The organism is Sphingomonas sp. AOB5 (genome assembly GCF_029433115.1).
Lineage (GTDB): Bacteria > Pseudomonadota > Alphaproteobacteria > Sphingomonadales > Sphingomonadaceae > Sphingomonas.
In genome coordinates this window covers 1-55,607 of the sequence record NZ_JARNTV010000016.1, presented here as the reverse complement: position 1 = coordinate 55,607, position 55,607 = coordinate 1, and the positions used below count along the sequence as shown (strand labels likewise).

General features: G+C 65.8%; 56 protein-coding genes and 1 pseudogene (1 of these 57 running past the window's edge). 40 read left to right on the top strand and 17 right to left on the bottom strand.

Annotated features, from left to right (window positions below):
• Both P1X14_RS09460 and P1X14_RS09455 read left to right on the top strand, forming a co-directional pair.
• A protein-coding gene (locus P1X14_RS09460) for an NAD(P)-dependent alcohol dehydrogenase (RefSeq protein ID WP_277315096.1) crosses the window boundary here: on the top strand, nucleotides 1–654 show its 3' portion. The gene continues 399 nt to the left of window position 1, outside the view; only the last 654 of its 1,053 coding nucleotides appear in the window; its start codon lies beyond the left edge, outside the window; the stop codon is at nucleotides 652–654.
• A complete protein-coding gene (locus tag P1X14_RS09455) occupies nucleotides 651–1,133 on the top strand; it encodes a cupin domain-containing protein (protein WP_346770449.1) in 483 nt (160 codons plus the stop codon). Before P1X14_RS09460 ends, P1X14_RS09455 begins: the two co-directional genes overlap by 4 nt.
• 1 nt (nucleotide 1,134) lies before the next feature.
• On the opposite strand, the gene P1X14_RS09450 is transcribed toward P1X14_RS09455, so the two are convergent.
• Nucleotides 1,135–2,079 carry a hypothetical protein gene (locus P1X14_RS09450; RefSeq protein WP_277315095.1) on the bottom strand — a complete coding sequence of 315 codons (945 nt, stop codon included), beginning with the start codon at nucleotides 2,077–2,079 and terminating at the stop codon, nucleotides 1,135–1,137.
• A gap of 111 nt (nucleotides 2,080–2,190) precedes the next feature.
• On the opposite strand from P1X14_RS09450, the gene P1X14_RS09445 reads away from it, so the two are divergent.
• From P1X14_RS09445 to dmeF, 9 genes are read left to right on the top strand one after another with little or no spacing between them, the layout of a single operon-like run.
• Nucleotides 2,191–3,303: a hypothetical protein gene (locus P1X14_RS09445; RefSeq protein WP_277315094.1), complete on the top strand. Its 1,113-nt coding sequence runs from the start codon at nucleotides 2,191–2,193 to the stop codon at nucleotides 3,301–3,303.
• Nucleotides 3,300–4,472, top strand: coding sequence for a bifunctional phosphopantothenoylcysteine decarboxylase/phosphopantothenate--cysteine ligase CoaBC (gene coaBC / locus P1X14_RS09440; RefSeq protein WP_277315093.1), 1,173 nt, complete (start codon nucleotides 3,300–3,302; stop codon nucleotides 4,470–4,472). Before P1X14_RS09445 ends, coaBC begins: the two co-directional genes overlap by 4 nt.
• Entirely contained in the window at nucleotides 4,462–5,265 is an 804-nt protein-coding gene (locus P1X14_RS09435) for a hypothetical protein (RefSeq protein WP_277315092.1), read from the top strand. Before coaBC ends, P1X14_RS09435 begins: the two co-directional genes overlap by 11 nt.
• A complete protein-coding gene (gene dut, locus P1X14_RS09430) occupies nucleotides 5,266–5,712 on the top strand; it encodes a dUTP diphosphatase (protein ID WP_277315091.1) in 447 nt (148 codons plus the stop codon).
• Complete coding sequence (locus P1X14_RS09425; protein ID WP_277315090.1) at nucleotides 5,709–6,089, top strand: hypothetical protein; 381 nt, start codon at nucleotides 5,709–5,711, stop codon at nucleotides 6,087–6,089. Before dut ends, P1X14_RS09425 begins: the two co-directional genes overlap by 4 nt.
• Entirely contained in the window at nucleotides 6,086–6,844 is a 759-nt protein-coding gene (gene moeB, locus P1X14_RS09420; protein WP_277315089.1) for a molybdopterin-synthase adenylyltransferase MoeB, read from the top strand. The genes P1X14_RS09425 and moeB overlap by 4 nt, the downstream gene beginning before the upstream one ends.
• On the top strand, nucleotides 6,832–7,143 hold the full coding sequence (locus tag P1X14_RS09415; RefSeq protein WP_277315088.1) for a peroxiredoxin: 312 nt from the start codon (nucleotides 6,832–6,834) through the stop codon (nucleotides 7,141–7,143). The genes moeB and P1X14_RS09415 overlap by 13 nt, the downstream gene beginning before the upstream one ends.
• 60 nt (nucleotides 7,144–7,203) lie before the next feature.
• On the top strand, nucleotides 7,204–7,476 hold the full coding sequence (locus P1X14_RS09410) for a metal/formaldehyde-sensitive transcriptional repressor (protein WP_277315087.1): 273 nt from the start codon (nucleotides 7,204–7,206) through the stop codon (nucleotides 7,474–7,476).
• Entirely contained in the window at nucleotides 7,473–8,387 is a 915-nt protein-coding gene (gene dmeF / locus P1X14_RS09405) for a CDF family Co(II)/Ni(II) efflux transporter DmeF (protein WP_277315086.1), read from the top strand. Before P1X14_RS09410 ends, dmeF begins: the two co-directional genes overlap by 4 nt.
• A 3-nt stretch (nucleotides 8,388–8,390) precedes the next feature.
• On the opposite strand, the gene galU is transcribed toward dmeF, so the two are convergent.
• Together galU and P1X14_RS09395 are read right to left on the bottom strand one after the other, a co-directional pair.
• Entirely contained in the window at nucleotides 8,391–9,260 is an 870-nt protein-coding gene (gene galU / locus P1X14_RS09400; protein ID WP_277315085.1) for a UTP--glucose-1-phosphate uridylyltransferase GalU, read from the bottom strand.
• A 75-nt stretch (nucleotides 9,261–9,335) separates the two neighbouring features.
• On the bottom strand, nucleotides 9,336–9,545 hold the full coding sequence (locus P1X14_RS09395; RefSeq protein WP_277315084.1) for a hypothetical protein: 210 nt from the start codon (nucleotides 9,543–9,545) through the stop codon (nucleotides 9,336–9,338).
• A gap of 256 nt (nucleotides 9,546–9,801) precedes the next feature.
• Between P1X14_RS09395 and P1X14_RS09390 the strand changes: the two genes are divergently transcribed.
• The 11 genes from P1X14_RS09390 to P1X14_RS09340 all read left to right on the top strand — a co-directional run bounded on the left by P1X14_RS09390 (nucleotide 9,802) and on the right by P1X14_RS09340 (nucleotide 21,516).
• On the top strand, nucleotides 9,802–10,806 hold the full coding sequence (locus P1X14_RS09390) for a hypothetical protein (protein ID WP_277315083.1): 1,005 nt from the start codon (nucleotides 9,802–9,804) through the stop codon (nucleotides 10,804–10,806).
• A 15-nt stretch (nucleotides 10,807–10,821) separates the two neighbouring features.
• Nucleotides 10,822–11,001, top strand: a complete 180-nt coding sequence (locus P1X14_RS09385) for a hypothetical protein (RefSeq protein ID WP_277315082.1) — start codon at nucleotides 10,822–10,824, stop codon at nucleotides 10,999–11,001.
• Nucleotides 11,002–11,092: 91 nt separating this feature from the next.
• Complete coding sequence (asnB, locus tag P1X14_RS09380; RefSeq protein ID WP_277315081.1) at nucleotides 11,093–12,940, top strand: asparagine synthase (glutamine-hydrolyzing); 1,848 nt, start codon at nucleotides 11,093–11,095, stop codon at nucleotides 12,938–12,940.
• A 9-nt stretch (nucleotides 12,941–12,949) separates the two neighbouring features.
• Nucleotides 12,950–14,851 carry an acyltransferase family protein gene (locus tag P1X14_RS09375; protein ID WP_277315080.1) on the top strand — a complete coding sequence of 634 codons (1,902 nt, stop codon included), beginning with the start codon at nucleotides 12,950–12,952 and terminating at the stop codon, nucleotides 14,849–14,851.
• Nucleotides 14,848–16,161, top strand: coding sequence for an oligosaccharide flippase family protein (locus tag P1X14_RS09370; RefSeq protein WP_277315079.1), 1,314 nt, complete (start codon nucleotides 14,848–14,850; stop codon nucleotides 16,159–16,161). The genes P1X14_RS09375 and P1X14_RS09370 overlap by 4 nt, the downstream gene beginning before the upstream one ends.
• A complete protein-coding gene (gene hisH / locus P1X14_RS09365; protein ID WP_277315078.1) occupies nucleotides 16,158–16,778 on the top strand; it encodes an imidazole glycerol phosphate synthase subunit HisH in 621 nt (206 codons plus the stop codon). Before P1X14_RS09370 ends, hisH begins: the two co-directional genes overlap by 4 nt.
• Nucleotides 16,775–17,554 carry an AglZ/HisF2 family acetamidino modification protein gene (locus tag P1X14_RS09360; protein WP_277315077.1) on the top strand — a complete coding sequence of 260 codons (780 nt, stop codon included), beginning with the start codon at nucleotides 16,775–16,777 and terminating at the stop codon, nucleotides 17,552–17,554. The genes hisH and P1X14_RS09360 overlap by 4 nt, the downstream gene beginning before the upstream one ends.
• A gap of 21 nt (nucleotides 17,555–17,575) precedes the next feature.
• The gene (locus P1X14_RS09355; RefSeq protein ID WP_277315076.1) at nucleotides 17,576–18,721 is read left to right on the top strand and encodes an N-acetyl sugar amidotransferase; all 1,146 of its coding nucleotides are present in this window, start codon (nucleotides 17,576–17,578) and stop codon (nucleotides 18,719–18,721) included.
• Nucleotides 18,718–19,854, top strand: a complete 1,137-nt coding sequence (locus P1X14_RS09350) for a glycosyltransferase (RefSeq protein ID WP_277315075.1) — start codon at nucleotides 18,718–18,720, stop codon at nucleotides 19,852–19,854. The genes P1X14_RS09355 and P1X14_RS09350 overlap by 4 nt, the downstream gene beginning before the upstream one ends.
• 34 nt (nucleotides 19,855–19,888) lie before the next feature.
• A complete protein-coding gene (locus P1X14_RS09345) occupies nucleotides 19,889–20,788 on the top strand; it encodes a hypothetical protein (protein WP_277315074.1) in 900 nt (299 codons plus the stop codon).
• A complete protein-coding gene (locus tag P1X14_RS09340; protein WP_277315073.1) occupies nucleotides 20,785–21,516 on the top strand; it encodes a hypothetical protein in 732 nt (243 codons plus the stop codon). Before P1X14_RS09345 ends, P1X14_RS09340 begins: the two co-directional genes overlap by 4 nt.
• Here the strand turns inward: P1X14_RS09340 and P1X14_RS09335 are convergent.
• A complete protein-coding gene (locus P1X14_RS09335) occupies nucleotides 21,513–22,631 on the bottom strand; it encodes a glycosyltransferase family 4 protein (protein WP_277315072.1) in 1,119 nt (372 codons plus the stop codon). The genes P1X14_RS09340 and P1X14_RS09335 overlap by 4 nt on opposite strands.
• A gap of 115 nt (nucleotides 22,632–22,746) precedes the next feature.
• On the opposite strand from P1X14_RS09335, the gene P1X14_RS09330 reads away from it, so the two are divergent.
• From P1X14_RS09330 to P1X14_RS09290, 9 genes are read left to right on the top strand one after another with little or no spacing between them, the layout of a single operon-like run.
• Nucleotides 22,747–23,673 carry an NAD-dependent epimerase/dehydratase family protein gene (locus P1X14_RS09330; protein ID WP_277315071.1) on the top strand — a complete coding sequence of 309 codons (927 nt, stop codon included), beginning with the start codon at nucleotides 22,747–22,749 and terminating at the stop codon, nucleotides 23,671–23,673.
• A gap of 7 nt (nucleotides 23,674–23,680) precedes the next feature.
• Entirely contained in the window at nucleotides 23,681–24,814 is a 1,134-nt protein-coding gene (locus P1X14_RS09325) for a glycosyltransferase family 4 protein (protein ID WP_277315070.1), read from the top strand.
• On the top strand, nucleotides 24,811–25,980 hold the full coding sequence (locus P1X14_RS09320; protein WP_277315069.1) for a glycosyltransferase family 4 protein: 1,170 nt from the start codon (nucleotides 24,811–24,813) through the stop codon (nucleotides 25,978–25,980). Before P1X14_RS09325 ends, P1X14_RS09320 begins: the two co-directional genes overlap by 4 nt.
• Nucleotides 25,977–27,311: an O-antigen ligase family protein gene (locus tag P1X14_RS09315; RefSeq protein WP_277315068.1), complete on the top strand. Its 1,335-nt coding sequence runs from the start codon at nucleotides 25,977–25,979 to the stop codon at nucleotides 27,309–27,311. Before P1X14_RS09320 ends, P1X14_RS09315 begins: the two co-directional genes overlap by 4 nt.
• Complete coding sequence (locus P1X14_RS09310) at nucleotides 27,308–28,393, top strand: glycosyltransferase (RefSeq protein ID WP_277315067.1); 1,086 nt, start codon at nucleotides 27,308–27,310, stop codon at nucleotides 28,391–28,393. The genes P1X14_RS09315 and P1X14_RS09310 overlap by 4 nt, the downstream gene beginning before the upstream one ends.
• Before the next feature lie 4 nt (nucleotides 28,394–28,397).
• On the top strand, nucleotides 28,398–28,979 hold the full coding sequence (locus P1X14_RS09305) for a WcaF family extracellular polysaccharide biosynthesis acetyltransferase (RefSeq protein WP_277315066.1): 582 nt from the start codon (nucleotides 28,398–28,400) through the stop codon (nucleotides 28,977–28,979).
• Between the two features lie 13 nt (nucleotides 28,980–28,992).
• On the top strand, nucleotides 28,993–30,306 hold the full coding sequence (locus tag P1X14_RS09300; protein ID WP_277315065.1) for a nucleotide sugar dehydrogenase: 1,314 nt from the start codon (nucleotides 28,993–28,995) through the stop codon (nucleotides 30,304–30,306).
• On the top strand, nucleotides 30,303–30,896 hold the full coding sequence (locus P1X14_RS09295) for an acyltransferase (RefSeq protein ID WP_277315064.1): 594 nt from the start codon (nucleotides 30,303–30,305) through the stop codon (nucleotides 30,894–30,896). The genes P1X14_RS09300 and P1X14_RS09295 overlap by 4 nt, the downstream gene beginning before the upstream one ends.
• A complete protein-coding gene (locus P1X14_RS09290) occupies nucleotides 30,877–32,031 on the top strand; it encodes a DegT/DnrJ/EryC1/StrS aminotransferase family protein (protein ID WP_277315063.1) in 1,155 nt (384 codons plus the stop codon). The genes P1X14_RS09295 and P1X14_RS09290 overlap by 20 nt, the downstream gene beginning before the upstream one ends.
• Before the next feature lie 9 nt (nucleotides 32,032–32,040).
• Here the strand turns inward: P1X14_RS09290 and P1X14_RS09285 are convergent, their stop codons facing one another.
• Genes P1X14_RS09285 through P1X14_RS09270 form a run of 4 tightly spaced genes read right to left on the bottom strand, consistent with a single transcriptional unit; the run spans nucleotide 32,041 to nucleotide 37,770 of the window.
• Nucleotides 32,041–33,300: a hypothetical protein gene (locus P1X14_RS09285; protein ID WP_277315062.1), complete on the bottom strand. Its 1,260-nt coding sequence runs from the start codon at nucleotides 33,298–33,300 to the stop codon at nucleotides 32,041–32,043.
• Nucleotides 33,297–35,519: a polysaccharide biosynthesis tyrosine autokinase gene (locus P1X14_RS09280; protein WP_277315061.1), complete on the bottom strand. Its 2,223-nt coding sequence runs from the start codon at nucleotides 35,517–35,519 to the stop codon at nucleotides 33,297–33,299. The genes P1X14_RS09285 and P1X14_RS09280 overlap by 4 nt, the downstream gene beginning before the upstream one ends.
• Before the next feature lie 14 nt (nucleotides 35,520–35,533).
• Nucleotides 35,534–36,265, bottom strand: coding sequence for a polysaccharide biosynthesis/export family protein (locus P1X14_RS09275; protein ID WP_277315060.1), 732 nt, complete (start codon nucleotides 36,263–36,265; stop codon nucleotides 35,534–35,536).
• A gap of 17 nt (nucleotides 36,266–36,282) precedes the next feature.
• The gene (locus P1X14_RS09270) at nucleotides 36,283–37,770 is read right to left on the bottom strand and encodes an O-antigen ligase family protein (protein WP_277315059.1); all 1,488 of its coding nucleotides are present in this window, start codon (nucleotides 37,768–37,770) and stop codon (nucleotides 36,283–36,285) included.
• Between the two features lie 204 nt (nucleotides 37,771–37,974).
• Here P1X14_RS09270 and gmd point away from each other — a divergent pair, with 204 nt between their 5' ends.
• Together gmd and P1X14_RS09260 are read left to right on the top strand one after the other, a co-directional pair.
• On the top strand, nucleotides 37,975–39,048 hold the full coding sequence (gene gmd / locus P1X14_RS09265; protein WP_277315058.1) for a GDP-mannose 4,6-dehydratase: 1,074 nt from the start codon (nucleotides 37,975–37,977) through the stop codon (nucleotides 39,046–39,048).
• Nucleotides 39,045–39,980 (top strand): GDP-L-fucose synthase, encoded by a 936-nt coding sequence (locus P1X14_RS09260; RefSeq protein ID WP_277315057.1) that lies wholly within the window; start codon nucleotides 39,045–39,047, stop codon nucleotides 39,978–39,980. The genes gmd and P1X14_RS09260 overlap by 4 nt, the downstream gene beginning before the upstream one ends.
• 140 nt (nucleotides 39,981–40,120) lie before the next feature.
• On the opposite strand, the gene P1X14_RS09255 is transcribed toward P1X14_RS09260, so the two are convergent.
• Genes P1X14_RS09255 through P1X14_RS09245 form a run of 3 tightly spaced genes read right to left on the bottom strand, consistent with a single transcriptional unit; the run spans nucleotide 40,121 to nucleotide 43,567 of the window.
• Entirely contained in the window at nucleotides 40,121–41,518 is a 1,398-nt protein-coding gene (locus P1X14_RS09255; RefSeq protein WP_277315056.1) for a UdgX family uracil-DNA binding protein, read from the bottom strand.
• Entirely contained in the window at nucleotides 41,518–42,762 is a 1,245-nt protein-coding gene (locus tag P1X14_RS09250) for a putative DNA modification/repair radical SAM protein (RefSeq protein ID WP_277315055.1), read from the bottom strand. The genes P1X14_RS09255 and P1X14_RS09250 overlap by 1 nt, the downstream gene beginning before the upstream one ends.
• Nucleotides 42,763–42,808: 46 nt before the next feature.
• Nucleotides 42,809–43,567: a glycosyltransferase family 2 protein gene (locus tag P1X14_RS09245; protein WP_277315054.1), complete on the bottom strand. Its 759-nt coding sequence runs from the start codon at nucleotides 43,565–43,567 to the stop codon at nucleotides 42,809–42,811.
• A 71-nt stretch (nucleotides 43,568–43,638) separates the two neighbouring features.
• Here P1X14_RS09245 and wecB point away from each other — a divergent pair, with 71 nt between their 5' ends.
• From wecB to P1X14_RS09220, 5 genes are all read left to right on the top strand, one after another.
• Nucleotides 43,639–44,766: a UDP-N-acetylglucosamine 2-epimerase (non-hydrolyzing) gene (gene wecB, locus P1X14_RS09240; RefSeq protein WP_277315053.1), complete on the top strand. Its 1,128-nt coding sequence runs from the start codon at nucleotides 43,639–43,641 to the stop codon at nucleotides 44,764–44,766.
• A 109-nt stretch (nucleotides 44,767–44,875) separates the two neighbouring features.
• Nucleotides 44,876–46,174: a UDP-N-acetyl-D-mannosamine dehydrogenase gene (wecC, locus tag P1X14_RS09235; protein WP_277315052.1), complete on the top strand. Its 1,299-nt coding sequence runs from the start codon at nucleotides 44,876–44,878 to the stop codon at nucleotides 46,172–46,174.
• Nucleotides 46,175–46,248: 74 nt separating this feature from the next.
• Nucleotides 46,249–47,055 carry a metallophosphoesterase family protein gene (locus P1X14_RS09230; RefSeq protein WP_277315051.1) on the top strand — a complete coding sequence of 269 codons (807 nt, stop codon included), beginning with the start codon at nucleotides 46,249–46,251 and terminating at the stop codon, nucleotides 47,053–47,055.
• 296 nt (nucleotides 47,056–47,351) lie between these two features.
• Complete coding sequence (locus P1X14_RS09225) at nucleotides 47,352–47,576, top strand: hypothetical protein (RefSeq protein ID WP_277315050.1); 225 nt, start codon at nucleotides 47,352–47,354, stop codon at nucleotides 47,574–47,576.
• A gap of 91 nt (nucleotides 47,577–47,667) precedes the next feature.
• Nucleotides 47,668–48,618: a M48 family metalloprotease gene (locus P1X14_RS09220; RefSeq protein ID WP_277315049.1), complete on the top strand. Its 951-nt coding sequence runs from the start codon at nucleotides 47,668–47,670 to the stop codon at nucleotides 48,616–48,618.
• 345 nt (nucleotides 48,619–48,963) lie between these two features.
• Here the strand turns inward: P1X14_RS09220 and P1X14_RS09215 are convergent, their stop codons facing one another.
• The 6 genes from P1X14_RS09215 to rpsU all read right to left on the bottom strand — a co-directional run bounded on the left by P1X14_RS09215 (nucleotide 48,964) and on the right by rpsU (nucleotide 54,025).
• Entirely contained in the window at nucleotides 48,964–50,253 is a 1,290-nt protein-coding gene (locus tag P1X14_RS09215; RefSeq protein WP_277315048.1) for a sugar transferase, read from the bottom strand.
• 213 nt (nucleotides 50,254–50,466) lie between these two features.
• The gene (locus P1X14_RS09210; RefSeq protein ID WP_277315047.1) at nucleotides 50,467–50,589 is read right to left on the bottom strand and encodes a DUF2474 domain-containing protein; all 123 of its coding nucleotides are present in this window, start codon (nucleotides 50,587–50,589) and stop codon (nucleotides 50,467–50,469) included.
• The gene (gene cydB / locus P1X14_RS09205) at nucleotides 50,586–51,593 is read right to left on the bottom strand and encodes a cytochrome d ubiquinol oxidase subunit II (RefSeq protein WP_277315046.1); all 1,008 of its coding nucleotides are present in this window, start codon (nucleotides 51,591–51,593) and stop codon (nucleotides 50,586–50,588) included. The genes P1X14_RS09210 and cydB overlap by 4 nt, the downstream gene beginning before the upstream one ends.
• Nucleotides 51,593–52,999 (bottom strand): cytochrome ubiquinol oxidase subunit I, encoded by a 1,407-nt coding sequence (locus P1X14_RS09200; RefSeq protein WP_277315045.1) that lies wholly within the window; start codon nucleotides 52,997–52,999, stop codon nucleotides 51,593–51,595. Before P1X14_RS09200 ends, cydB begins: the two co-directional genes overlap by 1 nt.
• 109 nt (nucleotides 53,000–53,108) lie before the next feature.
• A complete protein-coding gene (locus tag P1X14_RS09195) occupies nucleotides 53,109–53,726 on the bottom strand; it encodes an FKBP-type peptidyl-prolyl cis-trans isomerase (RefSeq protein ID WP_277315044.1) in 618 nt (205 codons plus the stop codon).
• A 92-nt stretch (nucleotides 53,727–53,818) separates the two neighbouring features.
• Nucleotides 53,819–54,025, bottom strand: a complete 207-nt coding sequence (rpsU, locus tag P1X14_RS09190; RefSeq protein WP_010162663.1) for a 30S ribosomal protein S21 — start codon at nucleotides 54,023–54,025, stop codon at nucleotides 53,819–53,821.
• Nucleotides 54,026–54,255: 230 nt separating this feature from the next.
• Between rpsU and P1X14_RS09185 the strand changes: the two genes are divergently transcribed.
• Both P1X14_RS09185 and P1X14_RS09180 read left to right on the top strand, forming a co-directional pair.
• Complete coding sequence (locus P1X14_RS09185) at nucleotides 54,256–54,990, top strand: response regulator (protein WP_277315043.1); 735 nt, start codon at nucleotides 54,256–54,258, stop codon at nucleotides 54,988–54,990.
• Nucleotides 54,987–55,607 (top strand): annotated as a pseudogene (locus P1X14_RS09180) (hypothetical protein); the annotation flags it as partial. The gene P1X14_RS09185 and the pseudogene P1X14_RS09180, both read left to right, overlap by 4 nt.

The following is a 55,607-nucleotide window of genomic DNA, read 5'->3' as shown; positions in this document are numbered from 1 at the left end:
ATCACCGTCAGCGACAAGTTCGTGTTGAAGATCACCCATGCCGAGGAACAGCTCGCTGCGGTCGCGCCGTTGCTGTGCGCGGGCATCACCACATGGTCGCCGCTGCGCCACTGGAATGCGGGCCCGGGCAAGAAGGTCGGCATCGTCGGCATCGGCGGTCTCGGCCATATGGGCGTGAAGCTCGCCCATGCGCTCGGTGCCCATACCGTCGCTTTCACCACGTCGGAGGGCAAGCGTCAGGATGCGCTCGATCTGGGCGCCGACGAGGTGATCGTCTCGCGCAATGCGGACGAGATGGCGGCGCATGCCGGCACGTTCGATTTCATCCTGAACACCGTCGCCGCCAGCCACGATCTCGACGCCTATACCGCGTTGCTCAAGCGCGACGGCACGCTCTGCCTGGTCGGCGTGCCCGAGCATCCGCATCCCTCGCCCGACGTGTCGGCGCTGATCTTCAAGCGCAAGGCTATTGCCGGTTCGCTGATCGGCGGCATCGCCGAGACGCAGGAGATGCTCGATTTCTGCGCGGCGAACGGCATCGTCTCGGAGATCGAGATGATCCAGGTCCAGGCGATCGACGAAGCCTATGACCGCATGCAGCGCAGCGACGTGAAGTATCGCTTCGTCATCGACAACGCCTCGCTCGCCGCGTGAAGCGAGTGGCAATCGCGCTGATCGGCATTTCCCTGACGGGGCATGCCGACGCGCAGCAACGGAGCAGTTCGATGGAGATCATCCGCAACGGATCGCAGCCCTCCACCGCCGGCCCGGCCGAGTTTTTCACCGGTCGCGTGCGGCTGGACAACCGGTTCGAGCGGCCCGCCCCGTCGCGAGTGATGGGCGCCACCGTCACCTTCGAGCCGGGCGCCCGCACCAACTGGCATACCCATCCGCTCGGCCAGACCCTGATCGTCACCGCCGGCACCGGCTGGACCCAGTGCGAGGGCGGCCCGATCACCGAGATTCGCGCGGGGGACACGATCTGGTGCCCGCCCGGCCATCGCCACTGGCACGGCGCCACCCCCACCACGGCGATGACCCATATCGCGATCCAGGAAGCGCTGAACGGCAGCCCGGTCACCTGGATGGAGCCGGTCACCGACGCGCAATATCTCCCCGGCCCGCCGAAATGACCTACACCGGATCGGGCTGCGCCAGCGGGGGCCGTCCGACCCGGTAATATGCCGCGGCATGAGCCGGATCCAGGCCCATCATGGCCAGTTCGCGGATCTTGTTGAACACCAGCACGCTCGGCGCGGCGCTCACATGGCGCACGCTCTCCTGCAGCAGGTTGCGCGTCAGCACCGTCCAGCGCTCCGCATCGATCCGCGTCACCAGCCCGCCGGCTTCCAGCGCCTGCATCTGCCGCCACGCCGTCGCGTAGGGGATCGATAATGTCGCAGCCAGCCGCCGCAACGAGATCCCGACCCGCAGCTCGTCCGGCGGGATCGCGTCGGCATAAAGACGGCTGAGCACCGGATCATAGGTAACCCCGCGCACCGCGATCATCGTCAGCGCCCCCCACAGCAGATGCGCCAGCCCGGTATTCCCGGTCATCCGATAGGTATCGACCGACAGCAGCAGCGAATCGATCGCCCGTTCCAGCACATCGCCGATCCCGAAGGAGCGCCTAGCGGTAACATTCCACTCCAGATCGCAGGTCACCGAGACATCCTCGATCAGCCGCACGAACCGGTCGTGCACCTCCAGGAAATAACGCAACGCCAGCGCTTCATTCTCCGGCGTCACCGCCAGCGAGACGCCGCGCGGCGATACGGCGAACATCCCCAGCCCGCACATCCGGTTCACCCGCCGCCGCGTCGTTTCGGGCGCACGACCGGTCGACAGCGCGATCTTGCGGATCGAGATGCTGCGCTCCGCCACCTCCGGGCGCTCCAGCACGTCGCCCCGGATCCAGTCCGGCAGGCAGACCCGCGCGACCACGCCATATTCGATGCCGTGATAGAAATCGGGGAATATCTCGGTGGCCATCTGCACCGAGGCGACTTCCATTTCGGTCCGCAGGCGGATCAGCTGGCGCAGGCAGATATCGGGAGAACGCCGGGACACGGCCGTCATGTGACCCATCGAGGCGAAGGCGTCCACATATATCCATAATGGGTAGGACCGGCCGACTTGTATGCGCCTCCCCTCGACACTCCCCGTCCCCGGCGTGTAACCCCACCGGGCATGGCACGCACCACGCCCTTCTGGCTCGCCGCCCCGACCCGTTTCGCCTCGTTCAAGCGCGGGCATGCGCGGATCGGCATTGCGATCGTGCTGACGCTGCTCCTCGCGACGCTCACCGCGCTCACGGTGGCCAATCCGCCCGAGCTCGGCGCGATCAGCGGCGGCGAGCGGCCGCAGACCGACCTGATGCTCTACGAGAACATCGTCGCGGGTATCAAAGGCGGCGGGAGCTATTACGCCGTTGCCGCTGACGCGCTGCGCGCCGGGGACTATCCGTTGCGCCCCTTCCTCACCTTCCGCCTGCCTGGCCTCGCGACGATCCTCGCCGCGCTGCCGCCATGGGCACCACAACTGCTGCAACTGATGCTCGCACTCACCGTCGCGGTCACCTGGATGCTGCGCCTGCGCCCGGCTCTGCCGCGCCTCGCGCCGATGCTGGCGGCGGCGATCCTGCTTGCCGGATCTTTGCTCGCCTTCGCCCAGCCGGGGCTGGTCGCCTTCCACGAGATCTGGGCAGGGCTGCTCGTCGCGCTCTCGCTCGGCATGCGCAAACCCGGCCGCTGGATCGAGCCGGTCGCGATCGCGCTCGCCGCGATGCTGATCCGCGAGACCGCGGCGCTCTACGCCATCATCATGCTCGCCTTTGCCTGGCTGGAGGGCGAGCGGCGCGAAGCGATCGGCTGGGGCATCGCACTCGCCGCATTCGGCGCCGCGCTCGGCGTCCATGCCTATGCGGTCAGCGGCGTCACCGGCCCGCTCGACGCCATGTCGCCGGGCTGGGCAGGACTGCAAGGCTTCGGCCTGTTCGTGAAATCGCTCACCCTCGCCACCGCGCTCCAGCTGCTCCCGCTCTGGGCCGGCGCGCTGTTGGTCGGACTGGCGCTGACCGGCTGGGCGGCGTGGAACGACCCACTGGGCCTGCGCATGATCGCGATCCTTTCCGCCTACGCGCTGGTGATCGGCATCTTCGCCCGGCTCGACACCTTCTACTGGGGCCTGATGGTCGCCCCCGTCTTCCTGCTCGGCCTCGTCTTCGTGCCCGACGCGATCCGCGATCTGGTGACCCAGTCGCTCGACAGGAAGCGCATCACCGTGACAAGGGTGACGCGATGACCCGCAAGATCCTCCTCATCGTCGGCGGCGGCATTGCGGCGTACAAGGCGTGCGAACTGATCCGTCTGTGCCGCAAGGCCGGGATCGAAGTGAAGGTCGTGCTCACCGCGGGTGGCGCGCATTTCGTCACGCCGATGACGCTCGCGGCACTGTCCGAGAACCAGGTCTACACGACCTTGTGGGACCTCAAGGACGAGGCCGAGATGGGCCATATCCAGCTCAGCCGCGAAGCCGATCTGGTCGTCGTCGCTCCTGCCACGGCCGATCTGATGGCGAAGATGGCGGCAGGCATCGCCGACGATCTGGCGACCACCCTGCTGCTCGCCACCGACAAGCCCGTCCTTGCCGCGCCAGCGATGAATGTCCGCATGTGGCAGCATGCCGCCACGCGCCGGAACGTCGCCCAGCTTCGCGCCGATGGCGTGACCGTGATCGAGCCGGATGAAGGCCCGATGGCCTGTGGCGAATTCGGCCCCGGCCGCCTGCCCGAACCCGAAGCGATCCTCGCCGCGATCCAGCGCACGTTCGGCGCCGCCGGGCCGCTGTCCGGCAAGCACGTCCTCGTCACCGCCGGCCCCACCCATGAGCCGATCGATCCGGTCCGCTACATCGCCAACCGCTCCTCGGGCCGTCAGGGCTATGCCATTGCCGGCGCCCTCGCCGCGCTCGGCGCGCGGGTCACCCTCGTCTCCGGGCCGGTCACCCTGCCCACCCCCGCAGGCGTCACGCGGGTCGATGTCGAGACCGCCCGGGAAATGGCCGCAGCAGTCGATGCCGCCCTGCCTGCCGATGCCGCGGTGATGGTCGCCGCGGTTGCCGACTGGCACGTCGAAGCCTCGGACCAGAAGATCAAGAAGGGCAGCGGCGCGCCCGCGCTCGCCCTGTCGGAGAACCCGGACATTCTCGCCACCCTCGCCGCCTCGCCCAACCGGCCGAAGCTGGTGGTGGGCTTCGCGGCCGAGACCGAGACGGTGATCGAACATGCCACCGCGAAACGTGCCCGCAAGAACGCCGACTGGATTGTCGCCAACGATGTTTCCGGCGATGTGATGGGCGGTGAAAGCAACACCGTGCATCTGGTCACCGCCACTGGCGTCGAGCATTGGGAAAAGCTGCCCAAGGGTGCCGTCGCCGCGCGTCTGGCGCAAAGGATCGCCGATGCGCTCTAGCCCGATCCTCGCCATGCTGCTGCTGGCAGGCTGCACCATGACGCCCGCCCCGCAACCGGCCGCGCCGGCGGCGGAAAAGCTGCATGTCGAGCGGTTCGGCGACACCCGCCCCGCTCAGGTCCGCACGCTGATCGTCGTCCTGCACGGCGACGGATCGCCCAATGTCCGCGCCGACGAATATGCCTTCGCCGCCGCCGCGGTGCGCGCGATTCCCTCTAGCGTCGCGGTCGCCGTCCTGCGCCCCGGGTATGAAGACGCACGCGGCAAGCGCTCGTCGGGCGAACGCGGCAGCGATACCGGCGACAATTACACAGGCGATCGGCTGGGGCTGGTCGGCGATGCGATCCTCGACCTCAGGAATAGTTACCCCGCCGCGCGCATCCTGGTCGTCGGCGATGAGGGCGGCGCGGCGATGGCCGCCAATCTCGCGGGCCTGCGCCCCGGCATCTTCGATGGCATGGTTCTGGTCGGCTGCCCCTGCACCCTGCCCGAATGGCGCAGCCATATGGCGCGCACCACGTCGAACCCCGGCTGGGCCGCGCCCGTCACCAGCCTCGATCCGCTCAAGACCGCAGGCGGCATCCGCCCGGGCCTGCGTGCCGCGATCCTGGTCGGCGCCGACGACAAGATCACCCCGGCCCGCTTCTCGCGCTCCTATGCCGAGGCACTCAGCCTGCGCGGCATCGCCACCGATTATCGCATCGTGCCCGGCAAGGGCCACGACCTGCTCGGTGATCCCGAAGTCCTTGCCGCCACCACGCGCCTTGCCGCGTCGATTCCCGGAAAGCCCTGAATGCTCGCTCCCATCACCATCGCCCTGCAACGCCTCCCCCATGGCGAGGGCCTGCCCGTGCCCGCCTATGCCACCGAAGGCGCGGCCGGCATGGACGTGGTCGCGGCCGAGGATCTGACGCTGGCCCCCGGCGGCCGCCATGCCGTCGCGACCGGCTTCGCGATGGCGATCCCCGTGGGATACGAAGTACAGGTTCGCCCGCGCTCCGGCCTTGCGCTCAAGTATGGCATCACCTGCCTCAACACGCCCGGCACGATCGACAGCGACTATCGCGGCGAAGTCAAGGTGATCCTCGCCAATCTGGGCGACACCCCCTTCCCCATCGCCCGCGGCGACCGCATCGCGCAGTTGGTTCCGGCCCCCGTCCAGCGCGCCGAACTGGCGCTGGTCGAGACGCTCGACGAGACCGCGCGCGGCGCAGGCGGCTTCGGATCGACCGGCCGGTGATCGCACTCGCCCTTCTTTTGGCAACCGGCGCGCAGGAAGCGGGGATCGACTGGACCGCGCTCCCCGCGCTGCCCTATCGCGCCCCGCCGGTGGTGACGCAGGGCATGCACGACTTCGCCCATCGCGAGGTCCGCGCGCGCAAATGCCCGTTGCCGAAGGTCGCGGGCCCTTCGCAGACGATGAGCGTCGAACTTGCCCTGCTGGTCGATGGTTCGGGCGAAGTGCGTACGGTCGTGCCTCGCGCCATCGATTGCCCCACAGTCGAGCAATATGCCGCCGGCCTCACCGCGGGCTTCGCACGCAACAACCTGCTCCCGCGCAGCGGCGCGGCCGAGCAATGGTTCAAGACGACCGTCACCTTCACCTGGCGGAAATGACCTTCACCGACGCGGAACTGGAGCGCTACGCCCGCCACATCGTGCTGCGCGAGATCGGCGGCGGCGGACAGGCACTGCTGAAGGCCGCCAGCGTGCTGGTGATCGGCGCGGGCGGGATCGGGTCGCCGGCGCTCCAATATCTGGCTGCGGCCGGAATCGGGTATCTCGCTGTCGCCGATGACGACAAGGTGGATCTCTCCAACCTTCAGCGCCAGACGCTCTTCGGCACGGACGATGTCGGCAAGGACAAGGCCGCGGCTGCGGTCGATGCGATGGAACGGCTGAATCCGGCGATTCGTCCCGGCGGACTAAGCACGCGGATCGAAGCGGCCAACGCAGATGAGATTTTCGACCTGCTGAAGCCCGATGTCGTCCTCGACGGCACCGACAATTTCGCCACCCGTCTGCTCGTCGCCGATGCGTGCCAGCGTCACCACGTACCGCTGGTCAGCGCTGCGGTCGGCGAGTTTGAAGGCCAACTCGGCGTCTTCCGCGGCTGGGAAGCGGACAAGCCCTGCTATCGCTGCTTCGTCGGCGCGAACCCCGAACGCGAGGGTGTCAGCTGCGCCGAACAGGGCGTGCTCGGCGCGCTCACCGGCGTGATGGGCAGCCTTGCTGCGCTCGAGGTGATCCGCGCCATCGTTCCCTTCGGCGAGGACAGCGCGGGCAAGCTGTTGCTGGTCGATGCGCTCAACCTGCGCTTCCGTACGCTCACCTTACCCAAAGACCCCGGATGCCCGTCATGCGCGGTCTGACCATCCTCGTCGCCACCGCCGATGCTGAGCGGTTCCGCATGGCGCTGACCCTCGCTGCCGCAAACGCAGCGCTGGGCGGCCGGACACGCGTCTATCTCCACGAAGCCGCGGTCGCACTGCTCGGCACGGACGAGCCGCTGATCGCCACCGCGATGGAAACCGGCGCGACGCTGATCGCCTGCCAGACCGGCCTCGCCATCGCAGAGATGGATGCGAGCGCGCTCCCAGAGGGCGTCGAGACCGGCGGCCTTGTCGGCATCCTTGCCGATCTCGGCGACGACCAACTGACGACAGTCTAGCGCGGCATCCCTCGCCCGGATTTGCGGGTACGCGCCACATATACTATACCCCCCTATATTATGTCGCACACCCACGCCAATCCCGAGCTGATCGCCCGCGTCCGCCGCATCGGCGGTCAGGTCGCCGCGGTCGAACGCAGCCTCACCACCGACGCGCCCTGCGCCGAGATCCTCCAACTGGTCGCTGCGGTCCGCGGCGCGGTGAACGGCCTGATGGACGAGATCATCGCCGATCATCTCGAATCGCATGTCGCCGCCCCCGGGCTGGACGATGCCGAGCGCGCGCAGGGCGCTGCCGAACTGCTGGCGGTGATCCGCCGCTACGCCAAATGAGCGCCGCCGCGATGAAGCATGATCACGATTTCCTCGGCGCGAACCACGAGGCCAATGCGCGCCGCACGCGCTGGGTCGTGCTGCTGACCGCCGCGATGATGGTGGCGGAGATCATCGCCGGCTACACGACCGGATCGATGGCACTGCTGGCCGATGGCTTTCACATGGCGACCCATGCCGGCGCGCTGGGCGTCGCCGCGATCGCCTATGGCTATGCCCGCCGTCACGTCGCCAACCCGCGCTACAGCTTCGGCACCGGCAAGGTCGGCGATCTGGCGGGCTTCGCCTCGGCGTTGATCCTGTTGATGGTCGCATTGGGCATCGCGGTGGAGTCGGCGATCCGCCTCGCCAATCCGGTCCGGGTCGATTTCGGCGACGCGACGCTGGTCGCGATCATCGGCCTGATCGTGAATCTGGTCAGCGCCGCGCTGCTGGGGCACGGCCATCATCACGATGATCACGACCACCACCACGATCATGGCCATGGCCACGAGCATCATCACCATCACGACAATAATCTGCGCGCCGCTTACCTGCATGTGCTGGCCGACGCGCTGACATCCGTGCTCGCGATCGCCGCGTTGCTTGCGGGCCGCTATCTCGGCTGGGGCTGGATGGATCCGGCGATGGGGATCGTCGGCGCGCTAGTGATCGCGCGCTGGTCATGGTCGCTGATCCGCGACACCTCGGCGGTACTACTCGACACCGCCGATCCGCACCTGATCGACGAGATCCGCGATTGCGTGGAGGGTCCCGGCGACGCCCGCATCGCCGATCTTCACGTCTGGCGGATCGGTCCGCAGGCGCATGCCGCGCTGGTCGAGGTCGCTTGCGGCGCGTCCGCCGCAACGATCCGCGAGCGCCTGCGCCCGGTCCACGAAATCGCGCATCTCACCGTCGAGATACGCTGAGCCTCAGCCCAGCGCCTTCACCGCAAACTCGCGCACCGCCGGCCCGATATCCTCGCGGCCCAGCGACACGGCGATGTTCGCCTGGATGAAGCCGGCCTTGTCGCCGCAATCGTGGCGCACGCCATCGAAGGTCACGCCATGGAACGCCTGGTCGCCGATCATCCGCGCCATCGCGTCGGTCAGCTGGATCTCGCCGCCAGCGCCCTTTTCCTGCCCTTCGAGCACCCGCATCACTTCGGGCTGAAGGATATAGCGGCCGATCACCGCCAGATTCGAAGGCGAGGTTCCACGCTTCGGCTTTTCGACCAGCCCCTTCACTTCGGTCAGCGCGCCATCGCGCTTGCCGGGGGTGATGATGCCGTATTTGTCGGTGGCGTCCTCGGCGACTTCCATCGCGCAGATCATGTTGCCGCCGGTCTTGTTATAGGCTTCGACCATCTGCTTGAGGCAGCCCGGCTTGCCCATCATGAAATCGTCGGCCAGCAGCACCGCGAACGGCTCGTCGCCCACGATGTCGCGCGCGCACCACACCGCATGGCCAAGACCCATCGGCTCCTGCTGGCGCACATAGGCGACCGCACCAGGCTTAAGCCGCGTCGCGTCGAGCACCTCGAGCGACTTGCCGCGCGCCGACATGGTGGTTTCCAGCTCGTACGCGATGTCGAAATGGTCCTCGATCGCGCTTTTGCCGCGGCCGGTGACGAAGATCATCTGCTCGATCCCGGCTTCCAGCGCTTCGTCCACGGCATACTGGATCAGCGGGCGGTCCACGACCGGCAGCATTTCCTTGGGCATCGCCTTGGTCGCAGGCAGGAATCGCGTTCCCAGTCCGCCCACCGGGAATACGGCCTTACGCAGTGGTTTGATCGACATTCGCGTCTCCTGATCGTCCGTTCGCAAATACGGACGGATCAAAAATGGTGCAATGCAATATAAAGTGTTTCGAGTTCAGAGCGCCGGAACAAGCGTCCCGTTAAGGACGATTGAAGCGGCGTTGAGCGTGAAGACCCCGTTCACCCCGCCATGCAGCGGCGACAGTTCGATATTGCTGACCGGCTGACCCGGAGCATTGGTTTCCGCCATCGCACGGGGGCTCCAGATCATCGTCCCGGCGAACGCCGCCGCACCCGATCCGATCAGCAACTGCCTGCGGTCCATTACACACCCCTTTTCGGACTCGATCGTCCGCGCCGGACCCTAGATCGCCGCCCGCGCTTGTCAAATTCTGCATGCAACTATCGCAACGAGTGAAATTTATTTGAAATATTGATCTCGGTTAAGCCCTCGAAATGACGCCATTTTTGCGTGAATTTCTGCTCTCCACCGCCCAACCCACTGCTCAGAAACATAAGTTTTGGTGACAATAGCGAAACGAGTGACTAGGTGAAAATACGTACACGGGAGGGTGGGCCAGATGGCCGGGTTTGATATTTTAAATGTGATTGGTGACGACTGGAACGACTCCGAAAGTCTGTTCGGCGGCATCAAGGTTTCGATTACGGATATCGCATCGTACCCTACGTCGCGGTTCCTCGAATTCGTGCTGAACGGCAATCCGATCTTTCGTGTGCTCAAGACCGGCGAGACGGTGATCAGCAATGCTTCCGGCAGTTCGATCGGCGGCATCGGCATGCGCGGCAATTCGGGCGAGATGGCGCTGACCTCGCAGATCAGCCCGCATACCGGCATTCCGGCCGACGTGTTCCGCTGGGCTTGGGAAAATGGCGTCGTCGGAAACGCTTCGGTGCTTCGCGGCATGGGCAGCAATCGCCTGTCGCTGGAAAGCAACGGCATCATCACCCAGATCTCGGCCAACAGCCGGTTCGAGTTCGAAGGCTATATCTCGCAACGCGTGATCTTCGTCGGGTTCGAAGCCGCAAGCGCGATCGGCAAGACGATCGACTTCAACAATTACGGCCAGACGCCGACCCGCGCCAATCCGGTGGTGTCGATCTCGGTTCAGGATCCCACCGACGACGCACTTCATATCGGCACGTTCGACGGCCGCGACTGGGTGACCAAGGCGCGGTTTACCGGCGAGGGCCTGCTGCACAATTCGCGCGGGTTCATCTGCACGGTGGAAGGCGAGGCCAATCCCAAGTTCCAGCTCGGCCTCGATACGGTCAACCGGCCATTCATCGGCATGGGCCCGGGCGGAGACACCTTCTACGACGCCACCTTCCGCCGCGCCGGGCCGAACATGTTCTCCATCGGCGGCATGACGACGAACTTCCCGGCGCTCAAGCGTGCCGATTCCTGGCTGCAGATCCGCGTCGCCAACGATTCGGATTTCACCCATATTCAGGGTAAGCTGACCACTGATACTTTCGCCGTTGCGGAAACGATCACGCCCGACAGCACTTTGACGCTGTATGATGCGGCAGGCGTTGCCTACAAGGTTCCCTGCATCGCCGCCTGACCTGGAATACCGACTATGACCAAGATCGTGATCGAACTCGATGATGCCGAGTTCAAGTCGCTCGCCAATCTGCTCGATGGCGCCGTGCGCGCGGGCGGACTGCGCGCCGCGAAGGAGGCGCTGCCCATTACCGCGATAATGGAAGCGGCCTATGTCGTTGCGCATCCCGAGCTGGCCGGTTCGGATCCCATCTGATCGCCAGCCTGATCTGTTGACAAGAAACGCGCCGCGACCGACAGCGCGACGGGGCGTATCCACACGCCCCTGACTGTGGGGCGCCGGGAAGATGTGCGGAATCAACGGCATATTCGCGTGGCACGATGGCGCGCCAGCCGTCGATCGCGCCGAACTCGCCCGCACCCGCGATCACATGGCCCCGCGCGGGCCTGACGGCACCGGCGAATGGATCTCCGCCGATGGCCGTGTCGGCATGGGCCATCGCCGCCTCGCGATCATCGACCTGTCCGACAATGGCCTCCAGCCCATGGCGAGCCAAGACGGGCGGCTGACCCTCGTCTTCAACGGCGAGATCTACAATTACCGCGCGCTTCGCCGCGATCTCGAGGCGCAGGGCGTCCGCTTCGTCAGCGAATCGGACAGCGAGGTGATCCTCCAGCTCTATGCCCGCGAAGGCGACGCGATGGTGCGCAAGCTGCGCGGCATGTTCGCCATCGCGCTGTGGGATGCGGACAAGCGCGAGATGCTGTTCGCCCGCGATCCGATGGGGATCAAGCCGCTCTACTGGCATGATGACGGCCGCACGATCCGCTTCGCCAGTCAGGTCAAGGCGCTGGTGGCCGGCGGTTCGATCCCCGGCGGGATCGAACCCGCGGCGCTGACCGGCTTCTATCTGTGGGGCAGCGTCCCCGAACCCTGGACGATCCGCGAGGGCGTGTTCGCCCTGCCCGCCGGTCACACGATGATCGCCAATGCCGCAGGCGTGCAGCAGCCGCAGCGCTTCCATTCGATCGCCGCTTCCTGGGCCGCGGCCGAGCAAAGCGGCCGCACCGTCAGCGACGAGGAGATCGCCGCCGCGCTGGCCGATAGCGTGGCGCACCACCTCGTCGCCGATGTGCCGGTCGGCTGCTTCCTCTCGGCGGGTATCGATTCCGGCGCGCTGCTCGGGTTGATGCGCGATGCGGGGGCGAACGAAGTCCAGACCGTCACTCTCGGCTTCGAGGAATTTGCCGGGCGCAACGATGACGAGGTGACTCTCGCCGCCCAGGTCGCGCGCCATTACGGCATGCCGCACAGCGTGCGGATGATCTCCGAGGCCGAGTTCCGCGAGGATTTGCCCAAGATCCTGCACGCGATGGACCAGCCCTCGATCGACGGGGTCAACAGCTGGTTCGTCAGCAAGGCCGCAGCCGAGATGGGACTGAAGGTCGCGGTGTCCGGGCTTGGCGGCGACGAGTTGTTCGGCGGCTACCCCTCGTTCCGCGACCTGCCGAGCTGGACCACCAAGTTCGGCATGACCCGCCCCATCGGCGCGCTCGCCCGCACCATCCTGTCGGGCTTCGGCGCGGAACGGCTGGGCCTCAACCCCAAGGCAGCGGGCATGCTCGAATATGGCGGCAGCTGGACCGGCGCCTATCTGCTGCGCCGCGGCCTGTTCATGCCATGGGAACTGGGCGACCTGCTCGACCGCGACATGCTCCGCATTGGGCTGGAGCGGCTCGGCACCGGCTTCGGCGCCGACCGCGCCTTCGATGTCGAACCCGCCTCGCCCTTCGGCAAGGTCGCGACGCTCGAATCCACGCTCTACATGCGCAACCAGCTGCTGCGCGACACCGACTGGGCCAGCATGGCGCACAGCCTCGAAGTCCGCGTGCCGCTGGTCGATGCCTGGCTGCTCGACGCGGTGGCGCCCGCAATGCTCGGCCCGGACGCGGAAGCCGGCAAGGGCGCACTCGCCCGCGCGCCGAAGCTGCCCTTGCCCGATGCGATCACCAATCGCCCCAAAACCGGCTTCGGCACGCCGGTCGGCAATTGGGTCGAGGCGATGATCGCAGGCATCCAGGCGCCCTCGACGGTCACCGGCGCAAAGGCGCCATGGGCACGACGCTGGGCCTATCATGTCGCCTCGCAACAGGCCGGCCATGGCGGCAGCACCGCACACCGCGCCGCAGCCTGACGCCCCCCGATGACCGAACCGCCATCGAGCCCAGGCCAGCGCTACCGCGCAGACATTCAGGGCCTGCGCGCGCTCGCGATCGTGCCGGTGGTGATCTATCACGCCGTGCCGGGCTGGGCGCCGGGCGGGTTCGTCGGTGTCGACGTGTTCTTCGTCATTTCCGGTTTCCTGATCACCCGCATCCTGATGCGCGAGCTGGAAACCGGCAATTTCTCGATCGCGCGCTTCTACGAGCGCCGCGTGCGGCGCCTGTTCCCGGCGCTGTACCTGCTCCTCACGGTCACCGTGCTGGCCGGATATTTCCTGCTCCCGCCCGATGCACTGGCGGATCTGGGCAAATCGACCGGAGCCACCGCGGCCTTCGTCTCGAACCTCTATTTCTGGAAGACCTCGGGCTATTTCGATCCCGCGTCCGAGCTGAAGCCGCTGCTCCACACCTGGTCGCTCGCGGTAGAGGAGCAATTCTACCTGCTCTTCCCGATCTTCCTGTTCGCGATCCATCGCTATCTCCGCCGCCATCTCGGCACCGTGCTGTGGGTGTGCGCCATCGCATCGCTGGGCATCGCAATCTGGCAGGCCGGCGCCCGCCCGCTCGACGGCTTCTACCTGCCCATCGGCCGCGCCTATGAACTGCTGATCGGCGCCATCGTGGCTGCAGCCCCCCTGCCCCGCATCCGCAACGAACGGCTCGCCGATGCGCTGTCGCTCGCCGCAATCGCGATGATCGTCGCCAGCATCGCGCTGTTCCGCGCCGATATGCACTTCCCCGGCGCCGCCGCACTGCTGCCCTGCATCGGCAGCGCACTATTGCTCCATCTCGGCGCGGACCGCGACGTGCCGCCGCTGGGCGGGCGGCTGCTCAGCAACCCGCTGTTCGTGTTCTTCGGGGCGATCTCCTACTCGCTCTATCTGTGGCACTGGCCGGTGCTGGTCTATGCCCGCTACGCCGCGCTGGGCGAGCCCGGCCCGCTGCTGATCGCCGGAGCCGTGGCCTTCGCCACGCTGGCGGCATGGCTGTCGTGGCGCTTCGTCGAGCAGCCCTTCCTGCACGGCCGGAACCAGCGCCGCGCCTTCATCGCCGGCGGGATCGCGATGGCGGTCACCTTCGCGGTGGCTGGGCTGCTCGCCATCACACACGGCCTGCCCGGTCGCTTCGACGCTCAGGCCCAGGCAAAGCTGGCCGCCGCGAACGACTACAATCCCCGCCGCGCCGAATGCCATGCCAGCGGCACGCCGATCGCCTATGCCGACAATTGCCTGTTCGGCGCACCGGACGCACAGCCCGACACCGCGCTGTGGGGCGACAGCCTCGGCGCGGAGATTGCGGTCGCGCTCGGCGAACAGGCGGCGAAGCGTGGCGGATCGGTGATGCAGATCACTACCTCCTCCTGCCCGCCCACACCCGGTTTCGCGCCCGGCGACGCAGCGCTGTGCCGCGCTCGCAACCGCGAAACCCTTGCCGCGCTCGCCGCCGATCCGCGTATCCGCACCGTCGTGCTGGTCTCCGCCTATGCCGATTATCCCGAGCATGAGCGCCCGCAACTGCTCGCCGGCTATGAAGAGGCAGCCACCGCACTGAAGGCCGCGGGCAAGCAGCTCGTGCTGGTCTATCCGGTACCGAAGCCGCCCTTCCCTGCTCCAGCCGCACTCGGCCTGATGTCCCGCTGGGGCATCCCCGCCGAACGCTTCGGTATTTCCGCGCACGACTTCAGGCAGACCAACCGGCCCTTCACCGACCTGCTCGACCGGCTGGCCCCGAAGCTCGCCGCGCAGCGCTTCGTCCCGGCCGAACGGCTGTGCGATGCCGAGCGCTGCCATGCCTGGCGCGAAGGCACCGGCGTTCTCTATTTCGACGATCTCCACCTGAGCCTTACCGGCGCGCGCTACGTCTTCGGAGCCCCGCCGCGATGAGCCGGTTCGCGCCCGCCGCGATCCTCAGGCGGCTGTCGGGCGGCGCGGAGGGCGGACGCCACAGCGCCTATTGGCGCGCGGTCACCCTGCTGACCAGCGGCAGCTTCGCATCGCAACTGATCGGCATCGTCTCGATGCTGCTCCTTGCGCGCATCTATGCCCCGGCCGAATTCGGCAGCTATGCGGTGTTCTTCGCGATCGCGGGCCTGCTCACTTTGTTCGCCACCGCCAAATACGATGCGGCGATCCACCTTGCCCGGTCCGAAACCGAAGCGGGCGAGATCGCGCTGGTCGCCTGCGGTATCTCGTGCCTGATCGGCCCGCTGATCGCCGCCACCGCGCCCTTCGCACACCTCTTCCTCGCAGACCTGACCCCGCGCCCCGCGCTGTTCATCGTCCTGCTAGCAATCGCCTCGTCCACCGGCGGGCTGGTCGCGGCGCTCAGCGCTTGGGCCACCCAGCTCCAGCGGTTCAGCGCGCTCACCACCGGCCGGGTGCTGCAATCTTCGGTCACCGCATTGCTGAGCATCGCGCTGGGCGTGACGCATTGGGATGCCACCGGGCTGATGCTGGGCTTCGCCGCCGGTCAGGTCGCTCTGGTGATCTGGCTGGCGCACCAGTTGCAGGTTCCGACCGTGCTTCGCCGCTTCACCCGCCGCGCGGCGCGGGCGCGGGCGATCCGCCACCGCAACTTCCCCAAATTCCTGCTGGCAAGCGAACTGCTCAACTATACCAGCGGCAACCTGTTCTCGTTCACCACCGCGCCGCTGTTCGGCCCGACGACGCTCGGCCATTATTCGCTGGGGTTCCGCCTTGCGACGATGCCGATCAACCTGATCGGCTTCTCGATGGGCAGCATCTTCCGCGCGGCGATCAGCCCGCAACATATGGCGCCTGCCGACATTCCCGCGCTGTACCGCACCACCGCCACCCGCCTCGCTGCGATCGGTGCCGCGGTCACGATCCCGTTGCTGGTCGCGGGTCCGCAACTGTTCCGCTTCGCCTTCGGTGCGGAATGGACGATGGCCGGTTTCTACGTCCAGATTCTCGCGCCTTTCATCTTCATCCGCTTCGTCGTCGGGCCCCTCACCGCGATCGCACTGCGCGCCGGGCGTCCCGGCCTCGACACGATGATTCAATTGCTCTTCCTCGCCAGTTCGGCGATTGCAGTCGCATTCGGAGCATGGATGGACAGCTTCACCATCACGCTGATCGCCTTCGCGGTGCTGCAGTCCTTGGTCTATCTGCTCTATCTGGTTCTGGGATACCGGCTGGCGCTGGCGCTCGCGGCAAATAGTGGGAAGCAATGAGCGGACTCGTCATCGTCGACTATGACGCCGGCAATATCGGCTCGGTCGCCAACATCTGTAAGAAGGCGGGTGGCAAGGCCGAGATTTCGGCCGATCCCGAACGCATCGCCGCCGCGGGCAAGCTGATCCTCCCCGGCGTCGGCCATTTCGGCCGGGCGATGGCCCGGCTGAACGACAGCGGCATCCGCGCCGCGCTGGATGCGGCAAAGGATCGCGGCGCACCGATCCTCGGCATTTGTCTGGGCATGCAACTCCTCCTGAAGCACAGCGAGGAAGGCGATGCCGACGGCCTCGGCTGGATCGACGCCCATGCGAAGCGTTTCGACCTGCCCGCCCCGCTCAAGGTGCCGCACATGGGTTGGAACGATGTCGCCTTCACCCGCCCGGACGTGCTGACCAAAGGCCTCGAAGACGAGGCCCGCTTCTATTTCGTGCACAGCTATGTCGTGCAGGCCGTGGACGAGAGCGCTGTGCTCGGCCGCACCGATTATGGCGGGCCGTTCGTCTCGGTCGTCCAGAAGGACAATGTCTGGGGCTTCCAGTGCCACCCGGAGAAGAGCCATAAATACGGCCTCACCGTGATCCGCAACTTCATCGACAAGGTGCCGAGCCTGTGATCGGCAACAGCGCGCGCATCATCCCCTGCCTGCTGCTGCGCGGCGAAGGTCTGGTGAAGACGGTGAAGTTCAAGGACGCCAAATATGTCGGCGATCCGATCAACGCCGTCCGCCTGTTCAACGATCTCGAAGTCGACGAGCTGATCTTCCTCGATATCGAAGCCACCGCCAAGGGCCGCGAGCCGCCGTTCGAACGCATCGCCGAGATCGCCGGAGAGGCATTCATGCCGATCTGCTATGGCGGCGGCGTCACCAGCTTCGAACAGGCCGCGCGCCTGTTCAAATCGGGCGTCGAGAAGGTCGCGCTCACCACCGCGCTGATCGAAAAGCCCGAACTGGTCCGCCAGATCGCCGATACGTTCGGCGAACAGGCGGTGGTCGCGGGCATCGATGTGAAGAAGGACTGGCTCGGCAAGTCGCGCGCGATGGTGAAGGCAGGTGCCACCAAGACCAGCTTCGATCCGGTCGCGCTGGCGAAGCGTGCCGCGGAACTGGGCGCGGGCGAGATCCTGCTGACCTCCATCGATCGCGAAGGCACCTATCAGGGCTATGACCTCGATCTGGTGAAGGCGGTTAGCGCCGCGGTGCAAATTCCGGTCATCGCCAATGGCGGCGCGGGCGAGCTTCCCCATATGCGTCAGGCGATCGATGCCGGTGCATCGGCCGCGGCGGCCGGCAGCCTGTTCGTCTACAAGGGGCCGCATCGCGCCGTTCTGGTCAATTATCCGAAACGCGCCCGATTGCGGGAACTGCTCCAGCCGCATACCAGCGCCTGAAATCCGTTACGAAAGCCAGGAATGTCCAGCCTCACCTATCGCGTCTGCACTCGCTGTGTGATGGACACCACCGATCCCGATATCAGCTTCGACGCCGACGGGGTCTGCAATCATTGCCACGATCACCTGATGGCGATCGCGACCAAGGTCCATAATGGCGACGAGGGCCGCAAGGCGCTTCAGGATATCGCCGACGAGTTGAAGCGGTCGCACAAGGGCAAGCCCTATGACTGCATCATCGGCGTCAGCGGGGGAGTCGACAGCAGCTATGTCGCATGGCTGGTCAAGGATCTGGGCCTGCGCCCGCTGGCGGTCCATCTCGACAATGGCTGGAACTCGGAAATCGCAGTCAGCAACATCGCGAACCAGATCGAGGCACTCGATATCGAGCTCTACACCCATGTCATCGACTGGGAGGAATATCGCGATATCCAGCGCGCCTTCCTGAAGGCGGGCGTAGCCGATGTCGAAGTGCCGACCGATCACGCCATCTATGCGATCATGTGCCAGATCGCGGAGAAGTTCGGCGTCCGCACCGTGATGCGCGGCTGCAACGTCAACACCGAAAGCCATCACCCCGCCCGCTGGTCCCAGGGGCATATGGACTACGGCTATATCTCCGAAATCCACCGCCGCTTCGGCAGCGGACGGATCAAGACCTTCCCGCACCTCAATTTCCTGCAGTTCCTGCGCCTCTACCGCGGCGGCTTCATCGATACGATCGACGTGCTCGATTACGCCGATTACTCGCGCGAAAAGGCGGTGGCGCGGATCGAAAGCGATCTCGGCTGGCGCGATTATGGCGGCAAGCACCACGAGAGCGTGTTCACGCGCTGGTTCCAGGGCGTGTACCTGATGCGCAAGTTCGGCTTCGACAAGCGCAAGATGCACCTCTCCAGCCTGATCTCGACCGGCGAGATCACCCGCGACGAGGCACGCGCCAGGCTGCAGCAGCCGACCTATGACGAACGGCTGCAGGACGAGGATTGCGATTTCGTCGCGAAGAAGCTCGGCTTCACCCGCGCCGAACTGGACGCGCTGATGGATGCGCCGCCCGCCTATTTCGATCAGTTCCCCAGCTGGGGCAAAAGGCTGGAAAGCCCGATGTTCGAGGCCGCCAAGTCGGTTTACCGCGCCGCAACGCGACGCAAGCGCGCGGGGGCATGATGCGGATCGCCTATCTCACCGAATGGCCGCCCTATGCCGAAAGCGGCGTGCTGCGGAAGATGATCGGCCAGATCGCGACCTGGCGCGAACAGGGGCACGAGGCGGAGATCTTCGCCCTCTCTCCCCTGCGCGACACGCCGACCGCGCCGGGCTTTGCCGAGCATGGCCGTGTCGTCGGCACCTTCACGCAGGACCAGATGGAGCGATATCGCTTCGCGCGCTTGGGCTTCGTCAACAAGGTCGCCAGCGTGCCCAAGCTGTGCAGGGCGTTCCGCGAGTACCGGCCCGACCTGATCTATTATCGCCAGAACGGCACCTGGTATCCGGGCCTGCCCGGCCTGCTCAAATCCTGGCCCTCGATTGCCGAGATCAACACGTTCGAAGGCGCCGAGACCGAGCTGTGGGGTGGGCTGATCGGCCGCTTCCACGACGTCACCCGCGCCCGCCTGCTCCGCGCGGTCGACGGGCTGGTGTGCATGACCAACGAGATCGCCGACCATGAGCGGGTGTGGAACCGGCCCATCGCGGTGATCGGCAACAGCCTGTGGGGCGATCCGCGCGAAGATATGGCGCCGACCGGCAACAAGGTCCCCGTGTTCGTCTTCACCGGCTCGCCGATGACGCTCGACCATTCGGCCAACTGGCACGGCGTGGACAAGATCTTCCCGCTGGCCGCGGCGATGCCCGAAAGCACATTCCATGTCGCGGGCATGAAGGCCGAGGAGTTTGCCGGGTTCGACATTCCGCCGAACGTGGTCTTCCACGGCTTCCTCAATGGCGAGGCGCTCACCGCGCTCTATCGCCAGTGCGACATCGGCATCGCCTCGCTCGCGGCACACCGCAAGAAGATCGAGGAAGGCTGCTCGCTGAAGGTCCGCGACTATCTGATGCACCGGCTGCCGCTGATCCTCGGCTATCGCGAGTCCCAGAGCGAGCTGAACAGCGCCGACTATGTCCTGCCGATCGGCAACACGCCGGACAATGTCACCTCGAACCTCGATCGCATCGCCGCCTTCGCGCGCGAATGGACCGGGCGCCGCGTGACCGCCGATCTCGGCTTCCTCACCCGCGAGACGATCGAGCGCCACCGCCTCGACTTCATGCAGCGGATCGTGGCAAGCGGGACGAAATAGTAAGGCCGCGGGATCGGCACCGGAGAGGACGGCGATGGACACGACTGCGCGCGCGATTTGCGACTTCATCAAGTCCCGCTTCGAAGCGGAACTGCTCGATTGCGACGGCGATTTCGCCGTCACCGGCCTGTCCACCCTGCGCAATCCCAAGCCCAACAGCCTGGCCTTCGCAAAGCAGGCACCTGCGGCAGGCGCCACCTTCCCCGGCGACATGCTGCTGATCGTCGATCCCGCGCATCGCGACGGTTTTGCGGGGCCCCGCATCGCGGTCGAGCGGCCGCGCCTCGTCTTTGCGCTGGCCGCGCAGCAATTCGGCGCACAGGGCCGCGCCGCACCCGGCATCCATCCCACCGCGATCGTCCATCCCAGCGCGCAGATCGACCCGAGCGTCTCGATCGGCGCCTATACCGTCATCGGCGAGGATTGCCGGATCGGCGCGAACACCCGCATCGGCCACCACAATGTCTTCGGCGCGCGCATCGAAGTCGGCAGCGACTGCGTGATCGGATCGACCAACGTCATCGGCGAGGAAGGCTTCGGCGTCGAGGAATTCGGCGATTCCGAAACCGTCCGCCTTCCCAGCATCGGCGGCGTGGTGATCGGCGACCGGGTCGAGATCGGCAATTTCAACGCGCTGGTCGCCGGTACGATGGACCCGACCGTGGTCGAGGATGGCTGTCAGATCGATAATCTGATCCACATCGCCCACAACGCGCATATCGGCGCGGGCAGCCTGATCATCGCCGGGGCCGAGATCAGCGGCAGCGTCATCCTGGGCAAGCGCGTCTGGGTCGGTCCGAATGCGTGCATCAAGAACGGACTGGAGATCGGCGACGATTGCCTGATCGGCATCGGCGCGACCGTCATCAAGTCGAGCGAGCCGAACGCCATCCTCGCGGGCAATCCGGCCAAGAAACTCGGCGACCGGCGGTGAGCGGCTACAGCTTCACCATCGAAGGTTACCGCGCGATCATCCGCGCCTTTCTCGACCGCGGATACCAGCCCGTCGGCTTTCGCGATTTCGTGCCGGACACCGGCCGGCTGATCCTGCGGCACGATATCGACATCTCGCTCGATCACGCCGTGCGTCAGGCGGAGGTCAATGCAGGCCTCGGCGTCGCCGCGACCTTCTTCTTCCTGACCTCGGCCGAGCAATATAACCTCGCCAGCGCCCCCGGTCGCCGCGCGCTCGCCGCGATGACCGCCAACGGCCAGCGGATCGGCCTGCATTTCGATGCGGCGCTCTACGAACCCGGCGAGGACCTTCAGGCGCGCGCCGCCGAGGAATGCGACCTGCTCGCCACCCTCGCCGGCGCCGAGCTGGAAGCCGTCAGCTTCCACCGTCCGGTCAAGGCGCTGCAGGGTCTGGAGGGCAGCTTCGCCGGCTTCCCCCACGCCTATGAACCGCGCTTCTTCGACGCGATCGAATATTGCTCGGACAGTCGCGGCGGGTTCCACCATGGCGGTCCGTTCGAGCGCGAGGCCTTTGCCAATGCCGCGCCGTTCCAGTTCCTGACCCATCCGATCTGGTGGATGCGCGACAGCGAACTGACCCCGATCGAGGCGCTGCTCGATTTCGTCGCCGCGCGCGAACCGCATCTGCAGCGCAATCTCGCCGACAATTGCGCGCCCTTCGCGGACCATCTCGCCGCGAAAGGCTAGCCCAGCGCTTCCAGATAGATATCGCGCAGCCGCGCCGCATGTGCCGCGGGATCGTGATGCTCGCGAATCCGCGCCAACGAAGCCGCACTTCGCATCGCAATCGACCCCGGATCGGCAAGGATCGCTTCCACCGCCCGCGCGATTCCCACCTCCAGCAGCCGCGAAAAATCCTCCCGCTCGGCAACGGTGCCGATCTCGGCATTGCCCCGCCCATCCTTTGGCACCGGGATCACCCAGCCTGCGCGATCATCGTTGATCTCCGGCAACGCCCGCACATCGGTCGACAGCACCGGGCATCCCGCCGCCTGTGCCTCCAGCACCGAATAGCCATAGGTATCCGCCCAGGTCGGCAGTAGTGCGACATGCGCGGTGCGGAACAGCTCGAGCACCCCGTCATTGGCCAGCCGCCCGAACTGCTCGATTCGCCCCGGCCATTTCGCGATCAGCTGCTGCGCCTCGGCCAGATCTTCGCCCGTCGTCCGGCTCGCATAATCGCCATGATGCATCGCCGAGACGATGGTCAGCCGGATCGGCGCGCCGCCCTCCAGCAACCGGTCGAACGCGCGCAGCACCTCGCGGCCGCCCTTGCGGAAGAAATCGACGCCGACGAACGCGAAATGGATCGCCTCATCCGCCGCCGGCGCGCTTCGCGGCGTGTCGGTCAGCAGCGCCTGGGGCGGATGGAGCACGGTGATCTTCGGCGCGATCCGCTCGCGATGCTTCGGATGCGCGTCCAAGAATGCCAGCTGGAAATCGCGGGTGCATTCGGAAAGCGCGATCAGCCGCTTGCACGAATCGCGCGCCAGCAACCCCAGCCCCAGCGGGATCAGCCGCGGCCGCAACTGGTCCCATCGCGGCAGCACCGTCTCGAACGTCGTCACCCAGGGCCGGTTGTCGAAACTGACCCGGTTGAAGAAATGGAGCACATCGCATCCGCGCCCGCCCCAATGGAGATTGCCGATCAGCGGCTCGGTATAGCCGAACGCCTTGAACAGCAGATGCTCGGGATAGCGGAAGGCATTGCCGACGCGCCGGTAATGCACTTCTTCGCTCTCCCCGCCCAGGAAGTTGCGGACGGCCGGATAGCTGCGCTGGGTGGTGCCGACGGTGATCATCGTGGCAGCGGATAGCGGTCTCGCACTATCCGCGCCTAGCCCTTTCTCGTTGCCGCGATCCTGACTATAGCCGTCCCGCCCGGCCGCTCGCGCCGCAGCATTATCAGGGGATTACATGCAGCGCGTATTGGTTACCGGCGGCGCCGGCTTCATCGGGTCGCATGTCGTGGACGAGCTCGTCGCGCGTGGCGACGAGGTTCATGTCATCGACAATTTCTTCAACGGCCGCCGCGAGCATCTGAGCCTCCCCGCCGATCGAATCCATGAAGGCGACCTGCGCGATCAGGCATGGATGACCGAAACGGTGGCGAGGATCGCGCCGCAGCGTGTGTTCCACCTCGCTGCGATCCACTTCATCCCCTATTGCAACGAACACCCGACCGAGTCGGTGATGATCAACATCCAGGGCACGCAGAACCTGCTCGACGCGCTGGAAAGCACACCGGTCGAGCGGCTGTTCTTCGCCTCCACCGCCGCGGTCTATCCGCCCAAGGAAGGCGAGCATCTGGAAACCGATCCGATCGATCCGATGGACATTTACGGCGCTACCAAGGCCGCCGGCGAAGCGATCGTGCGCGGCTGGGGCAAGGGCAGCGGCAAAGCCGTCGCGGTCGGCCGCCTGTTCAACGCCGTCGGCCATCGCGAGACCAACCCGCATCTGCTGCCCGACATCATGGTCCAGCTGATCGCAGGCAAGCGCACCATCGCGCTGGGCAATCTCGATCCGCGCCGCGACTATATCGACGCGCGCGACATGGCCCGCGCGATCCTCGCCGCCAGCGATCATGTCGCTTCGGGTTCGGACGTGTTCAACATCGGCGCGAACAAGCAGTACAGCGTCGTCGAGGTGGTCGAGATGTTCAGCGACGCGCTGGGCGAGAAGATCGAGATCGTCCAGGATCAGTCCCGCGTCCGCAAGGTCGAGCGCCCCAGCCTGCTCGCCGGCATCGGCAAGCTCTCCGGCGCGACCGGCTGGAAGCCCGAGATCGGGCTGGACCGGACCCTAGCCGAACTCGTCGCGGTCGAACCGGCGCACGGATAAGACTGGCGTGCGCATCGCGATCATCAATCACGGCATCTATCCGTTCTGGGTGGGCGGCATGGAACGCCACACCCATTTCCTCGCCCAGCACATGGCCGAGCAGGGCGCGGACGTGACCGCGATCATCCCCGAGATCACCGCCGACCAGACCGCCCAATGGGACGCGATGGGCAATGCCTATAAGCTTGCCCAGTTCGCTTGGCCGCCCGCGAAGCTGTGGCTGCGCCAGAACTATCTGTTCACGAAACAGGCCGCGCCGTTCCTGCGCGAAGGCAAGTTCGACGCAGTCTATTGCCAGGGCTTCAACGGCTGGTCCTATCTGGCCGACACCCATCCCACCCAGCGCGCGCTGACGCTCTACAATCCGCACGGGCTGGAGATGTTCAAGACGGTCGGCCTCGAACAGACGCTCAAGGGCTGGCCGATGCGCTGGGCCGGGCGCGAACAGGCGCGGCTGGCGGATCGCGTCATCTCGCTCGGCGGCGGTCTGACCGACGAAGTCCGCCGCTTCCTGCGCGTGGGCGACGACAAGATCGATATCCTGGGCAACGCCGTCGATATCGATTTCATCGACAGCTTCCCCGTGCCCCCGCCCCGCGAACCCGGCGGCCCGGCTTGCTTCGTGTTCGTCGGCCGGCTCGAGTTCAACAAGGGCGTCTCGTTCCTGTGCGAAGCCTTTCAGGGCCTCGACGGCGCGCATCTGACGGTGGTCGGCGGCGGTCCGCTCGAAGCCGAGCTGCGCGGGAAGTTCGCCGGTCCGAACATCGAATTCGCCGGCAGGCTCGACGACGCGACCCTGTTCGCCCGCTATCACCAGAGCGACTGTTTCGTCTTCGCCAGCCTCTACGAAGGCATGCCCACCGTGATCCTCGAGGCGATGACCTGCGGCCTGCCGGTAATCGCCACCGATATCGGCGCGGTGACGACGATGGTCGACAAGGATAATGGCTTCGTCATCCAGCCCGGCTCGTCCGAGCAGATCCGCAACGCGGTGAAGGCCTTCCTCGCGCTGCCCGAGGGTACGGCCGAGGGGATGGGCGAATTCTCGCGCCGCCGGGTGGAGGCCCGCTTCACCTGGCCGCATGCCGCCCGCGCCACGCTCGACACGATCGAGCGCCATCTTTCCGCGAGGAAGGCATGAGCGGACCGCGCCTCTATTATCTCGACGATATCCCCACGCCCTATCGCCTCGGCGTGCAGAAGCTGATCGCCGAACGCTGGCCGGGCGAATTCCGCCTGGGCTTTTGCGCCGAATCCGAACCCGGCCGCGAATGGACGCTCGACTATAGCGGCATCGACACCGAGTTTCTGGAAGGCAAGCAGTATCGCCGCCCCAGCGCGGGCAACCCGTTCCAGATCAAATGGAATCCGGGCGTCGCAAAGGCGCTGTCGGCATGGAAACCCGATGTGGTCATCCTCTCCGGCTATGCCCATCCGACGATGTGGCTCGCCGCCCGCTGGTGCATCCGGAACAAAGTCCCCTATGCGCTCACCTGCGAGACCAGCATGCGCAGTTCGGTGTCGCCTTCGGGCTGGCGCTGGAACCTCAAGCGGCTGATCGCCGGCTGGGTGGTGCGCGGCATGGCGTTCGGGCTGCCGGTCGGTCGCGAAGCCGCCGACTATCTGCGCAAGCTCGGGCCGACCGACGCGCCGATGCACTATTTCCCCAACACGCCGGACACCGCCCCGATCGTCGCCGAAGCCGAACGGCTGCGCACGAGCGGCGGCGAACCGGCACTGCGCGAGAAGCTGGGGATTGCCTCTGACTCGCCGGTCTTCCTGTTCGTCGGCCGCCTGATCGACGCCAAGCGCCCGCTCGACATGGTCCGCGCCTTCCTCGCCGCGAAGCATGCCGAAAACGCGACCTTGCTGGTGATCGGCGACGGCCCGTTGATGGAGGCGATGAAGGCCGAAGCGAACGGCGATCCGCGTATCCTGTTCACCGGCTGGATGAAGGACATGCAGGCGATCTTCGGCCTGATGTCGATCTCCACCGCGATGATCCTCCCGTCCGAGAGCGAAACCTGGGGCGCGGTGGTCAACGAGACCATGGCCGCGGGCACGCCGGTCATCTCTTCCGATCGCGTCGGCGCTGCCACTGAACTGGTCCGCGATGGCGAGAACGGATTTCTGGTGCCGATGGGCGATGTTCCGGGCTATACCCGCGCGATGGAGACGCTGCTCGCCGATCCCGCACTGGCCCGCTCGATGGGCGCAGCCGCGCATGATGTCGCGATCGCGCAGGGCGAGGCGTTCGCTACGGCCAATCTGATTGCCGGCGCGCAGGCAGCTGCAGGCCGGTCATGAGTTCGCCGCTCGCCGAGCTGATGGGGTTCAATGCCGGACCGGTTCCGAACGCGAAGCCGATCCCGCGGACGCTGTTCTGGGCGCTGCTGATCACGGTCACCGCCTTTTATCTTTCGAACACCTTCAATTCGGCGCTGTCTCAATTCCTGTTCAGCGCGAAGTGGCTGCCGCTGGCGGCGCTGTCGCTGATTTCGCTCGGCATGCTGACCACGCGGCGTGTTCCGCCGATGCCGATCACCACCGTGCTGGCAATGGTCGTGCTGCTGATCGTCGTCGCGACCGGCGCCTGGCGAAGCGTCGATCGATCGTTCAGCGTCCTCTCGATCGCCACCATCGCGGCAACGGTCGTCACGGGCTATGCGATTTCCGCACTGCTGGTCGCCACCGACAGCCGTCGCGCCTTTTTCGACATGCTCGCCCGGTTCGGGCGGATCATGATCGCCCTGGCGGCAGTCATGCTCGTCCTCCGTATCGATCTTGGCCGCGGCGGCGGCTTCGCGGCATGGACCGACAATCCCAACACCCTGGCCGCGATGATCGCGCCGCCGGTCGTCGTCCTGTTCGCCGGCTGCCTTGAACGCCGCCCCGGTTGGCAGGTTTGGAATCTCGCCTTCCTGATCGTCGGACTCTATCTGATCTGGGTGACGAACGCGCGTGCGACGATCGTCTGGATCGCCTTGTCGTTTCTAGCTTTCGCCATCTATCGGCAGGGTCCCCGGGCAAGCCTGATCGCGGTGATGCTCGGCGCAATCTTGCTCATCGGCTGGTGGTATCCGATCAAGATGTTCTTCGTCGATCTGCTCGGCCTGGAACGCACGTTGCGCGATACCGGCATCAGTCCGTTGAGCGGACGCGAGGAAGTGTGGCGGATCGGCTGGAACCTGTTCCAGGAACGGCCGCTGCTCGGCTACGGCATCGGCACCTCGCAGGACCTTCTGCGTCAGGAGCAATGGCGCTTCGTCCAGCACCAGGGCCTTCACTTCCACTCGACCTATATCATGATGATGGTCGAGACCGGCTTGTTCGGCCTGTTCGCCTTGCTCGCCGCCCTGTTCTTCAGCCTGTGGCGCGGCATGGCGGACGCAGCGCGCACCCGGGTGCTGCCGCCCGAACAATGGCCGCTGGCGGCATTGCCCTTCGCCATCGTGGTCGGATCGATGGGGCACGCATTGTTCGAATCCTGGCTGCTTTCGGCGGGCAATGGCAACATGCTGCTGCTGTGGACCTGCGTCTGGATGATGCACCATCAGTCGGCGCTCCGCATCCGCGCCATGGTGCGGCGCCCCGTTATGCCCGCTCGCACGCCAGCCATCGTGCAGCCGGCGGAATGAAGCTTTTCCTCGCGGGGGCGAGTTTCGACCCGAGCTTTGGCGGGCCGGCCTATTCGGTGCCGGCACTCGGCGCGGCGCTGGCCGCGCGCGGCGTCACCGTCGGACTTTGGGCCGCCGATGGCAGCGCGCCCCATTCCGCCACCGTTCCCGCAATCGACGGCCTAACCCCGCTCGACGGCGACCTGCAGTCCGCGCTCGGCCGGTTCGGCCGACCGGACGTGATCCACGACAACGGCATCTGGCTGCCCAGCAACCATCAGGTCGCCCGCCTCGCCCGCGCGCGCAGCATCCCGCGCGTGGTCAGCCTGCGGGGCATGCTCGAACCCTGGGCGATCAACCATCGCAAGTGGAAGAAGAAGCTCGCCTGGACGCTGTACCAGCGTGGCGACCTCCGCTCCGCCGCCCTGCTCCACGCCACCGCCGATATCGAGGAGACCAACGCCCGCGCGCTGGGTCTCAAGGGTCCCTTCTGCGTCATCGCCAACGGCGTCGATCTGCCCGCGCATTCTGCCGCCGAACATCTCGCGCCCGCCCCGCGTGATCGCCGCACCGCGCTGTTCGTCAGCCGCATCCACCCCAAAAAGGGCCTGCCGATGCTGCTCGACGCATGGTCGCGGCTGAAGCCCGAAGGCTGGCAGCTGGTGATCGCCGGGCCCGACGAGGATGGCCATGCCGCCCTACTCTCGGCGCAGATCGAACGGCTCGGTCTGGGCGGCGATGTCCGCCTGATCGGTCCGGTCTATGGCGCGGAAAAGGATGCGCTGTATCAGGCCGCCGATCTGTTCGTGCTGCCCACCTATAGCGAGAATTTCGGCATAGCCATTGCTGAGGCCCTCGCCTATGAAGTGCCCGTCCTCACGACCCGCGGCGCGCCCTGGGAATTGCTGGAGACTTATGGCTGCGGCTGGTGGGTCGATCCCACTGAAGAAGCGATCCTTTCCGGGTTGCGCGCAGCGATCGGCCTTTCCGACGAAGCGCGGCGGGACATGGGGCGCAGGGGGTCTGCCATGGTGGCGGAGCGGTTCGATTGGGGCGGCATCGCGATGCAGTTTCAGCGACAATATGAAGCGCTGCTGGGCTGATCCCATGCTTGCGCCTCCCCCACCCGATCAGCAGGTTCCCGATCTCGGCACCTATAGCGCAGGCAGCTTCACCCGCGGCCGTCCGGCGCTGGTCGAGCTGGCGTGGATCGTCGTGCAGACGATCTTCGTCTCCTCCGCTTTGCCCGGCAGCACGCATCGCCGCTTCCTGCTCCGCCTGTTCGGCGCGAGCATCGGCGCGAAGGTGGTGCTGAAGCCCGGCATCCGCGTGAAATTCCCGTGGCGGCTCACCATCGGTGACCATAGCTGGATCGGCGAGCAGGTCTGGATCGACAATCTGGCGGACGTCCGCATCGGCGCGGATTGCTGCGTGTCGCAGGGCGCCTATCTGTGCACCGGCAGTCATGACTGGTCGCGCCCGGGCTTCGACCTGATCACCGCCCCGATCACGCTGGAACCCGGCGCATGGGTCGCCGCGCGGGCCTCGGTCGGCCCCGGCGTCACCATCGGCCGCGGCGCCGTGCTCGGCCTTGGCAGCACCGCGACACGAGACCTTAACCCCTGGACCGTCTATGCAGGCATTCCTGCCGCCGCGGTCCGGACCCGCACCATCACCTCCCAAAACTAGGAATTGGCATCACATGCTCGACCGGCTTCTCGACCGAGTGGACCAGCGCGATTTCACTATCGGCATCATCGGCCTCGGCTATGTCGGCCTGCCCCTCGCGCTGACCGCCGTCAGCCGCGGCTTCCGCGTGCTCGGCTTTGACGTCGAGCAGAGCCGCGTCGAACAGCTGATGGCCAGCGAAACCATCATCAAGCACATCTCCGGCGAACAGTTCCGTCAGCCCATCGCCGACGGCAAGTTCGAGGCGACGGCCGACATGTCGCGCCTGGGCGAGCCGGACGCGGTGCTGATCGCGGTCCCCACCCCGCTCGACAAGCATCAGGAGCCGGACCTCACCTATGTCGAGAAATCGACCGAGGCGATCGCCGCCGCGCTGCGCCCCGGCCAGCTCGTCGTGCTGGAATCCACCACCTGGCCCGGCACCACGCGCGAGGTGATGCAGCCGATCCTCGAGGCCAAGGGGCTGAAGGCCGGCACCGACTTCTTCCTCGCCTTCTCGCCCGAGCGCGAGGATCCCGGCAATCCGGATTTCTCCAACTCGGTGATCCCCAAGGTCGTCGGCGCCGACGATGCGGATTCGCTGAAGCTGGCGGTGAAGGTCTATGACAATCTCGTCAGCCGCACCGTGCCGGTCACGTCCGCGGCCACTGCTGAGGCGGTCAAGCTGACCGAGAACATCTTCCGCTCGGTCAACATCGCGCTCGTCAACGAGCTGAAGATGATCTTCGACAAGATGGGCATCAATGTCTGGGAAGTGATCGAAGCCGCCAAGTCCAAGCCGTTCGGCTATATGGCTTTCTACCCCGGCCCGGGCCTGGGCGGGCACTGCATCCCGATCGACCCCTTCTACCTGACCTGGAAGGCGCGCGAGTTCGAAAGCCCCACCCGCTTCATCGAGCTGGCCGGTCAGATCAACACCAGCATGCCGCGCTATGTGATCGATCGTCTCGCCGAAGCGCTCGACCGTCAGACCGGCCGCGGCCTCAACGGATCGAAGATCCTGCTGATGGGCATGGCCTACAAGAAGAATGTCGACGACATGCGCGAAAGCCCGGCGCTCAAGCTCACCGAGCTGCTCGAGCATCGCGGCGCGACCGTCGACTATCACGATCCGCACATCCCCGAAGTGCCGATGACCCGCGACCATCCCGAATTCGCCGGCCGCAAGTCCGTGGACATCACTGCGGCCAATGTCGCTGCCTATGACGTAGTGCTGGTCGCCACCGATCATGCCGATGTCGATTGGGACCTGATCGTCGACAGCGCCAAGCTCGTGGTCGACACCCGCAACGTCTGCCGCGCCGCGGACAACGTCGCCCGGGCATGAGCAATCCCCAGATGCAGGAGCGTGCCGGCTTCCCGGGCGTGCTGATCCACGAGAGCAGCTATGTGGACAGCCCCGCCCGGATCGGCGTGGGCACCCGCATCTGGCATTTCTGCCATGTCCTGCCGAACACGGTGATCGGCGAAGGCTGCAGCTTCGGCCAGAATGTCGTCGCCGGGCCGGACGTGACCATCGGCGACCGGTGCAAGATCCAGAACAATGTCTCGATCTACAAGGGCGTCACCCTTGAGGACGGCGTATTCTGCGGCCCCAGCTGCGTCTTCACCAACGTCAACAATCCCCGTGCCGAGGTGCAGCGGATGGACGAGGCGCGCGACACGCTGGTGAAGCGCGGTGCCTCGATCGGCGCCAACGCCACCATCGTCTGCGGCCATACGCTGGGCGAATATTGCTTCATCGCCGCGGGCGCGGTCGTCACCGGCGATGTGCCTGCCCACGCGATGATGGCGGGCGTCCCCGCGCGCCGCATCGGCTGGATGAGCGTGGCGGGCGCGAAACTGGGCGACGATCTCGTCTGCCCCATCGACGGATCCAATTATCGGGAGGGCGCGAATGGCCTCGAACGCGTCTGAACTCCGTAAGGTCGCCTTTATCGATCTGGAGGCCCAGCAGGCCCGCATCCGCCCGCAGGTCGATGCAGCGATCAAGCGCGTGCTCGATCACGGCCAGTATATCATGGGTCCCGAAATCGCTGAGCTGGAAGCCGCACTCGCCAGCCTGAGCGGCGCGAAGCATGTGGTCAGCTGCGCCAGCGGCACCGACGCACTGCTGATCGGAATGATGGCGCTGGGCCTGAAGCCCGGCGACGCCGTCCTCTGCCCCGGGTTCACCTACACCGCCACGCCCGAGGCGATCGCGCTGCTCGGGGCCACGCCGATCTTCATCGATGTCGACGGCAGCGACTTCAATCTGGATCCTGCCGGTATTGCCGCGGGCACCGCGCTGGCCAGGGCCAAGGGCCTGAACCCGGTCGGCCTGATCGCGGTCGACCTGTTCGGTCTCCCCGCCGACTATGAAGCGATCCGCGCCGCCGCAGGCGATATGTGGATCATCGCCGACGCTGCCCAGTCGCTTGGCGCGGAAACGCCTGCGGGCAAGGTCGGCACCTTCGGCACGATCACCGCGACCAGCTTCTTCCCGGCCAAGCCGCTCGGCTGTTATGGCGATGGCGGCGCGATCCTGACCGACGATCCGAACCTCGCCAGCATCTGCGAATCGATCCGTCTCCATGGCCGCTCCACGATCGACAAATATGATATCGAGCGCATCGGCGTGAACGGCCGCCTCGACACGATCCAGGCAGCGATCCTGCTGCAGAAGCTGTCGATCTTCGAAGAGGAGATCGCCCTGCGCCAGCAGGTCGCCGCGCGCTACAACGCCGCCTTCGCCGATATCGCCGCCGTCCCGCCGATGTCGGAGGGCACCACGTCCGTCTGGGCGCAATATACGCTGAAGGTGCCGCCCGCGCGCCGCGATGCGATCATGGCTGCGCTCAAGGCAAAGGGTATTCCGACTGCGGTCTATTACCCCCGCCCGCTCCACCATCAGGGTGCGTATCGCCACTATCCGTTCACCGGAAACGGCCTGCCCGTATCGGAATCGCTGTCCGCCGAAGTGATGAGCCTGCCGATGCATCCCTATCTCGCCGAAGACGAGCAGGACTATATCATCGCCGGGGTACGCGAAGCGCTGCTGGCCGAGGCCTGACCGGCAGGTTCAGGGCGCGGGCGTAGCTGCCGGCGTCGGCAGCGGCGCAGACGAAGGCTGGGCACGCCCGCGAACGATCCGCAGTTCCGCGAGCAGGGCCAGCACCGGACCCGGCGCATCGATCGCCGACAATTCGACCTCGACCCAGTAGAAGCGGCACGGCGATCCCTCGGGAATGACGAAGGCGCGCTCGACATCGCTGGTCAGCCCCACGTCGAGCCGCGGCTGCGTTCCGCTGATCGCCTCGGCACAATGGACGCGAACCTGAATGTCGCTGCCAGTGCCCAGCGATTGCTGGCCCAGCTTCGCGTAAAGCACGTAATTGCCCGGCGGAATCGCGATCAGCTGGCGCGCCGCCACCGCCGACGAACCGGAGATCGCGTTCATCTCCAGCACGCCACGGCCTTCGTCGATCGCCGCGCTAACCCGGCCATCGCTGCTCAGCTCCCAGTCGAGCGGCGCAAGGCGCGTCACTTCGTTGAAGCTCGAATTGCGGACCAGATTGCCATTGTCCTCGGCAAACGGCTTCAGGTGCTTCTGGTAGCTGAGCGCAAGGTCCATCCGGCGGGCGGCCACGAATGCGGCCATCAGCAATTCGTCGGTCTGCCCCAGCTCTTCGGCACCCGCCAGCATCCGCGCGCGCAGCACTTCGGCGTTGGGCAGCGAGGCGGGATTGCCCGTCACCGCCTGCCAGAATGAAGGCGCCCAGCCCGGCTTCCGGCCCAGCATCTGCTGCAGGACCGGAAGCGTCTGAGGATCGATCAGCGCCTGTGCCAGCGCGGGCATATAGCGCTCCGACAGGCCCGGATTGACGCGCAGCGCTTCGTCGAGAAGGTTCAGCACCGGGCGCGCGCGGCCCTCGGTACCATAATGATTGATCAGCCACGCGTTCGCGACGAGCTGGTGCTTGTCCATCGCATTGGCGCGGATGATGATCTTCGCCGCATCCGGCGACGTGCCTCGCGACAGGCCGATCAGCGTCAGCGCGGTCGACGCCAGCGGCTCATGCCGCAACGCATTCAGCGCATCGTCCAGGCTCGCTTGCGATAGCTTGATATCCTTCAGGTTCTCGCTCTCGCGCGTCGCTTCGTTCGCCGCCAGCCGCTCATAGGCGAAGCCGTTGGCGGGGAAGAGCGCAGCCGCCACGCTTGGCCGTGGCGTCGCCATCACGCCGCCGAGCGCGGTCAGCCCGAGCCACAGCGCGGCAAGCGAGGCCAGCCCCCAGATCAGGATCGTCCGGGGCATGGAACCGGTCACGTCTTCGCTCATCCGGCGCTTCGCGCTTCCTGCTTGCCGCCGCGGCCATAGCCATAGCCGTACCCGTAACCATAGCCGTAAGTGTTGTTACGGTTGTCCAGCTTGGTGACCAGCGCGCCGAACACCTTGGCGCCCGGCAGTTCGAGCCGCCGGAGCGCGCCGCGGACCAGCCGCAGCTTGCCGACATTGGATTCGACCACGAACAGCACGCCGTCCACCGAACGGCTGAGTAGCGGCGCGTCGGCCAGGCCCAGCACCGGCGGCGCATCGATGATCACATGATCGAACGTCTCGCGCAGATGGGCGAGCAGGTCGCGGAACCGCTCGGACGACAACAGCTCGGCCGCGTTGGGCGGCATCGGGCCGGCCGTGATCATCGCGAAGTTCTGATCGCTCGGCCTCTGGATGACGTCGCCGATATTCGACGCGCCCGACAGATAGTTGCTCAGCCCCGGGCCGGTGTTCGAATCGATCAGGTCGTCCAGCCGCGTGTTGCGCATATCCGCGTCGACCAGCACCACCTTCGCGTCGGTCTCGGCAAAGAGGCGTGCCAGCGCATAGGCAGACAGGCTCTTGCCTTCGTTCGGGCGCGAGCTGGTGAGCATGAAGATCCCCGGCGCACCATGATCGGTGAGGAACGACAGGTTGGTCCGCACCGCGAGATAACTCTCGTAGAGTTGCGTCTTCTTGTCGCGCAGTTCCTCGGCCACGTCCTTGTCGTCGACGCGGGGGATCGTGCCGAGCAACGGCAGGCCCAGCTCGCGCTGCACGTCCGCCGGGTCGCGCAGGCTCTGGTCGATTTCTTCCGCGATCACCACCAGTGCGGCGGCCAGTATCAGGCCGATCAGCAGCGAAGTGCCCAGGCTGCGCGGCAGGCTCGGCTCGAACGGTCCGCGCGGTACATCGGCGGGATCGACGATCGCAATGTTGTTGGTGCCGACACCGGCAACGCCGATCTCCTTGTAGCGCTGGAGCAGGCCGTCATAGAGCTGGCGGTTGGTGTCCACTTCGCGCTGCAGGATCTGATATTCGATCATGTTGCTGCGCTGGATGTTGAAATCCTTGGTCAGCGCTTCCACGCGACGGCGGAAATCGGCTTCCTTCGCCTGTGCCGCACGCAGGATCGCGAGGGCGTCGCTGCGCGAGCGGCCACCTTCCTGCGCGATGCTCTGGTCGATCGAATAGATTTCGGTGCGCAGCGCCTCGGCCTCGGGATAGCCCGGCTCGAACTTCGTCAGCAGCGCCGAATAGCGTGCCGAAAGCTCGGCGCGGCGCTGGCGCAGGCTCGCAAGCGTGCTCTGATTCGCGGCGTTGGGATTGGCGGTGGCGGCGGCCAGCGCGCTCTCGGCCGCAACGCGCTCGGCGACGGCGGCGTTCAGCGCGTTATTCAGCGTGGCCAGATCGTCCATCACCATCGTGCGGTTGGTGCTGGTCTTGCCCTCGCCTTCGCTGGTCGAAAGCGTGACGATACCCTTGCCCGAGGAATAGGCGACCAGTTCGCGCTCGGACGCTTCCAGCCGGGTGCGCAGCTGGTTCAGACGCTGTTCCAGGAACCCGCGCGCATCGGCGGTGGTCGCGAAACGGCGATCGAGGTTGGACTGGATATATTCCTGGGCCCAGGTGTTGGCGATCTTCGCCGACAGCGCCGGGTCCGGGCTGCGGAAACGGATATCGACAAGGTTCGAATTGCCGACCGGATCGATCTCGATACCGCTCAGCAGGATCGTTGCCGCGCTTTCCAGCCGCGCCGATTGCTCGCGTGCGCTGCGGGTCTTCGGCGCCGCAGCACCCTCTTCCTTGCCGATGCCATAGGTGGTGAAAAAGGCTTCGCTGTTCTGCAGACCCAGCACCCGCGCCACCCGCTCGGCAAGCGAACGCGCCTTCAGCAGGTTGTACTGCGTTTCGTAGAACTGCAGGTCACGGCCGCGATCTTCGATATCGACGCCGTTGACGTTGGTCACCTTGGCCTGGCTGCGCGAGATCTCGATCCGCGCGGTCGCCATATATTGCGGCGTCGCCATCAGATAGGTGATCACACCCACGGTCACGCTGAGCAGCACGACCGCCAGGATCATCAGCCGGCGGTTGATTACCGCCTGGAAATAACGCTCGATCACCGACATGGCGCGCTCGTCGAGGCGCAACGGGCGGTAACCCTCGCGGATGTTGGCCGGTGCCGGCGCCGCCGGATCGAACGGAGCCTCTTCGTAGGTATAGCTGGGCGTATTCATGGAATGTGCGAGACCTACAGCGACTGGAGGGCGACGACGAGCGGCGCGGTGATCAGCGGAACGACCTGCAGGATATCCTGGAAGCGGCGACGCTCGGGCGAATCGCCGACGATCACGATATCGTTCGGGAAGAGTTCGGGATCGGCATAGGCACCGCGGCGGATCGCAGCGAGGTTATAGATGCCGACATAGCGCTGGCCCTGAACGGTGCGGAACACCACCACGTCCTCCAGCTTGGCATATTCGGCAGTGCCGCCCGCAACCGCGATCGCGCGCATCAGCGTCTGGCGGCCGACCACCGGATAATTGCCCGGACGCGCCACCTGCCCGTCAACGGTCAGGTTCGCGCTGTTCATCTGGGTCACGTTCACCGTGACCTGCGGCTCCTTGATATAGGGACGCAGCTTCTTCGACACTTCGTCCGCGATCTGGCGCGGCGTCAGGCCAGACGCCTGCACCACACCCGCCAGCGGGTAGGAGAAGGTGCCGCTCGCATCGACCGCCACGGTACGCTTCAGGTCCGGCACCCCATAGACGTCGACCTCGATCGAATCGAACGGGCCGACGACATAGGGATCGCCAGTGACGAAACGGTCCGCGGTGCTCGGCCGCGGCAGTTCGGAAAGCTGTGCAACCTGCAGCCCCGGCGCGCCGCCGATCGGCTGAACCTTGCTGCTGCCGCAGGCGGAGAGCAGCAGCGCTGCGAAGCAGGCGCCCAGTGCGGCAATGCCCGATCTGATCGTCATCCGGTCTCTCTCCAAACTCACCGCGTCTGCCCGCGATCGCGGGAAGATTCCTTGCGTGACAGCTTCACCCGCGGCTGGGGCGGGTCCGCAATCAACGCAACCATCAGCATCGCGTACACCATCATCGACGGGACGCGCAGCGGATAATCGAACAGGCTGGCGACAAGCAGCAGCCCCAGCACGCCGGCCGCCGTCAGCACCATGCCGGTGCGCGCAGGCTGCTCCTGCCGCGACTTCCAGTGCGCAAGGCAGCGCGCCGCCAGCCAGACCACGAAGCCGAACAGGATCAGCATCGCGGGCAAGCCACCTTCGATGATCCATTGCAGCCAGTCGTCATGCGCGTTGTTGACATATTCGCTGCGCAGCCACTCGCTCGCCTCATAGCTGCGATAGATATGCTCGAAGCTGCCGAAGCCGGTGCCGAACAGCCAGTGATCGTTCGCCATCGCGGCGATCTGCGGCAGGGTTTGCACGCGCAGTTCCTCGCCCAGAGACAGGGTGACGAGCCGGTCGAACGACGAGGATTGCGAAAACAGCGCGGCGCCAGCGAGCACCGCCAGCAGCACGATGCCGATAATCGGCAGATAGCCGGTCCACAGGCGGATCGGCCGGACATGCCCGTCCTTCGGCTCCATCAGCCGCAGCCAGATATATAGCGCCACGCCGAAGCCGACCGCCAGCATGCCGATCATCAGGCCCGCGCGCGATCCGTTGATCAGCAGCGTCACCAGCACCAGCGCAAAGACGCCGCCGATCAGCGCCGGCGCAACCGATTTTTCGCTGCTGCGGGTCAGGCGGCGAAGCTCGGCCAGAAGATAGGCACCGATCAGCAGCACGCTGCCGATGAACACCGCATTGTGATTGCGGTTCGAGAACAGGCCGACCGCATCGCCGAAATTGGTCGTGGCATAGAGATAGAGCGGCCCCTGCCCGCCGCTTGCGATCTGCGCGATGCCCAGCACGGCGCTCGCTGCGGCGATCATCAGGAACAGGCCGAACAGCCGCCGCCGGTCGGCTTCGGCCTGCACCGCGTACAACAGCAGCGCCGCCGCCGGCACGATCAGCGACGCCAGCGAATTCACCGTCTTGGACGGCGACAGCGAGATCGGACGCCAGATATCGCCCAGCCCGATCAGCCGATCGGTCGCCAGGATATCGGCACGCCCGGGCAGAGCGGACCACAGCCCGGTGGGCAGCGGGATCAGCTGGATCGCCATCCACAGTGCCAGTGCGATCAGCAGGAACAGCGGCACCCGCACTCGCGCCAGATCGCCCGGCACAGCCACGGTCAGCGCATAGGCGGCGAAGAAGGCGGCGGCCGGCCGCAGGATCACCAGCGACGCGATATCCTCACGCGATCCCCCGCCCGTCAGGAAGACGAAGGCGATGAATGCGGCGAACACCCAGAAGCGCGTCGGAATGTTGAGGAAGAGGCCATCCAGCCGCAGGCGCGGACCACCCGAAGCCCGGCGATGCGCCGGCGCGAATCTGGCAGTTCTCGACAACCTGGTACCCCTTGATGGCGTTGACGGCGCAACCCGGATTTCCGGTGCTGCCCGCGTCGGCTCGTCGGCGCGGTATAAGTCGCCGCTCCCGCTCCCGCAACCGGCATCTCACCGGGATTTCGCAGTCATTGCGGAGGGATAAACGCCCTTGGCGCGCCGGTCATTATCGGGCAGGGCAGCGCTCCCACCGGGAGGCAACCACGCATGAGCAGCAAGCGCCCCGTCGCGCTGATTACGGGCATCACTGGCCAGGACGGCGCCTATCTTGCGCGCCTCCTGCTGTCGAAGGGCTATGACGTGCACGGCGTGAAGCGCCGCTCCTCGTCCTTCAACACCGGGCGTATCGAGGATATCTATGAGGACCCGCATGTCGAGAATGCGCGGCTCAAGCTCCACTATGGCGACCTGACCGACAGCACCAACCTGATCCGGATCATCCAGGAAACCCGCCCCGACGAGATCTACAATCTCGCCGCGCAGAGCCATGTGCAGGTCAGCTTCGAAACGCCGGAATATACTGCGAACGCCGATGCGGTCGGCACGCTGCGCATCCTCGAGGCGATCCGCATTCTCGGCATGGAAAAGACCTGCCGCTTCTATCAGGCCTCCACCTCGGAGCTGTACGGCAAGGTGCAGGAAGTCCCGCAGAGCGAGACCACGCCCTTCTACCCGCGCTCGCCCTACGCCGTCGCCAAACTCTACGCATACTGGATCGTGGTGAACTATCGCGAGGCGTACGGCATGCACGCGTCGAACGGCATCCTGTTCAACCATGAAAGCCCGCTGCGCGGCGAGACCTTCGTCACCCGCAAGATCACCCGCGCCGTCGCCGCAATCAAGCTCGGCCGGCAGGACAAGCTCTATCTCGGCAATATCGACGCCAAGCGCGACTGGGGCCACGCCCGCGAATATGTCGAGGGCATGTGGCGCATGCTCCAGCAGGACGAGCCGGACGATTATGTCCTCGCCACCGGCGAGACGGTCTCGGTCCGCCAGTTCGTCGAATGGTGTTTCGAGGAAGCCGGCATCGCGATCGAATGGCGCGGTGAAGGCGTCGACGAGCGCGGCTATGACAAGGCGACCGGCGCCTGTCTGGTCGAGATCGATCCGCGTTATTTCCGCCCGACCGAAGTCGATCTGCTGATCGGCGACCCGACCAAGGCGCGCGAGAAACTCGGCTGGCAGCACAGCACCACCGCGCACGAACTGGCGAAGGAAATGGTGCAGGCCGATCTCAAGGTCATGGCCGATGCTCCGGTGGGACGCTCGAACGGATGAGCTACGATCTGGCGGGCAAGCGCGTGTTCGTCGCCGGGCATCGCGGCATGGTCGGCGGCGCGCTGGTGCGGCGGCTGGGCGAGGAAGGCTGCGAAGTCCTCACCGCCGGGCGCGACGAACTCGATCTGATCGACCAGCGCCAGACGTTCGACTGGGTGGAAAAGCAGCGTCCCGACGCGATCTTCATGGCTGCTGCCAAGGTCGGCGGGATCATGGCGAACAGCACCTATCCCGCCCAGTTCCTCTACAAGAATCTGGTCATGCAGGCGAACATCGCCGAGGCCGCGCGCCTCGCGGGCACCGAGAAGCTGATGCTGCTCGGCTCCTCCTGCATCTATCCCAAATTCGCGCCCCAGCCGATCGAGGAAAGCTCGCTCCTCACCGGTCCGCTCGAGCCGACCAACGAATGGTATGCGATCGCCAAGATCGCCGGAATCAAGCTGGGCGAGAGCTACCGCATCGAGCATGGCTGCGACTTCATCTCGGCAATGCCGACCAACCTCTATGGAATCGGGGACAATTTCGATCTGGAAAGCAGCCACGTCGTCCCCGCACTGATGCGCAAGGCGCACGAGGCGAAGCTCTCCGGCGCGAAACAGCTGGTGATGTGGGGCACCGGCACGCCCCGCCGCGAATTCCTCTATGCCGACGATTGCGCCGACGCTCTGGTCTTCCTGATGAAGGCCTATTCGGACGGCCCGCACGTCAATGTCGGCAGCGGCGAGGACCTCGAAATCCGCGAGCTGACCAAGCTGGTCTGCGAAGTGGTCGGCTTCGAAGGCGAGATCGTCGCCGACACCAGCAAACCCGACGGCACCCCGCGCAAGCTGATGGCCGCGGACAAATTGCGCGGGTTGGGCTGGTCGCCGAAGACGTCACTGAAGGACGGGCTGGCAAAGACCTACCGCTGGTTTTTGGAGAACCGGGCCTGACCCCAAAAATCCTCCCCCGGAGGGGGAGGTGGCAGCCGAAGGCTGACGGAGGGGGAGCGCCACGGGCGATATCGCTTGGGGCAAGCCCCCTCCACCGCTTCGCGGTCCCCCTCCCCCTCCGGGGGAGGATTGATCCAGCCCTAACCCAACACCCCCACCCGCTCCCAAACCCGCCGCAAGTCCGCGACGAACATCGCATATTCCTCAGCCCGCCGCGCCTCGTCCGGCAGCCGCAGCAAATAGCTGGGATGCACCGTCACCCACCCCTCCGACCCATCCTCCAGCACAATCGGCGCCCCGCGTAGCTTCGATATCGTCGCAGCCCTGCCCAGCACCGACTGCGCCGCGGTCGCCCCCAGCATCACCGTCACCGCGGGTTTCAAAATCTCCCGCTCCTGATCGATCCACCAGCGGCACGCATTGATCTCGCCCACGTTCGGCCGGTCATGGATCCGCCGCTTGCCCCTACGCTCGAACTTGAAATGCTTCACCGCATTGGTGACATACGCCGCCGCGCGATCCACCCCGGCCTCGGCCAGCGCGCGATCGAACAACTGCCCCGCAGGTCCCACAAAGACCCGCCCGGCCAGATCCTCCTGATCCCCCGGCTGCTCGCCGACGAACATGAGTTTCGCGTCCGCCGGTCCCTCGCCGAACACCGTCTGCGTCGCCGGCTGCCACAGGGGGCAGCGACGGCAATGCACCGCTTCCTCGTGCAGCGCCGCCAGCACTTCGGCAGCATTGCCCCGCACCGGCGCGGCCCGGGCGGTGGCAATCATCCCGCTCTCGCGCTTCTGCGCGGCCGCGATCAGCCCCGGCACCAGCGCGGTCTCGGGCATGTTCTTCCAATATTTCTTCGGCATCTCCTTGATCATCATGTCGATCTTCAGCCGCGCGGGATTGAAGGTGGAGCCGTAATAGGCCTTCCACACCGCCTCGATCGGGTCGCCTTCGGGCGCATCGCCGCGGCTCGCGGGCGGCCCCTCCAGCAACGCCTCGCCATCCCAGTGGATGCTCCCCTCCGGTGTCAGGATCGACCAGCGCATCGTCGCGAAGCGCCGCACGAAGAAGCCAGCATTGGCGCGCAGGATATGATGCTCGGGCTCGAACCAGGCGATGAAGCGCGGCACGCCATCCTCGTCCGCCGTCTCGCGAAAGCGCAGGAACGCCCGCATCTTGTGGATGTCGCGGCGCACCGCCTTGGCCATATCCTCCAGCCGCCGCCGCAGCGGATCGGCTTCGTCCTCGATCAGCCCCGCCTCGCCCCGCAGCCGCACCAGCATCGCGTAAAGCAACGCAAATCGCTGCGGATCGCGGTGCAGCACCACGCTCTCGGCAAGCTCGACGAAGCGGCGCGAGATGGCGATCGGTGCGGCGATCGTCGGCAGCACCTCGTCCGTATCGGCCAGCAGGTCGGTCGCCACATCGCCCACCTGCCACGTCACGCGATCCGGCGGCACCTCGGCCAGCGCCAGCGCCCGGGCAGCCGCACGCCACCCGTCCAGATCGTCCTCGGCCTCGAGACGCACCAGCACCATCAGGCAGCGAACAGCTCCAGCTGCTCACGCTTCGGCACGGAGACCGGCATCGCCGCATCCGCCAATGCCACCGGCCGCCAGTCTTCGGCGATCAGGAACGGCCGCAACTTCGCGATTCCCCGCGTCAGCCGCGCCACATCCTCCAGCCGCAACCGCCGCCAGCGCCGCGTGGCCAGGATGCCCTCGACAGCCTTCACCCCCAACCCCGGCACCCGCAGCAGCGCCTCGCGCGGCGCGCGATTCACATCCACCGGGAAATTCCCGCGAAAGCGCAGCGCCCAGGCCAGCTTGGGATCGATCTCCAGCGGCAGCATGCCCGTCGCCGGATCGGCCGCCGCCGCCACTTCGCCCGGCGCATAGCCATAGAAGCGCATCATCCAGTCCGACTGGTACAGCCGATGCTCGCGCATCAACGGCGGGCGCTTGAGCGGCAGCACCGCGCTGGCATCGGGAATCGGGCTGAACGCCGAATAATAGACGCGGCGCAGCGCATGCCGGTCGTACAGCGACGCTGCCCGCGTCACGATATCGCGATCGGTCGCAGCGTCCGCCCCCACGATCATCTGGGTCGATTGCCCCGCAGGTGCGAAAGAAGGCGCCGATCGATAGCGCTTCACCGCATCCGCCCCATCCGCGATTCCAACCTTCAGCGCGCTCATCGCCCCTTCGATCCGCCCGGCATCCTTTTCCGGCGCCAACCGCGTCAGCCCGGCGACCGTCGGCAACTCGACATTGATCGACAGCCGGTCAGCATGCCGCCCCGCCGCTTCCAGCAGCAGCGGATCGGCATCGGGGATCGTCTTCAGATGGATATAGCCGCGAAAGCCATGATCCTCGCGCAGCGACCGCGCCACCTCGACGATCTGCTCCATCGTATAGTCGGACGAGCGGATGATGCCGGAGGAGAGGAACAGCCCCTCGATATAATTGCGCCGGTAGAAAGCGAGGGTCAGGTCGACCACTTCCTTCGCGCTGAACCGCGCCCGGCGCACGTTCGAGCTCTTGCGGTTGATGCAGTAATGGCAGTCGAAGATGCAGCTGTTGGTCAGCAATATCTTGAGCAGCGAGATGCATCGCCCGTCGGGCGCATAGGCGTGACAGATGCCCATCCCCTCGGTCGATCCGATACCGTCCTTCTTCCCCGCCGAGTTGCGCTTCGCCGTCCCCGAAGACGCGCAGGACGCGTCATATTTCGCGGCATCCGCTAGGATTTCGAGCTTTTCGCGAACATCGAGCCGGGCCATTTGTTCATTATATGTTCCGATCCAGATCCGCGCAAGCGATTGATTCCTAACGCCGCACCAGCTCCAGCGCCTTCATCAGATAGCGCGAGTTCATCATCAACGGGTTCGACGCGATCCCGTTTTCCTTGCACGCGCGCAGCATCTCGCGGTTGATCGTCTTGCGCGCCGAAGCGCCCGAAGTGCTGACCCCGCCGACCTGCATCTTCACGAACACGTCGCGCAGATAGGAATAGCTCAGCCCATGCTCGCGAAAGGCACGGACGATGAATTCGAAGTCCGCCGCGATCCGGTAATCGGTGCGGTAGGGGCCGACCCGGTCATAGGCCTCGCGCGTCAGCACCATCGCCGGATGCGCCGGCATCCAGCCCCAGCCGATCCGCTCGGGCTTGAACATGCCGCTGTTATAGCGCCGGATCGAAACCTCGGGCGCGCCGGGCTTGAAGAAGGACACGTCGCCCAGCACCGCATCGGTGCCCGCCGCATCGAACTGCGCCGCCACACGCGACAGCACGCCCGGATCGGCATAGCGGTCATCGGCATTGAGCAGCGCGATGACGTCGCCGGTCGCCCGCGCCACACCTTTGTTCATCGCGTCGTAAATGCCCTTGTCCGGTTCGGACACCAGCACGTCGCCCGCGCGCAACAGGCCGGAAACGCGATCGACCGTCCCGTCCTTCGATCCGCCATCGATGATGACATGCTCGACCTGCGCGAAATCCTGCGCATGGACCGACTGGATCGCATCGAGGAGGATCGGTCCCGGCTCGTAACAGACGGTGACGACGGATATTTTCTGGACAGGCATCGGCGCCCGCTTAGCAAAGCCTGCGCGATTGGGTTAGCCCGGTTTTAAGGGCCTGCGGTTAAAGGGGCAGCATGAGCAAGCCACGCGTCCTCACCGTCTTCGGCACCCGGCCGGAGGCAATCAAGCTGTTCCCCGTGGTCGCCGCGATGAAAGCGCGCGGCGATCTGGACGTGCGGACCTGCGTCACCGCCCAGCATCGCGGGCTGCTCGATCAGGTGCTGTCGATCGCCGGTCTCGTCCCCGATGTCGATCTCGACATCATGGAGCCGGGCCAGACGCTCGACCGCCTCACCGCGCGCCTGCTCACCGGTCTTGGCGAAGTGATGGACGCGGAAAAGCCCGATCGCGTGATCGTCCAGGGCGATACCACCACCGTGATGGTCGCCTCGCTGGTCGCCTATTACCGCAAGATCCCCGTCAGCCATGTCGAGGCGGGCCTGCGCTCGGGCGATATCTACCAGCCCTGGCCGGAGGAGATTAACCGCCGCATCGTCGCCCCCATCGCCGACCAGCATTTCGCCCCGACCCGGACCGCCGCCGACGCGCTGCTGAAGGAGAATATCGATCCCGCCATGGTCCATGTGACCGGCAACACGGTGATCGACGCGCTCCACTGGACCCATGCCCGGATCAAGGCCGATCCCTCGATGGCCGCGGGCCTCGACGAGATCGCCGCCCGCTTCGCCGGCAAAAGGCTGGTGCTGGTCACCACCCATCGCCGCGAGAATTTCGGCGGCGGGATGGAAGCCATCGCCCGCGCGCTGGGCCGCATCGCCGATCGCCGGGACACCGCGATCCTCTTCCCGATGCATCCCAATCCCAATGTCGCCGTCGCGATGGACGCGATCCTGGGTCAGCGCGACAATATCGCCCGCATCGAACCGCTCGATTACCCCCATTTCATCCGCGCGCTGGAAATGGCCGAGATCGTCCTGTCCGATTCGGGTGGCGTGCAGGAGGAAGCCCCGGCGCTCGGCAAGCCGGTGCTGGTGATGCGCGAAACCACCGAACGCCCCGAAGGCGTCGCCGCGGGCACCGCCAAGCTTGTCGGCACCGACGCAGATCGTATCGTGACGGAAATCTCCACGCTGCTCGACGACAACGCCGCTTATGGCGCCATGGCCCGCGCGCATAACCCGTTCGGCGACGGGCATGCGTCGGAGCGGATTGCAGATCTGGTGGCCCAGAGCTTCACCTGAGCATCCCCCTCCCTTCAAGGGAGGGGAGTCAACCAGCCCAACATCGTTTCCGAAATCTCAACCCTCCCGCGCGTACCCCGTAACAAACGGATCGCGGGGATTGTTACGCATGGTGCCGGAGTCTGAACTCAAGGTCGCAGTCATTGGCCTGGGCTATATCGGCCTGCCCACGGCGGCGGTGATCGCGCGCACCGGGGCGATGGTGCTGGGCGTAGACGTCCATCAGCACGTCGTCGATACGGTGAACTCCGGCAAGATCCATATCGAGGAGATCGATCTCGACGGTCTCGTCTCCGGCGTAGTCGCGCGCGGGACCCTGCGTGCATCTACCCAGATCGAGCCGAGCGACGTGTTCCTGATCGCGGTCCCCACCCCGTTCCAGGAAAACCACGCCCCCGATATCGGCTATGTGCTCAAGGCCACCACCACCGTCGCTACCGTGCTGAAGGCCGGCGACACAGTGATCCTCGAATCGACCTCACCGGTCGGCACCACCGAAAAGCTGGCCGAATTCCTGTCCCAGCTCCGCCCGGACCTGAAGATCCCCGGCCACTGCACCGGCACGCCCGATGTCGCCATCGCCTATTGCCCCGAACGCGTCCTGCCCGGCCGCATCGTGGTCGAGCTGATCGATAACGATCGCTGCATCGGCGGCATCACAGCGCGTTGCAGCCGCAAAGCCCTCCAATTCTACCGCCGCTTCGTCCGCGGTGCCTGCGTCACCACCACCGCACGCGCGGCCGAGATGACCAAGCTGGTCGAGAACGCCTTCCGCGACGTCAATATCGCCTTCGCCAACGAATTGTCGGTGATCGCCGACGGCATGGGCATCGACGTGTGGGAAGTCATCGGCCTCGCCAATCGCCACCCGCGGGTCAACATCCTCCAGCCCGGCCCCGGCGTCGGCGGTCACTGCATCGCGGTCGACCCCTGGTTCATCGTCCATGGCGATCCGGAAAATGCCCGGCTGATCCGCACCGCGCGCGAGGTCAATGACGGCAAGACCGATTACACCATCGCCCGCGCCGAAGCGCTGATCGATCGTGCCGGCGGCGCGCCGGTCGCGTGCCTCGGCCTCGCCTTCAAGGCCAATATCGACGATTTCCGCGAAAGCCCCGCGCTCAAGGTCGCCGAGCATCTGGCGCAGCGTTACGGCAAGCAGATCCGCATCGTCGAACCCCATGCCTCGACCCTGCCCGCCAGCCTGGCCGGTACCGGCGCCGAACTGATCGACATCGATACCGCGATCGAGACCTGCCCTGTGTTCGTCGTGCTGGTCGATCACGAGGTGTTCAAGTCGATCCCGCTGGGCGAGCGCGCCTCGAAGCTGGTCTATGACACGCGCGGCATCTGGCCCGACCAGCCATCCGCGGACGACCGCCCCGAACTGCGCCTCGCCGCCGGGTAATTCTTGCTGCACTGCCGCACGGGGCGCTTCCCTAGCCTGCACGGTTGGGGCTATAGCCCCGCCCAGAGCAGCAGATGTTACGCAAATTCTTCAAAAAGGTCGGTCCGGGGCCGAATGTGGAACGGCCCTGCGGTGAGATACCGCCCGGGCAGCGCATCTATGCGATCGGCGATATCCATGGCCGGCTAGATCTGCTCGACGAACTGCTCGGCAAGCTCGACGCCGACGACGAAGCCCGCGGCGGCACTGGCGAGACCACGCTCATCTTCCTCGGCGACCTGATCGATCGCGGCCCGCAATCGGCGCAGGTGGTCGAACGGCTGATGGACGTGAAGGCGCGCCATCCGCGCACTCGCCTGCTGCTCGGCAATCATGAGGAAGTGTTCCTGATGGCCGTGCGCGGCGTCGGCAGCAGCGGCGGGGTCGGCGCGCTGCGCTACCTGCTGCGAATCGGCGGCGACACCACGGTGCAGAGCTATGGCGTGTCGCCCGAGGCATTCCAGAAGGCGACGTTCGAGGAATTGCTCGAGATGGTGCAGGCTCAGGTCCCCGTCGAGCATCTCGAATTCCTCGAATCGTTCGAGGACATGATCGTTATCGGCGATTTCGTATTCGTTCACGCCGGGGTGCAACCCGAAGCCCCGCTGGCACAGCAGAAAATCAACGACCTGCGCTGGATTCGCGAGGATTTCCTCAGCTTCCGCGGCCCGCTCGAAAAGATCGTGGTCCATGGCCACAGCATCGCCAGCGAAGTCGAGGAGCGGCAGCACCGAATCGGTCTCGATACCGGCGCCTATGCCAGCGGCGTGCTCACCGCGATGGGGTTCGAAGGTTCCAGCCGCTGGCTGGTCCAAACTGGGACGGATGCCCCCGCGGCCTAGTTGGCGGCCCCGCCTCTGAGCGGGGGCGGGGCGATTGTTGCGCATGGGCAACATGATGGTTCCGACTGCACCGAAGCGGTGGTGTTAACCTTGCCTGCCCGGCAGATTTCGCGTACCCGGCTGGAGAGAGGAACCATTGCCTGTCCTGTAAGTTATCGTTTCGTCCACATTTGCGGGCTATCTGACGGGGGACATTAAAAATCCAACGTTGCCAGTAAGCTGCTGGACACAGGGCTTGTGATACGATATTCCGCGCTCGTTAAGTCGAGCAGCAGGCTTAAGAGGGAGAACTAGACGTGAAATTCAAGGGCCTTGTATCGATCGCTGCGGCGCTGTCGCTGGTGACGATTTCGTCCGCAGCTGTCGCGCAGTCGGCTGCTCCCCAGCCTGCGCGTGAAAGCGTCCAGGGCGATAGCGAAATCAAGGGTTCGACCGCGATTGTCGGGCTTCTCGCGCTGACCGCCGTCATCGGTGGTATCGCAGTTGGCCTGTCGGGCAACAAGAAGCCGGTCAGCCCGTAAGCGCTGGTACGCAATCAGATTTCAAAAAGCCGGGCGATCCGTCGCCCGGCTTTTTTATTGCCTGTTGTACTTGAGGGTGCAGAGTCGCGACATGTTTCGCGTCCCTCATCATTTGCATCTTGCCGCGGCGATGCTGCTCGGCATGGCCCAGCCCTCGCCGGCGCGCGCGGACGGCAGCTTCCTGCGCGAACCCGATTACCGCGTCGCTACGATCGGATACCGAATCGCCACCGCCTCGCCTGCGCTGTGCCCGGCACAGGCGCCGGTCAGCGGGCTGATCTTCCACCATCTCGCCGACTATGAAGCCGCGGATCGCCCCGCCATGGCCGCGCAAGGGCTGGATCGCGGACCGGGCATCCTCGCCGTTGTCGCCGGGAGCCAAGCGGATCTGGCAGGACTGCGCGCAGGCGACGTGCTGCTCGCGGTAAACGGCCTGCCCTTCGCATCCGCCACTGCCATCGCCGCCGTCCGCGACCGCCGCAAGGGCCGCGCGCAGACCGATGCGATCGAGACCCAGTTCCAGGATCAGCTCGCCCGCGCCCCGGCCACATCGCTCGCCGTCCTGCGCGGCAGCGAAACCCTGTCGCTGACGCTCGCACCACGCACCGGTTGCCTGTTCCGCATCCGCCTGGCCTATTCGGACCAGCAGCGCGCCGTGGCGGCATATCCCTATGTGCTGCTCACCAGCGCGATTCTCGATCTCGTCCGCAACGACGATGAACTGGCCTTCCTGATCGCGCATGAAATGGCCCATATCGCGCTGAACCACAGCGCCCGGCTGCGCGAGGCCGGCGTGCCCAAACCGGGCGCCATGGCCCGCGGATTCGGCAAGAACGGCACGCTGGTCCGCCAAACCGAGGACGAAGCCGACCAGCTCGGCGGGCGGCTGATGATGGCGGCCGGATTCGACCTGCCCCGCGGCGTGATGGTCCTCCCGCGCCTCGGCACGACCGTAACCTTTTTCGGCCTGTTCCAGACCCATGCCGACGATGCCGACCGCATCCGCCGCATGCGCGAGCTGGCAGGCGCTCCGCCCGCCTGAGCGAGCCCCCCCCCTCCCGCCTTCGCGGGAGAGGGTCAACAGGTCCGGCTCCGCCCTGAAATGCCGATCCGCCCTATGTTTTCGGGCCGTCCAGCTACATTCCCCTTGACAATGTTCTATGTTTGTTCTATACGTGCCCGCGAAGCTTCAGACACCTCCCGGCATACTCGATCCTGCATCGCCAAGATGCGGGCCGCCTCATCGCGACCAGTCGCGTGCGGGCGTGCATGAGCGGGCGCATGCCCGCCGCGATGCCATTGTGACTCTTGTGACTTTCGCCGATTCACATGATCGGCGGAACCGGCGGCGCTTTGCCTCAGCCGGACGGGCCTCGGCCCGCGCGGCTTATTTCGATCCGAACCCGGTCAGGATCGTCCCCACCGTCCGCATCAGGATCAGGATGTCGAGCCAGGCGGAGAAATGCTTGATGTAATAGAAGTCGTAGTGGAGCTTGATATGCACATCGTCGAGCGCCGCGACATGCCCCTGGTTCACCTGCGCCCAGCCGGTGATCCCCGGCCGCACGATGTGGCGATAGACATAGAAGGGCAGCTCGCGCTCATACCATTCGGACAGCGCCAGCGCCTCGGGCCGCGGCCCGATCAGGCTCATATCGCCCTTCAGCACGTTCCACAGCTGAGGCAGCTCGTCGATGCGGCTGCGGCGCAGGAAACGACCGGCGCGCGTGATGCGCGCATCCTCATGCTTGGTGATCGCATCATATTCCGCATCGCCAGCGGCGCACGCCTCGCGCACCTCCATGGTACGGAACTTGAAGACCTTGAACGGCCGCGCGCCAAAGCCCATCCGCTCCTGGATGAACAGGGCGGGTCCCTTCGAATCCATCCGGATCCACAGCGAGACCAGCAGGAACGGCACGATCAGCACCGGCAGCGCGATCAGCGCCACCGCAATGTCCCCCGCCCGCTTGATCTTGCGATAGGCGAGGTTGGGCAGCAGCGATCCGAAGCTGTTCTCCGAAAGATGCTCGATCTCGACCTTGCCGGTCAGCGATTCGCGCAGCTGCTTGGTGTGATAGACCACGCGCCCGGAAAGCGCCGCGGAGGCGAGCATGCGCTCCCATTCCGGGTCCATGTCGTGCCGCAGGTCGGCGACGATCGCGCCGTGCCGGTCCCAATCGGGCACTTCGGGCTTGTGCAGCACCACCCAGTCCACGCCCGAACGGTCCAGCGCGATGTCGATATCGCCGAACGGCACGAGGTAGAATTGGCGGCGCGCGAACTTCTGCGAGAGGTGGGTGGCCAGGAAGCCGAACACCACCGAGGCGACGAAGCCCGCGCTCAGCATCGATCCGCTATAGGCCAGCCGCAGGCCCAGCATCACCGCCACCGCCACCGCGAACGGTGCCGAGAATGTCGGGATGATATAGGCAAAGCCGCTCGTGCCCGGGAACGATGTCACCCGGCGATACAGGAACAGCGCCACGGTCGCCGCGGCGAACGAAGCGATCGCGCTGTTGATGATCGTCGCCTCGGCGATGTGATCGAGCGGCTGGAGAAACACATAGAGGAACGGCGCGCCAAGCGACGCGGCGAAAATGCCCATCAATTGGAACGACAGCGATTCCAGGAACCGGCGGGTTACCGGTTGGGGCCGTTCTCTGGTCATCAGCATTTGAGAGGCCCCTCTCTTCGCGAACATACAAGATTTCTGTTTTATCTCGCGACCCGACTCCATGATCGGTACGGAGCCGATATACCTTCAGGGCAAGGAAATCAATGCCAAGCGTCTGACGGCGCGTCCCATAATGTGTTGTTTTTGTTACGCTTAACTGGAAAGCGCACCGGCTGGTCCGAAATCAACAGCATTACCGTAGGATATGAACGGTCAGGATTTCAGCCAGCTGCGGATGACGAAGGCGACCAGCCCCAGCACGGTGACGCTGCCCGCCCAGATCGCGACCATCCAGCCAAGCCGCTGCCACAGCGGCGCCTGTGCCGGCTCACTCAATGATAGCCCTCCGCGCCCACCTTCCCGCGGAACACCCAATAGGACCAGGCGGTATAGGCAAGGATGATCGGGATCAGCAGGCCGGCACCGACCAGCATGAAGCCCTGACTGCGCGCAGGCGCGGCGGCTTCGAGGATCGTCACCGAAGTCGGCACGATATGCGGATACATGCTGATCCCGAGGCCGAGAAAACTCAGCAGGAACAGCCCCAGCGCGAGCAGGAACGGCATCACTTCCTTGCGCCGCTTGAGCGACCACCAGAAGGCGGCGGAAAAGATCGCCACCAGCAGCGGCACCTGCGCCGTGAACAGCACATTGGGCATGTCGAGCCAGCGCGCCTTGTAATCGGTGTCCAGCGTCAGCGTGGCAAAGCTCACCGCCGCGATCGCCGCCAGCGTCAGCACCCCGAACCATCCGGCGAGGCGATAGGCATGCCCCTGCGCACTGCCCTCGGTCTTCCAGATCAGCCAGGTCGCACCGAGCAGCGCATATCCGGCCACCAGCCCCAGCCCGGTCAGGATCGTGAAGGGACTCAGCCAGTCGAGCCAGCCGCCCGCATAGGCGCGGTCGGCAACCTTTACCCCTTTCAGAATCGCGCCCAGCGCCATGCCCTGTGTGAAGGCGGCCAAGGTCGATCCGGCAGTGAAGGCAAAGTCCCAGAAGCGGCGATGGCCGGGATCGCGCCAGCGGAACTCGAACGCCACGCCGCGGAACACCAGCGCCAGCAGCATCGCGATGATCAGCGGGTACAGCGCCGGCATCAGGATCGCATAGGCCAGCGGGAATGCGGCAAAGAGGCCGCCGCCGCCCAGCACCAGCCACGTCTCGTTCCCGTCCCACACCGGCGCGATCGAATTCATCGCGCTGTCGCGCTCCTTGCCCACACCGAATGCGGGGAACAGGATGCCGATGCCCAGGTCGAACCCGTCCATCACGATATAGGCGAACACCGCGAAGGCGATCAGGAACGCCCAGATCGTCGCGAGGGTAGGATCGGCTTCCATCAGTCCCCAACCTCCGGCTGCGCGGGTCCGGGCATCAGCCCGGCGGTACGGATCGGCGCATCCTCGCTGATCTCCGGCTCATGCGCCTCGACGCCCTTGGCCATCAGCTTGAGGATGTACCAGGTGCCGAAGCCGAACACCGCGAAATAGACCACCACGAACGCGACCAGCGATGCGCCCACCGCGGGTGCCGCCAGCGGCGAGGCACTGTCACGGGTCAGCAGGTGACCATAGACGGTATAGGGCTGCCGCCCGACCTCGGTCGTGATCCACCCCGCGATCACCGCGACGAAGCCCGACGGCCCCATCACCAGTGCGAACCGGTGCAGCGGCTTCCAGTCATACAGCTTGCGGGCAACGCGCGCGGCGAGGCTCAGCATGCCCAGCGCGAGCATCAGCATGCCCAGCCCCACCATCACCCGGAACGACCAGAACACCACCGCCACCGGCGGTTCCTTGTCATCGTCCACGGTATCGAGGCCCGCCAGCGGCGCGTTCGGATCGTGCTTCAGGATCAGCGACGAGAGCTTCGGGATCGCGATCTCGTAATCGACCCGCTTCTCCTTCTCGTTCGGCAGGCCGAACAGGATCAGCGGCGCGCCATCGGGATGGCTCTGGAAATGGCCTTCCATCGCCATGACCTTGGCCGGCTGATGCTCCAGCGTGTTCAGGCCGTGCATGTCCCCGGCGAAGATCTGGATCGGCGCGACGATCGCCGCCATCCACATCGCCATGCTGAACATCACCCGCGTGCCTTCGTTGTTGCGGCCGCGCAGCAGGTGCCAGGCGCCGACCGCACCCACCACCAGGCTGGTGGTCAGGTACGCCGCGATCACGGTGTGGACCAGGCGATAGGGAAAGCTGGGGTTGAAGATGATCGCCCACCAGCTCTCGCCCGGCAGGAACTGCCCGTTCTCGCCCATAACGAAGCCGGTCGGCGTGTGCATCCAGCTGTTCACCGACAGGATCCAGAATGCCGAGATGAAAGTGCCCACCGCCACCATGCAGGTCGCGGCGAAGTGCAGCTTCCTGCCGACCTTCTTCATCCCGAACAGCATCACGCCCAGGAAGCCCGCCTCGAGGAAGAAGGCGGTCAGCACCTCATAGGCCATCAGCGGCCCGATCACCGGCCCGGCCTTGTCCGAGAAGACCGACCAGTTGGTACCGAACTGGTAGGACATGACGATGCCGGAGACGACGCCCATCGCGAAGGCGACGGCGAAGATCTTGATCCAGAAGTGGAAGAGATCGAGGAAAACCTGACGTCCGGTGCGAAGCCACAGGGCCTCCAGCACCATCAGATAGCTCGCCAACCCGATCGAAAAGGCCGGGAAGATGAAGTGAAAACTGACCGTGAACGCGAACTGGATCCGCGCCAGCAGGATTGCATCGAAACCATCGAACATGCCCGACTCCCGGGCGCGCTACTGCGCCCGGGTTGCAGGGATTGCAAGCGACGTCGGATGCAAGCCGGGTTGCGCAAACCGGAAGGATCGGGCCTTCCGGCGGCGCGGCTTACTGCCCGGGTGCGCCACCCTGCGGCGGGGCGCCTTCGGCACCCGGAGGCGGGCCCTGCATCTGCTGCTGCATCTGCATCATCGCCTGCACTTCGGCCGGGGTCATCAGCCGGTCGACCGAGACCTTGAAGATCAGCATCGAGTTCGGCGGCAGGCGGGTCGGATCCGGGGTACGCTCGCCATAGGCAAGGTTGGCCGGAATCCACAGGCGGTATTCGCCGCCCTTCTTCATCAGCTTGAGCGCTTCGTAGAAGCCGGGGATCGACGCGCCGTCCTGCACCGGGAACGGCGTCGGCTGCTGGCTCTTGTCGAACAGCTTGCCGTCGCGGAACGTGCCCTCATAGTTGAGGAACACCGCGCCGCCTTCCTGTGCGGTCGGGCCTTCGCCATCCTTGAGGATCTCGTACTGCAGGCCCGAAGCCGTCGTCTTCACGTTCGGCTTGGTCTTGTTCCAGGCGAGGAATTCCTCGTTGGTCATCTTGGTCATGACCTGCTCGCGAGTACCCATCCACGCCAGACCGAAGGCCGCGGCAATCGCGATAACGACACCGAGCCAGATCCAGATCCGGACGCTCTTCTTGACGGGCTGCAGCGGAACGGCGGTCACCGAGGACATGGATGGATTCCTTGCGCGGCGATCCCGCCGATCAGAATTTCAGACAGTAAAAAGGCGCGGTCCCGTCATTCGGAACCGCGCCGGAACGGGCCTTACCGGGCGCCGTCGCGCTCCATGCGCTTGCGCTCGAGCTTGCGCGCGCGGCGAACCGCAGCAGCGCGCTCACGCGCACGCTTCTCGCTCGGCTTCTCATAATGCCGGCGAAGCTTCATCTCGCGGTACACGCCCTCGCGCTGAAGCTTCTTCTTGAGCGCGCGGAGCGCCTGATCGACATTATTGTCCCGAACGATAATTTGCATGTTGTAAAAGACCTCGCGGTTCAAACCAATAGAATAGGGTCGCCGGGGCAGAGCCCACGACGTTGGAGCGGGGCCGGTAGCAGGGGAAATGCGATTCGACAAGCGGAATGGCGCCCAGCCGAGCCGCCCGCACGGCCATTGCCTGTGTCCAGAATACCACAGCGTGTCCACATTACACCACATTGCAGCACTGCAACGCGCCGGATAGGTTCGCCGGGCAATCCCGCTGCATGATCGCACTAGCCGAAGCCTTGGACCCCGAAACGCGCCTCCTGATCGTCGACGACGACCCCGGTATCCGGGAACTGATGGCCGCATTCCTGTCCGGCCATGGCTATATCGTCGACACGGCGGATGGCGCGGTCGAGATGCGCGCGGCGCTGGCGCGCAACGATTATGCCCTGCTCGTGCTCGACGTGATGATGCCGGGCGAGGACGGGCTGACCATATTGCGCTCGATCGATCGCGAGCGTGGCCCCGCGGTCATCATCCTCTCGGTGATCGGCGAGGAAGTCGACCGGATCGTCGGGCTTGAGATGGGCGCCGACGATTATATCGCCAAGCCGGCCAATCCCCGCGAGCTGCTGGCCCGCATCCGCTCGGTCCTGCGCCGCAGCCGTTCGGACGCCGCACCGGTCGCGTCGGACCGCGCCTATCTCCGCTTCGCCGGGTGGCGGCTCGATTCGGTAGGGCGCCAGCTGTTCGATCCCGACGATGTCGTCATCAACCTGTCGGACGGCGAGTTCCGCCTGCTGCTCGCGCTGGTCGAGAATCCACGCCGCGTGCTGACCCGCGACACGCTGCTCGATCTGTCGCGCGGTCTGAACGCCGAACATTTCGATCGCGCCATCGACGTGCAGATGAGCCGGCTGCGCAAGAAGCTCGCCCGCCCGCGTACCGAGGAGCTGATCCGCACGATCCGCAACGAAGGCTATATGTTCACCGCGGACGTGACCCGGCGATGACCGCCAGCTCGCGCCGGGGCAATTCGATCGTCGCCCCGATCGTCCTGCTGGTGATCGCCGCGGTCCTCATCGCGTCGCTGGTCCAGTTCGCGATCACCTTCAACGGCCCGCCTCCCTTCACGCCGCCGACTTCGGTGATGCAGATCGCCGACGCGCTGAAGAGCGGCAAGGAGGTCCAGTTCCGCGGCAACAGGGTCGGCGTCGTGCAGGGCGCGCATCCCGGCCAGACCGGCGAGGCCAGCCCCGAACGCGATGCGATGATCGCCAGCGCGCTGGGCGTTCCCGTCGATCAGATCAGCGGCCGCTATGCCCGCCCGATGACCGGCCCGGCCGGCCCGAGGCCCCGCTTCGATGGCCCCGGAGGCCCAGCAGGCAAGCGGCCACCCGGCGTGGAGCGCGGCGTGATCATCGGCGAGTTTACGGTCGTTTGGCACGGCCCGCAGGGCGCCCTTACCGCGCGATCCGGACCCAAGCCGCTGCTCACCAACTGGCACTGGCTCACGCTGTCGGCGACGCTGGCGATCACGATCCTGTTGGGCGCCGGCGCCTGGCTGATCGCCCGCGCCATCTCGCACCCGATCCGCCAGCTTGCCGCCACGGCGCGCACGATGCGGCTC

Excerpts from the sequence above, each read along its gene's own strand:
- P1X14_RS09450 (WP_277315095.1), bottom strand. The coding sequence starts at position 2,079 with ATGACGGCCGTGTCCCGGCGTTCTCCCGATATCTGCCTGCGCCAGCTG.
- P1X14_RS09445 (WP_277315094.1), top strand. The coding sequence starts at position 2,191 with ATGGCACGCACCACGCCCTTCTGGCTCGCCGCCCCGACCCGTTTCGCC.
- coaBC (WP_277315093.1), top strand. The coding sequence starts at position 3,300 with ATGACCCGCAAGATCCTCCTCATCGTCGGCGGCGGCATTGCGGCGTAC.
- P1X14_RS09435 (WP_277315092.1), top strand. The coding sequence starts at position 4,462 with ATGCGCTCTAGCCCGATCCTCGCCATGCTGCTGCTGGCAGGCTGCACC.
- dut (WP_277315091.1), top strand. The coding sequence starts at position 5,266 with ATGCTCGCTCCCATCACCATCGCCCTGCAACGCCTCCCCCATGGCGAG.
- moeB (WP_277315089.1), top strand. The coding sequence starts at position 6,086 with ATGACCTTCACCGACGCGGAACTGGAGCGCTACGCCCGCCACATCGTG.
- P1X14_RS09415 (WP_277315088.1), top strand. The coding sequence starts at position 6,832 with ATGCGCGGTCTGACCATCCTCGTCGCCACCGCCGATGCTGAGCGGTTC.
- P1X14_RS09410 (WP_277315087.1), top strand. The coding sequence starts at position 7,204 with ATGTCGCACACCCACGCCAATCCCGAGCTGATCGCCCGCGTCCGCCGC.
- dmeF (WP_277315086.1), top strand. The coding sequence starts at position 7,473 with ATGAGCGCCGCCGCGATGAAGCATGATCACGATTTCCTCGGCGCGAAC.
- galU (WP_277315085.1), bottom strand. The coding sequence starts at position 9,260 with ATGTCGATCAAACCACTGCGTAAGGCCGTATTCCCGGTGGGCGGACTG.
- P1X14_RS09395 (WP_277315084.1), bottom strand. The coding sequence starts at position 9,545 with ATGGACCGCAGGCAGTTGCTGATCGGATCGGGTGCGGCGGCGTTCGCC.
- P1X14_RS09390 (WP_277315083.1), top strand. The coding sequence starts at position 9,802 with ATGGCCGGGTTTGATATTTTAAATGTGATTGGTGACGACTGGAACGAC.
- P1X14_RS09385 (WP_277315082.1), top strand. The coding sequence starts at position 10,822 with ATGACCAAGATCGTGATCGAACTCGATGATGCCGAGTTCAAGTCGCTC.
- asnB (WP_277315081.1), top strand. The coding sequence starts at position 11,093 with ATGTGCGGAATCAACGGCATATTCGCGTGGCACGATGGCGCGCCAGCC.
- P1X14_RS09375 (WP_277315080.1), top strand. The coding sequence starts at position 12,950 with ATGACCGAACCGCCATCGAGCCCAGGCCAGCGCTACCGCGCAGACATT.
- P1X14_RS09370 (WP_277315079.1), top strand. The coding sequence starts at position 14,848 with ATGAGCCGGTTCGCGCCCGCCGCGATCCTCAGGCGGCTGTCGGGCGGC.
- hisH (WP_277315078.1), top strand. The coding sequence starts at position 16,158 with ATGAGCGGACTCGTCATCGTCGACTATGACGCCGGCAATATCGGCTCG.
- P1X14_RS09355 (WP_277315076.1), top strand. The coding sequence starts at position 17,576 with ATGTCCAGCCTCACCTATCGCGTCTGCACTCGCTGTGTGATGGACACC.
- P1X14_RS09350 (WP_277315075.1), top strand. The coding sequence starts at position 18,718 with ATGATGCGGATCGCCTATCTCACCGAATGGCCGCCCTATGCCGAAAGC.
- P1X14_RS09345 (WP_277315074.1), top strand. The coding sequence starts at position 19,889 with ATGGACACGACTGCGCGCGCGATTTGCGACTTCATCAAGTCCCGCTTC.
- P1X14_RS09335 (WP_277315072.1), bottom strand. The coding sequence starts at position 22,631 with ATGATCACCGTCGGCACCACCCAGCGCAGCTATCCGGCCGTCCGCAAC.
- P1X14_RS09330 (WP_277315071.1), top strand. The coding sequence starts at position 22,747 with ATGCAGCGCGTATTGGTTACCGGCGGCGCCGGCTTCATCGGGTCGCAT.
- P1X14_RS09320 (WP_277315069.1), top strand. The coding sequence starts at position 24,811 with ATGAGCGGACCGCGCCTCTATTATCTCGACGATATCCCCACGCCCTAT.
- P1X14_RS09315 (WP_277315068.1), top strand. The coding sequence starts at position 25,977 with ATGAGTTCGCCGCTCGCCGAGCTGATGGGGTTCAATGCCGGACCGGTT.
- P1X14_RS09310 (WP_277315067.1), top strand. The coding sequence starts at position 27,308 with ATGAAGCTTTTCCTCGCGGGGGCGAGTTTCGACCCGAGCTTTGGCGGG.
- P1X14_RS09305 (WP_277315066.1), top strand. The coding sequence starts at position 28,398 with ATGCTTGCGCCTCCCCCACCCGATCAGCAGGTTCCCGATCTCGGCACC.
- P1X14_RS09300 (WP_277315065.1), top strand. The coding sequence starts at position 28,993 with ATGCTCGACCGGCTTCTCGACCGAGTGGACCAGCGCGATTTCACTATC.
- P1X14_RS09295 (WP_277315064.1), top strand. The coding sequence starts at position 30,303 with ATGAGCAATCCCCAGATGCAGGAGCGTGCCGGCTTCCCGGGCGTGCTG.
- P1X14_RS09290 (WP_277315063.1), top strand. The coding sequence starts at position 30,877 with ATGGCCTCGAACGCGTCTGAACTCCGTAAGGTCGCCTTTATCGATCTG.
- P1X14_RS09285 (WP_277315062.1), bottom strand. The coding sequence starts at position 33,300 with ATGAGCGAAGACGTGACCGGTTCCATGCCCCGGACGATCCTGATCTGG.
- P1X14_RS09280 (WP_277315061.1), bottom strand. The coding sequence starts at position 35,519 with ATGAATACGCCCAGCTATACCTACGAAGAGGCTCCGTTCGATCCGGCG.
- P1X14_RS09275 (WP_277315060.1), bottom strand. The coding sequence starts at position 36,265 with ATGACGATCAGATCGGGCATTGCCGCACTGGGCGCCTGCTTCGCAGCG.
- gmd (WP_277315058.1), top strand. The coding sequence starts at position 37,975 with ATGAGCAGCAAGCGCCCCGTCGCGCTGATTACGGGCATCACTGGCCAG.
- P1X14_RS09260 (WP_277315057.1), top strand. The coding sequence starts at position 39,045 with ATGAGCTACGATCTGGCGGGCAAGCGCGTGTTCGTCGCCGGGCATCGC.
- P1X14_RS09255 (WP_277315056.1), bottom strand. The coding sequence starts at position 41,518 with ATGGTGCTGGTGCGTCTCGAGGCCGAGGACGATCTGGACGGGTGGCGT.
- P1X14_RS09250 (WP_277315055.1), bottom strand. The coding sequence starts at position 42,762 with ATGGCCCGGCTCGATGTTCGCGAAAAGCTCGAAATCCTAGCGGATGCC.
- P1X14_RS09245 (WP_277315054.1), bottom strand. The coding sequence starts at position 43,567 with ATGCCTGTCCAGAAAATATCCGTCGTCACCGTCTGTTACGAGCCGGGA.
- wecB (WP_277315053.1), top strand. The coding sequence starts at position 43,639 with ATGAGCAAGCCACGCGTCCTCACCGTCTTCGGCACCCGGCCGGAGGCA.
- wecC (WP_277315052.1), top strand. The coding sequence starts at position 44,876 with ATGGTGCCGGAGTCTGAACTCAAGGTCGCAGTCATTGGCCTGGGCTAT.
- P1X14_RS09230 (WP_277315051.1), top strand. The coding sequence starts at position 46,249 with ATGTTACGCAAATTCTTCAAAAAGGTCGGTCCGGGGCCGAATGTGGAA.
- P1X14_RS09220 (WP_277315049.1), top strand. The coding sequence starts at position 47,668 with ATGTTTCGCGTCCCTCATCATTTGCATCTTGCCGCGGCGATGCTGCTC.
- P1X14_RS09215 (WP_277315048.1), bottom strand. The coding sequence starts at position 50,253 with ATGCTGATGACCAGAGAACGGCCCCAACCGGTAACCCGCCGGTTCCTG.
- cydB (WP_277315046.1), bottom strand. The coding sequence starts at position 51,593 with ATGGAAGCCGATCCTACCCTCGCGACGATCTGGGCGTTCCTGATCGCC.
- P1X14_RS09200 (WP_277315045.1), bottom strand. The coding sequence starts at position 52,999 with ATGTTCGATGGTTTCGATGCAATCCTGCTGGCGCGGATCCAGTTCGCG.
- P1X14_RS09195 (WP_277315044.1), bottom strand. The coding sequence starts at position 53,726 with ATGTCCTCGGTGACCGCCGTTCCGCTGCAGCCCGTCAAGAAGAGCGTC.
- rpsU (WP_010162663.1), bottom strand. The coding sequence starts at position 54,025 with ATGCAAATTATCGTTCGGGACAATAATGTCGATCAGGCGCTCCGCGCG.
- P1X14_RS09185 (WP_277315043.1), top strand. The coding sequence starts at position 54,256 with ATGATCGCACTAGCCGAAGCCTTGGACCCCGAAACGCGCCTCCTGATC.